The following is a 56,577-nucleotide window of genomic DNA, read 5'->3' on the forward strand; positions in this document are numbered from 1 at the left end:
TGCCGACCGCGCTGCTGATCGCGCGCGATGAATACCCCGATCTGCAGCCGTCCACCTACGATGCGCTGATCCAGAGCCATGTCGACCACCTCCGTTCGGAAGTGGACAGCATCGAGAACAGCCCCTTGAAGATGGCGGCGATCAACCGCCACCTGTTCGACGAGCTGGGCTACAGCGGCGACCACGACGAGTACTACGACCCACGCAACAGCTACCTCAACCAGGTGTTTGAGCGCCGCCTGGGCAACCCGATCTCGCTGGCGCTGGTGCAGATGGAAGTCGCGCGCCGGCTGGGCATTCCGCTCGATGGCGTGTCCTTCCCCGGCCACTTCCTGGTGCGCCTGCCGGTGGACGACGGCGTGCTGGTGATGGACCCGTTCAATGGCGGCCGCCCGCTGGACGTGGACGAACTGCGCGAGCGGGCCAAGTCACATCTTGGCGGGCAGATGCCCGACGATCAGGTGCTGGCACAGATCCTCGACCCGGCGCCGGCACGCGCGATCCTGATGCGCATGCTGCGCAACCTGCATGGTGTCTACGCCGAAGCCGGCGAATGGGACCGCGCCGCGCGCAGTGCCGACCGCCTGCTGAAACTGGCCCCGGAGCAGGACGATGCGCTGCGCGACCGCGGCCTGGCCTACCTGCAGCTGGAGTATCTGGCCGGTGCCCGCCATGACCTGGGGCAGTACCTGAAGCGCAATCCCGAGGCCAGCGATGCGCAGTGGCTGCGCGAGAAGCTGATCGACCTGGGCGGGCCGGTGCCGCGGCTGCATTGATTCTTTCAGGTGTGCGGACCAACGGTCCGCACCCACCCCAGCGGTCCACACCCACCGGATGGGCCGGGTGGCCCTCCAGTCAGTCGACCTCGACCATCTCGAAATCGGCCTTGGTCACCCCGCAGTCCGGGCAGGTCCAGGTCTCGGGAATGTCCTCCCAGCGCGTCCCCGGCGCGATGCCCTCCTCCGGCAAGCCTTCCGCTTCGCTGTAAAGGAAGCCGCAGACCACGCACATCCAGGTGCGCAAGGTGGTGGGGGTGGCATCGCTCATCGGATAATCAGGGCTGGATTCACGGGCCGCCATTGTCCCATCGCGGTCCACTCACCGGTAGCCATCGATGACTTCTGCTTCCCCGGCGCCCCGCGGCGTCTACCTGATCACCCCGGACGAGCCCGATACCGCGCGCCTGCTGGCCCGTACCGCGCCGCTGCTGGCCGCCGGCGCCACCTGGCTGCAGTACCGCAACAAGACCGCCAGCGACGCGCTGCGGCGCGAGCAGGCCACCGCCCTGCAGGCACTGTGCGCAGAACACGGCGTGCCGCTGATCGTCAACGACGACCCGGCACTGGCCAAGGCCGTGGGCGCGGCCGGCGTGCATCTGGGCGGCACCGACGGGGACATCCCCAGCGCGCGCGCCCTGCTCGGTGCCGAGGCCATCATCGGCGCCTCCTGCTACGACCAGCTGGCCAATGCCGAGAAGGCCGTGGCGGCCGGCGCCAGCTATGTGGCCTTCGGCGCGTTCTTCCCGACCACCACCAAGATCACCAGCAGCCGCGCCCATACCGACCTGCTGCGGCAAAGCGCCGCACTGGGCGTGCCGCGGGTGGCGATCGGCGGCCTGACGCCGGACAATGTCGGTCCCATCATCGATGCCGGCGCCGATCTGGTCGCCGTGGTCAGCAGCGTGTTCGCCGCCGAAGACCCGGTCGCAACCCAGCGCGCCTACCTCGCCCAGTTCGCGTAATGCCCAGGAAATCCGCATGAACCACGACCAGTCCCACGCCCTGTTCTCCCGCGCCCAGCAGCTGCTGCCGGGCGGCGTCAATTCGCCGGTGCGCGCGTTCAAGTCGGTTGGCGGCGAGCCGTTCTTCGTCGAGCGCGCCGACGGCGCCTACCTGTACGACGTCGACGGTAACCGCTACATCGACTATGTCGGTTCCTGGGGCCCGATGATCGTCGGCCACAACCACACGGCCGTGCGCCAGGCGGTGAAGAAGGCGATCGACAATGGCCTGTCGTTCGGCGCGCCGTGCGCGGCCGAGGTCACCATGGCCGAGACCATCACCCGCCTGGTGCCGTCGTGCGAGATGGTGCGCATGGTCAACTCCGGTACCGAAGCCACGCTGTCGGCGATCCGCCTGGCGCGTGGCGCCACCGGCCGCAACCGCATCGTGAAGTTCGAAGGCTGCTACCACGGCCACGGCGACTCGTTCCTGGTCAAGGCCGGCAGCGGCATGCTGACCCTGGGCGTGCCAACCTCGCCGGGCGTGCCGGCCGGCCTGAGCGAACTGACCCTGACCCTGCCCTACAACGACTTCGAAGCGGCTACCGCTCTGTTCGAGCAGCAGGGTGACGACATCGCCGGCCTGATCATCGAACCGGTGGTCGGCAACGCCAACTGCATTCCGCCACGCGAAGGCTACCTGCAGCACCTGCGCGAACTGTGCACGAAGCATGGCGCGCTGCTGATCTTCGACGAAGTGATGACCGGTTTCCGCGTCGCCCTCGGCGGTGCGCAGGCGCACTACGGCATCACCCCGGACCTGACCACCTTCGGCAAGATCATCGGCGGTGGCATGCCGGTGGGTGCCTACGGCGGTCGCCGCGAGCTGATGCAGCAGATCGCCCCGGCCGGCCCGATCTACCAGGCCGGTACGCTGAGCGGCAATCCGGTGGCGATGGCCGCTGGCCTGGCGATGCTGGAGCTGATCCAGCAGCCGGGCTTCCACGCTGACCTCGCCGAGCGCACCGCGCGCCTGTGTGCCGGCCTGGAAGCGGCCGCCGCCGAAGCCGGCGTAGCGGTGACCACCACCTGCGTGGGTGCGATGTTCGGGCTGTTCTTCACCAGCGAGAAGGTGGAGACCTATGCGCAGGCCACCGCCTGTGACATCCCGGCGTTCAACCGCTTCTTCCACGCGATGCTGGACCAGGGCGTGTTCCTGGCGCCGTCAGCGTACGAGGCCGGCTTCCTGTCCAGCGCGCACGACGACGCCGTGATCGAGGCCACCCTCGCCGCTGCACGCGTGGCGTTCAAGGCCGCCAAGGGCTGAGGCCTGCTCATGGTGGGTGCCAACCTTGGTTGGCACTGCCTTGCACCGTATCCACGCATGGCGTGGATCTACTGGTAGAGCCACGCCATGCGTGGCTGCTCAACCGAAGACGAACTTGCCCTTCATCATCGCGAAGTGGCCGGGGAACGAGCAGAAGAAGGTGTAGTCGCCGCCCTTCTGCAGGCCCTGGGTAGAGAAGCGCACGCGCGTGGTCTCGCCGCCGCCGATCACCTTGGTGTGCGCCAGCACGCGCTTGTCGGCCTTCGGCAGGTAGCTGTCGGCCAGGGTCATGCGCATGCCCGCCATCGCCACCGGCTGGTAATCGGCGGTACGGGTCAGCACCCAGTTGTGGCCCATCGCGGTGGTGGCCAGCTTGCCGGTGTGGCGCAGGGTCAGGTCCACAGCGGTGCAATCGGCGGCGACCTTGATCTCGCGGCTGCTGAAGCTCATCTGGTCGGTGCTGTCGATGCTCACCGCACACACCCGCGCCATCGCCGACGGCGCCAGCATCAGCGCACCCAGTCCCACTGCCACCATCCAAGCTTTCATCGCTGCATCTCCTGCGGATTCAAGCGCCATTCTATGCAGCCCCCTGTGGCCGCGTCTGCGACCGTCTGTCGCATGGCTGCTCCAGGGTTTCCCGAGAGTTCACTGCAATGGCATGCTCGGCCGATGCGGATCGATCTGTTGCTGCTGGATGTGGATGGCGTGCTGGTGCAGTACCAGCGCGCGCAGCGCGTGCTGCACCTGGCGCAGGCGCTGGCGGTTCCTGCTGCGGCGGTGCAGGCGGCGCTGTATGACAGCGGACTGGAAGCGGCGCATGACAATGGCACGCTGGATGGCCCGGCCTATCTGGCGCGATTAGGGGAGCTTCTGGGCACGACTGTCGATGTGGCTGCATGGACCGCGGCGCGACGGGCCGCCAGCCATCCGCAGACTGCCGTGTTGCAGCGACTGCAGGCCCTGCAGCTGCCACTGGCAGTGCTGACCAACAACGGCGCACTGATGCAGCAGGCCTTGCCCACCCTGCTGCCGGAACTCTTCCCGGCCCTGCGGGAGCGCGTGTTCTGCAGCGCGGATTTCGGCCTGCGCAAACCCGCACCGGAAGTCTTCCTGCGCACGCTGGAAGCGCTGGGCGTGGCGCCTGCGCGAACGTTGTTCGTCGATGACCTGTTTGCCAATGTGCGCGGCGCACGCGCCGCCGGCCTGCACGCGGAAACCGTGCGCGATGGCCGGGGATTGGGCAAGGTGTTGAAACGTTACTCGGTGAGCTGATCGGGGTCAGAGCCCTCTCCGCAGGAGAGGGATCCGACCCCAGCACCATGGCTTCAGCGCGCCGCGATGAACGCAGCAATCGCTGCGCGCAGGCGCTTCAGGCCTTCGGCCACTTCTTCGTCGGTGATGTTCAGCGACGGCACGAAGCGCAGCACATCCGGGCCGGCCTGCAGGGTCAGCAGACCCTGCTCGGCGGCGTGGTCGAGGATCGCACCGGCCTGACCGGCGAAGTCCTTGCTCAGCACCGCGCCCAGCATCAGGCCACGGCCACGCACGTCGCTGAACACACCGAACTCGTCATTGATGCGGGCGAAGCCATCGCGCAGCGCCTTCGACTGGCGGCTGACGTTGGCGGCGATCTCCGCCGAGGCCAGCTTGCGCAGTGCCACGCGGGCCACCGCAGCCGCCAGCGGGTTGCCACCGAAGGTGGTGCCGTGCGCACCGAACTGCATGGTTTCGGCCACCTTCGGGCCAGCCAGCATCGCGCCGATCGGGAAGCCGCCACCGAGCGCCTTGGCCAGGGTCACCATGTCCGGCACCACGTCGTCCTGCCAGTGCGCGAACAGCGTGCCGGTGCGGCCCATGCCGGCCTGGATCTCGTCCAGCACCAGCAGCGCGTTGTGCTGGTCGCACAGTTCGCGCACGCGCTTGAGGAAGCCGGACTTGGCCGGCATCACACCGCCCTCGCCCTGGATCGGCTCCAGCATCACCGCGGCCACATCGCCGGCGGCCATCGCGGTTTCCAGCTGCACTTCGTCGTTGAAATCGATGTAGCGGAAGCCACCCGGCAGCGGCTCGTAGCCTTCCTGGTACTTCGGCTGGGCGGTAGCGGTCACCGCGCCCATGGTGCGACCGTGGAAGCTGCCACGGAAGGTGATGATCACCCGCTTGTCGGCCGGGCGGCCCTGGCTGGAGGCCCACTTGCGGACCATCTTGATCGCCACTTCATTGGCTTCGGCGCCGGAATTGCACAGGAACACGCGCTCGGCGAAGCGGCTGGCCTTCACCAGTTCCTCGGCCAGGTGCAGCGGCGGCGCGCTGTAGAACACGTTGCTGGTGTGCCACAGCTTGCCGGCCTGCTCGACCAGCGCGGCCACCAGGTCTGGATCGTTGTGGCCCAGGCCACACACGGCGATGCCGGCGGCCAGGTCGATGAACTCACGGCCCTGGCTGTCCCACACGCGGGCGCCCTGGCCTCGTTCCAGTACCACCTGGCGGGGCTTGTAGACCGGCAGGTAATAGTGCGAAAGGGAGATCAGCGGATCGGTAGCGGCGGTCATGGCAGTCGGCAGGGTTCAGGAATCCCCATTCTCGCGCCGGAACCCCTGCGGCACAATGCGCCCATGCGACCGTTTTCCGCCCCCCAGCTGAACCCCGCCACCGAGACCGGCTGGCGCCGTCGGTGGTTCGACATCATCTACCGCCATGACACCCGGCCTTCGCGCAATTTCGACCTGATCCTGGTGGTGGCGATCGTCGCCAGCATCCTGGTGGTGATGATCGACAGCGTGCAGCACCTGCATGCCGAATGGTCCACCGGACTGTACATCCTGGAATGGGGCTTCACGATCATCTTCACCGCCGAGTACCTGCTGCGGCTGGCGGTGGTCAAGCGCCCGCTGCGGTATGCGGTGAGCATCTGGGGCATCATCGACCTGCTGTCGATCCTGCCCGCCTACCTGTCGATGTTCATCCCCGGCGCGCAGAGCCTGCTGGTGGTGCGCGCGCTGCGCATCCTGCGCGTGTTCCGCATCCTCAAGCTGACCCGCTACATCGAGGAAAGCGGCGTGTTGATGACGTCGCTGTGGCGCAGCCGGCGCAAGGTGCTGGTGTTCCTGTTCACGGTGATCACCATCACCATCATCGCCGGTGCGCTGATGTACGTGATCGAGGGCCCCGAACACGGCTTCACCAATATCCCGGCCAGCATGTACTGGGCGGTGGTGACCATGGCCACGGTCGGCTTCGGCGACATCGTGCCGCAGACCGTGCTCGGCCGCTTCGTCACCTCGGTGCTGATCCTGATCGGCTACAGCATCATCGCCGTGCCCACCGGCATCTACACCGCCGAACTGGCCAGCACCATGCGTGAAGCCGAGCAGGCCGCACGCCGCGATGCGCGTGGCTGCCCGGACTGTGGGCTGGAAGGCCATGAACCGGATGCACTGCACTGCCGCAAGTGCGGCGGCAAGCTGCCGGATGCGTTCAACCATTGAGGCTCATGCCGGCCAGCGGCCGGCACTCCCCCTCGGCGGTTACGCATGGATGCGTGTGCCGTTGCTCACCGCATGCGGTTGCTGGTGGTCACCAGATCGTTGTACGCGGCGAGGATCGTTGACTGCGCCCCTTCCGGGTCGGTAGTGAGCCAACTGCCCGACGCCTTCCGCTCTGCCGCCAGCGCGTCGGCAGTGATCGGCTTGTGCTGCTCCAGGCGCTCGACGCCGCGTCCCGCGGTACGCACCAGCTTGTCTGCCGAACGCTGCACATGGCCCCACATCGGGTCGCCCTTGCCGACACCGCCGTTCTGGATTTCCGTCACCAGTGCCTGATAGTCAGCCAGCTGCACGCGCAGCGCCGCAACGTCCGGTGCGTCGCTCTGGAACGCCATCGCCAGCTGCTTGCCGTCACCGACAAGGCGCAGGTGGTAATACGCCAGCGAGCGGCCTTCGCTCTCCTCGATCTGCTTCAGCTGCGCGGCACGGCGATCGTTCTCGTTCTTTTCCAGCGCCACATCCATCGCTTCGCTGGCCTTGAAGAAATCAGCATAGGCCTGCATCAGCGGGGCATGCTGGCTGCGCATCCCGTCACCGCCATCACGACGATAGTCCTCGCGGGTGAAGTAGCCATCGGCGCGCTCGACCAGGGTATTCAATGCCTGGAAGGCCTGCTGATAGTCACGCGCGGGGCCATCCATCGGCAGTGCCGGGGTCTTCGCCAGCGCGTCGGTCAGTGGCTGGCCGCAGTACTCGACGCGATGCGACAGCACCTTTCCAGGCGAACGCGGCTGCTCTTCCTTGCCGGTCGGGCCGGCTTCGGGGTCCTTCATCCAGCCGGTGTAGGCCTGGAAGCCCTCGTGGATGGGCTGTTCAACGCCGTTGTAGCACTCGATGTAGGCGTTCACCTTCTCCAGGCCGGGGTCGGCCACCGACAGCCCTGCCGGTTTGTTGCAGCCGCTCAGGCCAGCCACAGCGCCGACCAGCAGCAGCGGCGCGATACGCAGATAGGACGTCGTCATGGTCTCTCGCATGGGTGCTGGCGCGCCGGTCACTGGCGGTTGCTCTGGAAAACGAGCGTGTTGTATTCCTGCATCAGCTTGCTGGCCGAACCGCGCGGCGCCATCGAGGGCGAATCAAGCATGCGTCGTTCGAAATCGGTGTAAGGCTTTTTCTCGCTGACGCGCTGCAGCCGCTCCTTGCCTTCGCGCCGGAAATTCTCGGCCCCACGTTCGAAGCCTTCCCAGTCCGACTTGCCCGGCTCCTGGTCGGCAACCTTGGCGTGCGCTTCATCGGAAATGCGGTTGAAGGCATCCAAGCGTTCGCGGGCCTTGGCCTGATCGAAATCGTCCTCGCTCATCAGATCCATGATGGCCTTGGCTTCCAGCATCATCGCCAGACGGTAGTACTCACGCGTGCGCCCCTCGGCCTGTTCCAGCGCCTTGAGCTGCTCACGCTGGGCAGCGTCGTTCTGGCGCTCCAGCTCGGCATTGAACGTTTCGCTGGCAGCCACGAAATCCTTGAAGGCGGCCATCAAGGGCGCGTGCAGCTGCTTGCCCTTGGCAAACTGGTCGTCCTCGTAGTCCTGGCGATCGTAGTAGTCGTGCGCGTCCTTGCTGACCGGCACCAGCGCCTTCAGCGCCTGCTGGTAGTGGCCTGCAGCAGCATCGAGTTCGGCCAGCGCCGGCTTGGCAGCAATCGCCCCGGTCACCGGAGCGTCGCACTGCTTCATGTCGTAGTCGCTGATCTCGAACGGGCCGTACACGTGCGTCTCGCGCCCGGTCGGGCCAGCGTCGACATCCTTGATCCAGCGCGTGTAGGACTGGATGCTGCCGTGGGTTTTCGAATCCAGCGCGTTGAAGCAGCCGATGTAGGCGTTGAGCTTGGCGGTCAACTGCTGCTGTGTGTCGGACAGGGCCGCGCTGGCGTCCGGCGTGCCGGAGGCAGCGGCACCGCCCGCAGCTGCGGGGGCCTTGCCTCCGCAGGCGGTCAGGATCAACGACAGCGAAGCGGCCAGCGCCGCGACGGAAAGAGTGCGTGACATGTGCTCACATCCTTGTTGAAAACGATTACAGTCGCGCATTCTAGCGCAGCAGGCCGAGGGTCGGAGCCCTCGGCCTCTTCCGGCGACGCGCGGTCAATCCAGGAACAGATCCGGCAACAACGGACGCGACGGATCCACCGCGTAGCCCGAAAGATCGGTGATACCGGCCTGCGCCAGCACTTCATCGTCGATCAGGAACTGGCCGTGGAAGCCTGCCGCTTCGCGCACCAGCACCGCATGCGCGGCATCGGCCATGATCTGCGGCGTGCGGCAGCCGGCCGCATCCACGCCCGGAATCATGTTGATCGCATCGGTGGCGATGACCGTGCGCGGCCACAGCGCATTCACCGCTACGCCCTGCGGACCAAATTCCGCGGCCAGGCCCAGGGTGACGAAGCTCATGCCCATCTTCGCCAGCGTGTAGCCGGTGTGCGGTGCCCACCACTTCGGCTCCAGGCTCGGCGGCGGCGCCAGAGTCAGGATATGCGGGTTCGGCGCCTGCAGCAGGTACGGCAGGCAGGCCTGCGCGCACAGGAAGCTGCCGCGCGAATTGACCTGCTGCATCAGGTCGAAACGCTTCATCGGCGTATCCAGCGTGCCGCGCAACCAGATCGCGCTGGCGTTGTTGATCAGGATGTCGATGCCACCGAAGGTATCGACCGTGGCCGCCACCGCCGCCTGCACCTGCTCTTCCTCGCGGATGTCGCACTTCAGGGCCAGGCCCTGGCCACCGGCTGCCGTTACCGCTTCGGCCGCGGTGTGAATGGTGCCCGGCAGCTTCGGGTTCGGCACCGACGACTTGGCCGCGATGGCCACGTTGGCCCCGTCGCGCGCAGCGCGCAGTGCGATGGCCAGGCCGATGCCACGCGAGGCACCGGTGATGAAAAGCGTTTTGCCCTGCAGACTGCCCACGTTCCACACTCCAGCGTATGCAATGAGCCGCCAGTATGCCGCGCCGACGCGGAGTTCACCCGCCCTTGACGATACTCGGGCCTCCAGACAACGCACGAGGTCCACGCCATGCGCCGTTCCCGCCTGTTGCTGCCTGCCCTGGGGCTTGTCCTGCTGACCGCCTGTCAGGGCCGTTCGCCGGAACCCGGAAAGGAGCCGCCCGCCGGTGACGCGCCCAGTGCGGAGAAGGCCGCCGCCGACGGCAAGATGCGCTGGAGCGAGGCGGTGGTCTGGGATGGCGACCTCAACGCCTGCCGCCAGGGCGAGAATGCGGCCACCCGGGATTGCCTTCGCGACGCGATGCGCGCCGGTGGCGCCAGCGCCGATGCCATCACCGCCGCCGAGCAGTTGTCCACCGGCGGCGAGCTGGCCTATGTGACCGCATGGCACGAGAACGAAGGACTGGGCATTGCCACGGTCGAGTATCCGTTCCGCGCCAACACCAATGAGGGCACCCGCTTGGTCGATACCAGCGGCAAGCGCATCGATGTGGATGCCGTGCAGTTGGACGACACCCTGCGTGCCGACCCCACTGTGCAGGAGCTGCTGAAGGCCAACCCGCAAGCCACGCCGTTCGCACCGGCGCAGTCGGCCGGCGCCTCGCCGTTGGAGAACGGCGGCATCCGCCTGCTGTACCGCACACCGCTGCGCGACTGCCACGCCTGCCCGGATGTGGGGCAGTTGCAGATTGCCTACGACTTCGACGCCAAGCGTAACTTCATCGGCCAGCAGGTGGTGCCCGCGACGCCGTAAGGCCACCGACTCTCACTTCGTAGAGTCGAGCGTGCTCGACTGCTTCTGGCATTTCAGTCGAGCAAGCTCGGCTCTACGACGGCCACGGCGCATCCACGCATGGCGTGGATCTACCGGTACAACCGCACCTGCTTCTCCATCAGATGCGGCACTATCAACCGATGCACCGGGGCAACCGGCAGCATGTACGCACGCCCGAACGCGTTGTGCGTATGCACCACCGTCGCCACTTCCAGCACGTCGCCCTGCCACTGCAGCGCCAGCTGCACACGCAGGTGGCGGTCGTCGTCTTCCAGCACGATGGCATCGTCGTCCAGCGACTGCAGGGTGAAGATGCCCAGCCGCTGGCCGGGCTGAGGATCTTCGACAACCTGCACCGCACGCAACGAGCCCAGATGCTTCATGCCGAGCAGGCGCATGCCGTGGTTGCGCAGCGCCATCAGCCCATCGAACCAGCCGGGAATGGTCGCCGCCATATCGCGATAGGCCTGCAAGGCCGAGCGCCCATCACGACGGGTCGTCGCCTGGCAGGCGTGCACGAAGTCGGCGCCAGCCAGCTGTGGGTGCAGGACGCTGCCCGCACTCGGCGGGCCGCTCACCACCTGCACGCGGCTCACGGCTTCGGCCCCTGCCCTTCGTTGTCTTCCCAATGCAGGATGCGTCGGGTGACGAAGCGGTAGACCGGCTTGCCGGTGGCGAACCACAGCTCGCGCACCCACGAGGTGCGCTTGAGCACGCGCTTCTCCACCGGGGTGAGCGACTCGCGGCAGTACATGCGCTTGTGCTTGAGCAGGTGGCGCAGGTCCTCGCGGGCCAGCAGCCGCATCCAGCGCGAGCGCGGGTTGCCGATCACCGCCAGCTGGAAGTCGATCAGCGCCGGTCGCCCATCTTCGGTGACCAGCCAGTTGGCTTCCTTGGCCAGATCGTTGTGGGCCACGCCGTTCCGATGCAGCTGCTGCAGCAGCCGGCGCGCGGCGCGGAACCAGGCCAGGTCGCCACGCGGTGGGCGCTGGTACATGGCGTCGCCGGCCATGAAGCTGCGGTCCAGGTGATGGCCATTCCAGGCCAGCAGCTGCGGCACATCGGCCATGCCATGGATGTGCTGCAGCGCGCGGGCTTCGCGGCGGGCCAGCCACCACGCAGGCAGCCGCAACCACAGCGGCGTGGCGCCCAGATCACGGCGCACAAAAGGACCATCGGGCCCTTTCACAAGGAGGATCCGGCCGAAGCTGTCGGCCTTCAAGGCATGCGGTGGAGCATCAGGCGTATGCGGCATGGGCCCATTCTAGGCGATGGCACTGGTTGCAAACGGTCACGAAGCGGCTGGGAACCAGTCACCTTCACGCCCCTATAATCGGGCAATGGACTCTTCATGGATCGACGCCACGCTCGCGTGGATTGCCGCTCACCCCGTGTTGGCGGGCGCCGTTATCTTCCTCATCGCCTTCTGCGATGCGGTGATCATTCTTGGCGCCATCGTGCCGGCGCTGCCGTTGCTGTTCGCGGTGGGCGTGTTCATCGGCCTGGGCCAGATCTCCGGGCCATACGCGGTGGCGGCAGCCGCCCTGGGCGCGTTCGCCGGTGACGGCATCAGTTACTGGATCGGCCGCCGCTGGGGCGACCGCCTGCGTGGCGTGTGGCCGTTCAGCCGTTACCCGCAGCTGCTCGACCGCGGCGAGAACCTGTTCCGCCGCAATGCCTTCAAGAGCATCCTGATTGCACGCTATGTGGGCGCGATCCGCCCGTTCGTGCCGGCCATCGCCGGCATGATGAAGATGCCGGCCAGCCGCTACGTTCAGGCCAGTGGCATCGCCAGCATCTCCTGGGCCGTACTGTTCCTGGCCCCGGGCTGGATTCTCGGTGAGGCGTATGACGCGGTGGCCGCTGTGGCCGGGCGACTGGTGGTGGTGGTCGGCCTGCTGGCGGTGATCCTTGGCCTGGTCTGGGCCATCGTGCTGTACGGCTACCGCTGGTCGGCCGCGCGCATGGACAACTGGCTGGCACGCCTGCTGGACTGGTCCAACCGCCACCCGACGCTGGGCCGCTATACCGTCGGTGTGCTGGACCCGAAACGGCGCGAGTCGGTGCCGCTGGCGATGCTGGCGTTGATGCTGCTGGTGCTGGGCTGGGGCTGGTTCGCGCTGCTGACCGTGGTGGTCGCACACGGCGAGCCGCTGGCCATCGACCTGCTGGTGCACCAGGCCATGCTGGCGCTGCGCAATCCGCTGGCCGATTACCCGATGGCCGCGCTGGCATCACTGGGCGCCTGGCAGGTACTGCTGCCGGCCACCGCGGCGGCGATGGGCTACCTGATCTGGCGCCGGCGCTGGATGGCGGCCGCACACTGGCTGGCCGCGCTTGCCTTCGGCCTGGCACTGACCATGCTGCTCGGTGCCACCGTGGATGTGGTGCGCCCGGTCGACGCCAGCAGCGGCTTCGGTTTCCCCTCGGTGTCGGTGACCATGGCCACCATCACCTTCGGCTTCTTCGCGGTGCTGATTGCCCGCGAGATGCCCGGCCGCACCCGCGTCTGGCCCTATCTGGTGTCGGGCATCGTGGTCAGCCTGATCGGTTTCTCGCGCCTGTACCTGGGCGCGCATTGGCTGAGCGATGTGATCGGCGGCATGCTGTTCGGCACGTTCTGGCTGCTGGTGCTGGGCATCGCCTACCGCCGCCGCTTCAACCGCTCGTTCTGGGTGAAGCCGGTGGCCTGGCTGTTCTACGGCGTCTTCGCCGTGGCGGCCATGTGCTATGCGCCACGGAACATCCCGGTGAAGCTGGAACGCTTCGAACCGACCCTGCCGGCCCCGCAGGCGATGGACATGCAGGCCTGGTGGCAGCACGACTGGGTGACGCTGCCGGCGCGCCGCAACGAGTTCGACGACGACCAGCGCTGGCCGCTGGACGTGCAGGTGGCGGGACCGCTGGCGCCGCTGCAGGCGCAGCTGGAAGCGCGCGGCTGGAAGCGGCAGGAACAGGCCGGCTGGCAGCAGGCGCTGCTGATGCTGGACAAGAACACCGGCGCCGACGAACTGCCGGTGCTGCCGGCCACGCTGGAAACGCGCGTGGAGGCGCTGCTGATGGTGCGCCAGGGTGCGAAGCCGGATGAGCGCCATGTGCTGCGCCTGTGGCCGGCACCGGCACAGCTGCAGCCGGGCAACACGCCGCTGTGGCTGGGCAGTGCACAGACCCTGCGTTACGAGCGCCACTTCGAATGGATCGGCATGTGGCACCCGCTGCGTGGTGTCGACCCAGCGTTGAACGCGGTGAAGGACGCCGTGCAGGACCTGCCGCAACGCGAGGACGTGCACAGCGAAACCGGGCTGCCGGTGCTGCGGTTGAAGACCACCACGCCCTGAGGAGGCCGCCGGGCATGACCCGGCGCTGCCGGAACACGGACAGGTAGCGCCGAACCATGCCCGGCGGAGTAGATCCACGCCATGCATGGATGGCATTCCCCGCATGCCCCAGCGTGTGCACCAAGGTGCACACCCACCCGAGGCAGGCTTCTACGGCATCCAGCCCAGCAACTGCTGCAGTCGCTGGTGCGGGTCATCCATCTGCAGCAGCTGCAGGCGCTGCTGCTCGCTCAGCGGCAACAGCTCGGCCAGCCGCCAGCCGACCCAACTGGCCTGGTCCAGCAGCGCCGGGTTGGCCGGCGCATAGGCCTCGCCGGCCTGTTCGATGATGTGTCCCAGCACCGTGGCCAGCAGCGCATGCTGCGGCCGTAGCTCATCGTCCGGGTCTTCATCGCACCAGCGCACGTCGGCCACCACCAGGCCGTTGTCGCGTACGCGGGTGCGCTCGACATGAAAGCGGCGGGTGCCGCGCAGGCGCAGCTGCAGCACGCCGTCGGCGCCGACATCGAAGTCTTCGATGCGTACCTGCACGCCATACGCCGCCGGTGTCGCCGGGGCTCCCACTTCCTGGCCGTCGAGGATCAGGCAGACACCAAAGCCCTCACCACTGCGGCCGCTGTCGCGGACCAGATCCAGGTAGCGGCGCTCGAACACGCGCAGGCCCACCGCCGCACCTGGCACCAGCGTGGTGTGCAGCGGAAACAGCGGCAGCGAACCGTCGACGCTCATCGGGCCTGCAGCGCGGCAAGGAAGCGGCGCGGTGCGCCATCGAAGCCGCCGTTGGACATGAACACCACATGGTCGCCATGGCGCGCGCTGGCCTGCAATTGCGCCAGCAGCGCGTCGGTATCGGGCACCGCGTGCGCTTCACCGCGCACTGCGGCGATCACCGAAGCGGCATCCCAGGCCAGTTCCGGGCGATGCAGGAACACCACTTCATCGGCCAGCGCCAGCGAGGGTGCCAGCGCCTGCGCGTGGGCGCCCAGCCGCATCGAATTGCTACGCGGCTCCATCGCGACCACGATGCGCGCATCGCCCACCTTGGCGCGCAGCCCTTCCAGCGTGGTGGCGATCGCAGTCGGGTGATGGGCGAAATCGTCGTAAATGGTGATGCCGTCATGGCGGCCGATCACTTCCATGCGGCGCTTGACGCTGCGGAAGCGCGCCAGCGCAGGAATCACATCGGCCGGTGCCACGCCCACCGCATGTGCGGCGGCCAGTGCGGCCAGGCCGTTGAGCACGTTGTGGCGGCCCAGCAGCGGCCACTGCACGTCGCCCATTGCCTGCCCGCGGTGATGCACGCGGAAGGCGCTGCCATCGGCGGCCAGCAGCTCGGCATGCCATTCCAGCGACGGATCGAATCCGAAACGCTCGACCGGGGTCCAGCAGCCCATCGCCAGCACTTCGGCCAGATGCTGATCCTCACCGTTGACGATCAGCCGGCCACGCGCCGGCACCGTACGCACCAGATGGTGGAACTGGCGCTGGATCGCGGCTACGTCCGGGAAGATGTCGGCGTGGTCGTATTCAAGGTTGTTGAGGATGGCCACCAGCGGCCGGTAGTGCACGAACTTGCTGCGCTTGTCGAAGAACGCGGTGTCGTACTCGTCGGCCTCGACCACGAACTCGCGGCCCTGGCCCAGGCGGGCGGAGACGCCGAAATCCTCGGCGACGCCGCCGATCAGGAAACCGGGCGAACGGCCGGCGCTTTCCAGCAGCCAGGTGAGGATGGTGGTGGTGGTGGTCTTGCCGTGGGTGCCGGCCACGGCCAGCGTGTCGCGGCCCGGCAGCACCTGTTCGGACAGCCACTGGGCACCGGAAATGTAGCGCTGGCCGGCGTCGAGCACGGCCTCAACGGCGGCATTGCCGCGCGAGAGTGCGTTGCCGATCACCACCTCGTCGGTGCCGGCTGGCACGCTGTCGGCGCGGTAGCCCTGGTCCAGGGTGATACCCAGCTGCTCGAGCTGGGTCGACATCGGCGGGTAGATGGCCTGGTCGCTGCCGCTGACCGTATGGCCCAGTTCCCGCGCCAGGGCGGCCACGCCGCCCATGAAGGTGCCGGCGATTGCAAGGATATGTACGCTGCTCATGACCGAGGATTGTGACCGATGACGGCTGTATAGGGCCAATGTCCGATCCGGGGTAAGACAAGTCCTACACAGGATGTGAGAAAACTCCAATCATCTGTCAGGGAAATCCCGATAGCGATGTTCTGTGAACCCGGACACAATTCGAACTGCCAGCCGCAGTACCCGAACCGGTCCTACTCCCCAAGAGGCCATCCCCAAGGGAGCTCATGCTGCGGGGCCCTGAGCAAGCCCTCTGCTGGCGCCTATCAAACGACACAGGCCTGGTCCTCGCGGACCAGGCCTGTGTTTTTTGCGCCCTAAGGGCCGGCAGTACACCGGCCCTCCAGGATCAACCCTTGATCGCCGCCAGGATGCGGGCTTCGATCTCGTCCAGCTCGCCGACGCCATCGACGCGGGCCAGGGTGCCACGGCCGGCGTAGAAGTCCACCACCGGGGCGGTCTGGTCGTTGTAGACCTGCAGGCGCTGGCGCACCGCTTCCGGCGTGTCATCGGCGCGGCCCTGCTCCTTGGCACGACCGGCGATGCGATCGACCAGCAGCTCGGTGGCCACGTCCAGCTGCACCACGGCATCCAGCGGCTGGCCGATCTTGGCCAGAAGGCCGTCCATCGCATTGGCCTGGGCCACATTGCGCGGGTAGCCATCAAGGATGAAGCCCTTGGCGACATCGGCCTGGGTCAAGCGCGACTCCAGCATGCCCAGCAGGATGTCGTCCGACACCAGGTTGCCGGCATCCATCACCGTCTTGGCCTGCTTGCCCAGCTCCGTGCCCGCGGCGATTTCCGCGCGCAGCATGTCACCGGTCGAAATGTGGGCGATCCCCAGCTTTTCCTTCAGGCGCGTCGCCTGTGTCCCCTTGCCCGAACCGGGCGGTCCCAACAGAACCAATCGCATTGACCTGACTCCAACGTGTTGAAAACAAAGAAGGTTCGCGCCCCGGACGGACCGGTATCGCTGCACCGCAATAGCGCCACTTTACCGCATCCGGGTAATGTCCCTGCAATGTCCCCTCCCCCGAGCAGGTAGAAACATGCGCAACGGTACTCTTCTCTACGCCCAGTCCGGCGGTGTCACCGCGGTCATCAATGCCACGGCCGCAGCGGTGATCGAGCAGGCGCGAGCCAAGGGCATCAAGGTCCTGGCCGCCCGCAACGGCATCCTCGGCGCCCTGCGCGAGGAGCTGATCGACACCAGCAAGGAGAGTGCCGCCGCGATCCGCGCCCTGGCCCATACCCCCGGCGGCGCCTTCGGCTCGTGCCGGGTCAAGCTGAAATCGCTGGACGCCGACCGCGCCCGCTACGACCGCCTGCTGGAAGTGCTGCGCGCACACGACGTGCGCTGGTTCCTCTACAACGGCGGCAACGACTCGGCCGACACCGCGCTGAAGGTCTCGCAGCTGGCCAAGGCCTCCGGCTACGACCTGACCTGCATCGGCGTACCCAAGACCATCGACAACGACCTGGCAGTGACCGACACCTGCCCCGGCTTCGGCTCGGCGGCCAAGTACACCGCGGTCTCGGTGCGCGAAGCGGCGCTGGACGTGGCGGCGATGGCCGAGACTTCCACCCGCGTCTTCATCTACGAGGCCATGGGCCGCCACGCCGGCTGGCTGGCTGCGGCCGCCGGCCTTGCCGGCAACGGCGATGACGAAGCACCGCACATCATCCTGCTGCCCGAACGCGCCTATGACGAGGCGGCGTTCCTGGCCAAGGTGAAGGCCGTGGTCGACCGCGTCGGCTACTGCGTGGTGGTGGCGTCGGAAGGCATCGCCACCGCCGATGGCCGCTTCGTCGCCGATGCCGGTGGCGGCAAGGACTCGTTCGGGCACTCGCAGCTGGGCGGCGTAGCCGCGCACCTGGCCGGCCGGGTCAAGGACCAGCTGGGCCTGAAGGTCCATTGGGCGCTGCCCGACTACCTGCAGCGCTCGGCTCGTCACCTGGCCAGCAAGACCGACTGGGAGCAGGCGCAGGCAGTCGGCAAGGCCGCCGTGCAGCTGGCGCTGAAGGGCCAGAATGGCGTGATGCCGGTGATCGTGCGCAGCAGCGACGCGCCCTACCGCTGGAAGATCGAAGCAGCACCGCTGTCGAAAATCGCCAACCATGAAAAGAAGATGCCCGCCGGCTTCATCCGCCGCGATGGCTTCGGCATCACCGCCAAGGCGCGGGCCTACCTGTCGCCCCTGATCAAGGGCGAAGCCCCGCTGCCGTATGGCACCGATGGCCTGCCGAAGTACGTCACCCTGAAGAACGTGGCGGTGAAGCAGAAGCTGCCGGCCTTCGAGGGCTGAGCCAAAAAAGGGGACGGAGGGGATTAAGTCGTATACGCCCCTCTGTGCTGAGCCCTGTGCGGAGCGCAGGGCACATTGCGGCGGCCGCCGAAGCGCCCCACAATCGGGCTCCGGCCCGGGGCAAAGGGGCCGCCGCAAGCCAGATTCGACGCTGCCCGGCCTTCAAGGCCCGGGCCTGTGCTGCCATTTCACAAGGACTGTAACCATGAAGCACCCGATCCTGATCGCCGCGCTGCTGTGCGGTGCTGCCGCGCCGGCCTTCGCTGCGACCTGCGAAAGCAACTTCCAGAAGAAGGGCAATCCCTTCGTCGGCACGACCTTCACTTCATCGGTCACCCATCCGGACCTGACCGTGGCCAGTGCCATCGGCCAGATGCGGGTGATCGCCAAGAACGCCAACATGGACGTCCTCAGCGAGGACGTGGAAGGCGGCTCGATGCTGATCGAAGAACCGGAATCCATGGCCCACAAGCCGATTCCGATGATCATCAGCGCCACCTCCGAAGGCGGCCAGGGCACCGTCGGCATGGTGGTGAAGGTCAACAAGGGCGCCATTGCGTCGGCCGATGGCGTGCGCGAAGAAATGTGCAAGCTGCTCAACCAGGTCAAGCCGGGCAAGGCTGGCGAACAGGCGGCCAAGGCCACTCCGCAGGCGTCGGTGGTAACGATTGCCGCCGACCGCTTCGGCTTCCAGCTGCGCAACCAGAACAAGGACAACCCGGCCGCGATCGAGCCGCGCTACAAGGGCAAGACCTACGCCATCACCGGTCGCATCACCTCCGTGCTGCGCAGTGGCGGCACCTACAACACCAGCTTCGACCTGCCCAGCGATGGCAGCATCGACTTTGAGCGCGTGGCCATTTCCTGCTCGTTCGCAGCCAACCAGGCCGCGTATGCGCTGGCCCTGCGCCCGCGCGAGAAGGTGACGCTGACCGGCGTGGTCGACAGCTACGACCAGATTGGTCGGGTGTTGTGGCTGAAGGACTGCCGCGGCAACTGATCGCCGCCAGCATGGGAAAGGCCCGGGTGCGCAGGCGCCCGGGCCTTTTCATTTCCACAGCGGTTCACGCCTGGCGCACGTGCATCGCAGGATGATGGACGCCCCGCCTGGGAATCATCATGGCACTGCGTGTTGTTCGACTGGGTACACCGCGCCACCCCGGCGAAGGGCTGCGCATCGGTACCGTGCGGCGCCCGCCACGCGGCGTGCCGCGCAGTGAGTTCGCCCGGCAGGACTGGTACGACGTCTGGTTCCCGACCCTGTCACCGAGCGCGGAACTGGTGAAGCGGGCGCATGAGGCGAAGACGGCCGCCGACTGGAATGCGTTCTTCCGCCACTACAAGGCCGAGATGAAGGCGCCAGATGCGGCCCACGCGCTGGACCTGCTGGCCGCGATGTCACAGCACAGCGACATCAGCGTGGGGTGCTACTGCGAGGAGGAAGCGCATTGCCACCGCAGGGCATTGCGCGAGCTGCTGGTGGCGCGCGGAGCGACGTTGGCCGGAGAATGATGGCGCGCCGCAGTAGATCCACGCCATGCGTGGATGCGGCATCGGTGCCGACCAACGGTCGGCACCCACCTGTATCAATTGCAGGCCTTGCCTTCCATCTGCAGCTGCGCGGCGAACATCGTCACCTGCGGAATCTGGCCGGCCGCCGCCTGCTTCTTCGCCTCTTCCAGATAGATGCGCGACTGGCCCTGCCCATCCAGCTCGACCTTGTTGCTCGACGGCAGGCGCCACACCCGCACCACCGCCTGCTGCGCCGGGCACGCGGCGTTGGGCACACGGATCACATCATTGAGCTTCCAGCCCTTGTCGGCACTTGGCTGCGCCTTGGCGTAGTCGACGAAGCGCGCGCGCGGCTGGCACTGCTCGCTGGTCCGCACCGGTGCGAAGCGATACGGCTCGGCCGCCTGACCGGTGAAAGCACCTTCCAGGCGCGCGCAGGCCTCGGGGATCTGGCGCAGGGTGTGCACCGCGCCCACTGCCTGGGGGGCGCCCACGGCGCGCTGCAGCTCCGGGATTTCCGCGGCGAATGCCGGCACGGCCGGGACCAGGGCGGCAAGCATCAACAGGGACAGGCGCATGGGGGATTTCCTACGGGACTGTGCGCAGGCTTGCAGAGGCTGGCTTAACGGGGTGCAAAGGCCTGCGGCTCTCGAATCATGCCCTTGGACTGGCGGCATGCGCCGCGGCACGCAGGAGCCAGTCGAGCATTGGCTCGACTCTACAGTGCGCCGAACGCATACTGCGGGTACCAGGGAATGCTGAACACCGCCATACGTCGGACGACCGCCAAGGTCGGTACGGGTTGGTTCCAGGCTGCAGCCCGTCGTCCCCCTCGTGGTGCCGTTCATCGCCACTGGATGCCTACATCCATTCTGCGGAGGGGTCTAATGCTGGAACGTCACGGGCTGTCACTGGCGCTGGGCTGCGCCATTCTCGCGATCCTGTTCGGAATCGTCTCGGCGCGCTGGATCCTGCGCCAACCCACCGGCAATGAGCGCATGATCGCGATCGCCACTGCGATCCAGGAAGGTGCGCGTGCCTATCTCAACCGCCAGTACCTGACCATCGGCGTGGCCGGTGTGGTGCTGTTCGTGCTGGTCGGCATCTTCCTCAGCTGGTACACCGCGATTGGTTTCGCGGTCGGCGCGGTGCTGTCCGGCGCGGCTGGCTACATCGGCATGAACGTGTCGGTACGCGCCAACGTGCGCACTGCCGAAGCTGCACGCCACGGCATCAGCGCCGCAATGGACGTCGCCTTCCGCGGCGGCGCCATCACCGGCATGCTGGTGGTCGGCCTGGGCCTGCTGGGCGTGGCCGGCTACTACGCACTGCTGCTGCGGATGGGCCTGCCGATGGAACAGGCGCTGCACGCGCTGGTCGGCCTGGCCTTCGGCTCCTCGCTGATCTCGATCTTCGCGCGGTTGGGCGGCGGCATCTTCACCAAGGGTGCCGACGTCGGCGCCGATCTGGTCGGCAAGGTCGAAGCCGGCATTCCCGAGGACGACCCGCGCAACCCGGCGGTGATCGCCGACAACGTCGGTGACAACGTCGGCGACTGTGCCGGCATGGCCGCCGACCTGTTCGAAACCTATGCGGTCACCGTCATCGCCACCATGCTGCTGGGCAGCCTGATGCTGGCCGAGGCAGGTGCCAACGCCGTGCTGTATCCGCTGGTGCTGGGCGGCGTGTCGATCATCGCCTCGATCATCGGTGCGCTGTTCGTCAAGGTGAAGCCAGGCGGCTCGATCATGGGCGCGCTGTACAAGGGCGTGATCGTCTCCGGCGTGCTGGCCGCCATCGCCTTCTACCCGATCACCACCGGGTTGATGTCCGACAACGTGCACGGGCCGATGGCGCTGTATGGCTGCGCGTTGATCGGCCTGGTCCTGACCGGGCTGATCGTGTGGATCACCGAGTACTACACCGGCACCCAGTACAAGCCGGTGCAGCACGTGGCACAGGCGTCGACCACCGGCCACGGCACCAACATCATCGCCGGCCTCGGCATCTCGATGAAGTCCACCGCACTGCCGGTGGTGGCGGTGTGTGCGGCGATCTGGGGTGCGTTCGCGCTGGGCGGCCTGTACGGCATCGCCATCGCCGCCACCGCGATGCTGTCGATGGCCGGCATGATCGTCGCCCTCGATGCCTACGGACCGATCACCGACAACGCCGGTGGCATCGCCGAAATGGCCGAGCTGCCCTCGGAAATCCGCGACATCACCGATCCGCTGGATGCGGTGGGCAACACCACCAAGGCGGTGACCAAGGGCTACGCGATCGGATCGGCGGCGCTGGCCGCACTCGTGCTGTTCGCCGACTACACCCACAACCTGCAGGCGGCCAATCCCGGCCAGGAGTTCCGCTTCGACCTCAGCGACCACACGGTGATCATCGGGCTGCTGATCGGCGGCCTGATCCCCTACCTGTTCGGTGCGATGGCGATGGAAGCGGTCGGCCGTGCGGCGGGTGCAGTGGTGGAAGAGGTGCGGCGCCAGTTCCGCGAGATCCCCGGCATCATGCAGGGCACCGGCAAGCCGCAGTACGACAAGGCGGTGGACATGCTGACCCGCTCGGCGATCCGCGAAATGATCGTGCCGTCGCTGCTGCCGGTCGCCGTGCCGGTGGTGGTCGGTCTGCTGCTGGGGCCACGCGCGCTCGGCGGCCTGTTGATCGGCACCATCGTGACCGGCCTGTTCGTGGCCATTTCGATGACCACCGGCGGCGGCGCCTGGGACAACGCCAAGAAGTACATCGAGGACGGCCACTTCGGCGGCAAGGGCAGCGAGGCGCACAAGGCCGCGGTGACCGGCGATACCGTCGGTGACCCGTACAAGGACACCGCCGGCCCGGCGATCAATCCGCTGATCAAGATCATCAACATCGTGGCGCTGCTGCTGGTGCCGCTGTTGTAGATCCACGCCATGCGTGGATGACGGGCCCCACGGCCCGGTCACCGCCCACGCAGGAAGAACGACACCGGCACCATCACTTCCACCGGGTCGCCGGCCACTTCGGCCGGCGGCGCCGGGACCGGGCTGGCCCGCTGCACGGTGTCCAGCGTCTCCTGGTCGAGCAGCGCGAAGCCGCTGCTGCGGCCCAGATTCAACCCTGAGACCGCGCCGTCGCGGGCCACGGCAAAGCGCACGTAGACCACGCCCTGCTGGCGCAGCCGCTCGGCCTGGCGCGGATAGCGGCGGTGCTTCTGCAGATGCCCGAGCAGGCGTCCTTCCCAGGTCGCCTCGGCACGACTGCGCTCACCCGCCGTGGTCTGCGGCGCGGTATAGCGCGCGGCCGCATCGGCCGCCACCTGCGGCGGTGCGCTGGTCTGCGCGACGTTGGCGTCAGCGGTATCCGGCGAGGGCGTCGGCTCCGGCGTACGCGGCGGTGGCAGCTCGCCCTGCGGCTGCACTGGCGCCTTCGGTTGCTCGCGCAGGGCCGGCTTCGGCGCCTGCCGCTGCTGTTGCTGCTGCAGTGGACCGGTGGCGACCTCGCGCGGCGGCACCGGCGGTGCCTGCGCCATCGGTGCCAGTTCCAGCATCAGCGCGGCGGGCGGCGCCGTCGCAGCCAGCACCGGTGCGCGCGTCGCCCACCAGCAAGCCGCGCCGATCAGCAGCGCGTGCACCAGCAGCACGATCGCCAGGCTGGTCGCCCAGCGCCGCAGTCCACTCATCGCGCACCCTGCTCCAGGCCGACCAGCGCCACCTTCAGGTAGCCCGCCGCACGCAACGCATCCAACGTGGCCATCAGTTCGCCGTAGGGCACACGGGTGTCGGCGCGCAGGAAGATGCGCTGCGCGGTGTCGCCGTGGGTGGCCGCCAGCAATGCAGCGGCCAGGCCGTCGCACGCCACGGCCTGTTCGCCAACGCGCAGCGACAGATCGGCCTGCACGGTCACATACACCGGCGCCTGTTCCGGCGGCGTGGCACTGGCGCTGCTGGCCGGCAGCTGCACCGGCACTGATACGGTAGCCAGCGGAGCGGCCACCATGAAGATGATCAGCAGCACCAGCATCACATCGATGAAGGGCGTAACGTTGATCTCGTGCGCTTCTTCGGGGGCATCATCGCGGTCGGACGCGGTCCTGATCGCCATCGTCGTACCTCAGTGCACCGCGCGCAGCGGCGTCGCTACGGTGCGCGGAGCAGCACGATCAAGATCGCGCGAGACCAGCTGCTGCACAGCCGCCGACAGATCGCCGAGCAGGCCCCGCAGGCCGGCCAGCACGCGGCTGAAATGGTTGTAGACCAGTACCGCGGGAATCGCCGCGACCAGGCCGAGTGCGGTCGCCAGCAGGGCCTCGGCGATGCCGGGCGCAACCACCGCCAGGTTGGTGGTGTTGCTGTGGGCGATACCGATGAAACTGTTCATGATGCCCCAGACCGTGCCGAACAGGCCGACGAAGGGCGCCACCGCGCCGATGCTGGCGAGCACACCGATGCCGCGCCGCTGCACGCGCGCGGTCTCCAGCTCGACGCGGTCCAGGCGCGATGCAATGCGTTCCTTGATGCCGTCGCGACTATCCAGATCCTGCGACAGGCGCAGTTCGGTGCGGGCGGCGTCCAGCATCGCCCGTGCGATGCCCTGCTGCACACTGGCATCGGCGCTCTCGCCGGGCAGGCTTGGCACCTGCAGCAACAGCGCGCGCGCCGCGCGCAGCTGCCGTGCCTGGCGGGCCAGCTCCCAGCCCTTGGCCAGCAGCACGGTCCAGGTGGCCAGCGACGCCAGTGCCAGCGCGATCATCACGGCTTTCACCACCACGTCGGCGGCCAGGTACATGCCCCACGGGGTCAATGCGGGGGCGGCCACGGGGGCCAGGTCAGCAGGCAGCATCGTCTCGGTTTCCATCAGCATCAGGGGTCGCTGCGCGACGACGGGCCGCGCGCGGATCATTGGCGTCGTCCACTTCCACGACCGGATTGGGCTCCAGCCGGGGTGCCGGTCGGCTCAGCACGTAGCCGGCGCTGACCGCGAAGAACAGGCCCACGCCCAACAACAGGCGCCAGGACGGGTGCGCGCCCCAGCAGAACAGGGCAAAGCCCAGCGCCATGCCGGCACTGGCAAACGCCTTGCCCTTGCGCGACACCGCGCCCTGCTCACGCCACAACCGCAGCGACGGGCCGTAGCGCGGATGCGCCAGCAGGCGCTGCTCGAACTTCGGCGAGCTGCGCGCGAAGCAGCCCACGGCCAGGATCAGGAAGATGGTGGTCGGCATCACCGGCAGCAACGCGCCGATCACACCCAGGCCGACCATCAGCCAGCCCAGCGCGAACCAGAGCCAGCGCATCAGCGCTGCACCTGTGGGCGCGCGCCGTGCATCAGGCGAATTCCACTTCGACGTGGCCGTGCACGCTGCGGAACGCGGCGTCGGCCGCATCAATCACCTGCTGCTCCTGCTCGGTACTCAGCGGTACCGCGTCCAGCGCAGCGGTGAACTCACGCCAGTGGCGCGCCGCGCCATCCGGATGCGCGGCCAGGTGGCGGGCGCCGAAATCACGGTCCAGGCCGAGCTTGGCAGCCATCTTGTACAGAATGGTGCCGCCCAGGTTGGAGCCTTCAGCCACGTACAGCCAACCCAATGCAGCCGGCAGTGTCAGGTCCGAGGGCAGCGCGTCGATGTCCGCACCTGGCAGGGTCTGCTCCAGGTCCTGCAGGTCGCGTGCGACCTGTGTAAGGCGCCGGCGCTCACCGAGATCGGGCAGCAGTGCGTCCAGCGCAGGGTTGGCATACAGCGCATCGATGCTGCGGTGGAAGCGATACTGCACGCGCAGGAAGCGAGCGAAGTTGCTGCGGTCGGCGAAAATGTCGCCGGCCATGATGCGCTTGTCCAGGGCACCGTGGCTGTCGCGGGTGGCGGCCTTGAGCCGCAGGCTGCGGCTGTCTTCAGGAGCGATGTGTGCGTTCATGGGGGAATGCCAGGAGGGTCGTCCTGCTGTAGACGTTCGCCGCGGGGCTTTCCCCAAGCCCGTGTGCACCGATAATGGGCCATCCCCTTTTTCCCCCCGGAACCGACGATGATCACCACCGAACCGCGCATGACCAATCTGTTCCTGCAGCTGGGCCTGGATGCCAGCGCCGAGAGCATCGCCCGCTTCATCCGCGAGCACCAGCTGGCCACCGATGTCGAAGTGGTCGAGGCACCCTACTGGAACGATGCCCAGCGCCAGTTCCTGTCCGAATCGCTGCAGGCCGATGCAGCATGGAGCACCGTGGTGGACGAGCTGAACGAGTCGCTGCACGAAGATGCGGTGAAGGCTTCGACCGGGCTGTAAGCGGGCTACGCACGCTCGCTGGGGTCAGAGCCCTTTCCGCAGGAAAGGGATCCGACCCCACCGCTCATCCGCGACCGATCAGTACTTCCAGGTCAACGCCAGGCGCGCGGTGCGGCCCGGGGCCGGCATCACGCCCAGGGCCAGCGGGTCCAGGTAATAGCGGTCGGTCAGGTTGTCCACGCCGGCTTCCACCGACAGCTGGTCGTTGAAACTCCAGCTGGCGAACAGATCCACCAGGGTGTTCGGCCGGTACAGCTGCTGGATCGCCGACAGGCCCACGTTCCAGTCCTTGTCCAGCTTGCTGATCGGGCCGGCGTTGTGGACCACGCGGGTACCGAAGGTCAGGCGCTCGTCGAACAGGCGCGAGCCCAGGGTCAGGTTGACCATGTAACGCGGCGGATTCTGGGTATTGGTGTACGAGCCCTCGAAGCCGCCATCCACGCAGTCGGGCGTGTTGGCCAGCTCGCCGTTCCTGCGCTGTGCCCCATAGGCGCGGCGCTCGGCGGCGATGTCCGGCGCGCAGGTCTTGGCCTTGAAGTAATAGTGCGCGGACAGATCGGCAAATACCTTGCCGCTGTCATAGCTGGACTGGAACTCCATGCCCGAGACCTTGAACTGGTCGACGTTGCGGATCAGGCCCGCCGACAGCGTGCGGTAGTCACGGGTGATCAGGTCGTCGATGCGGGTATCGAAGTACGCCAGCTTCAGCGCCAGGCGGTCGCCGGCGGTGAACAGGTCATAGCGGATGGTGCTGGCACCGATTTCCCAGCTGCGCGCGCGCTCCGGCTTCAACTCGCCCACCGGCTTGGCGGCGGTGAACAGGCCCAGCGTGGTCTCGAACAGGCTCGGCAGCTTGGTGCCTTCGGCGTACTTCACGTAGACCATGGTGTCTTCGCTGAAGCGGTAGGCCACGCTGGCGGTCGGCGAGAACGCGGTGTCACGACGGCGGATCGGCTGCGACCAGGTCCAGCTGATCGGCACTTCCAGGTCCTGCGCCTTGCCGGCGTCGTAGAAGTTCCAGCCACCGATGTCGCCCACCGTGCCCTTCTTGTACGGTGAGGCCAGCAGCGATTCCTGGGTGAAGTTGCCGTTGGCATCCGGATACCAGTTCAGCAGCGCGATGCGCTTGGCCCGCCACGACGGCAGCGCCGGGTTGCCATTGAGCAGTTCGGTGTAGCGGTACTGGCCCTGCACTTCATAGGCATCGGGCGTGGCCAGGCGGTTGCGGTCATGCACATCCACGCGGTTCCAGCGGCCGCCGGCCAGCAGTTCCCAATGCTCATCGGGCTGCCACTTCAGCGAGGCCACGGCACTGTATTCCTTGCGCTCGGCGTTGCGCAGGAAGCGGTTGTTGATCAGGTCATCGTGCATGACCGGCCCCGAGCTGCCCGGTGCGATGTCCTCATCGCTGTAGGACAGGCCGTAGTCGAGGGTGAACGCGCCAGCACGTGTGTCGAACTTCGAGGTGTTGCTGGCATCCAGTCCGAAGCGCTTCTGTCGCAGCGGGTTGCGGTAGGCATCCTTGTAGCCGGGGTCGCCACTGAAGCTGGGCGCGTCGTACCACTCGGTGCGGCGATCGAAGTACCAGGGGGTGATACCGGTCAGGCTGTTGTACATCACGCTGTCGGTGTCGGTGTACGCGGCGTTGACGCGCAGGTCGATCAGCTCGCTGTCCGGATTGAAGCGATAGCGCAGGGTGTAGCTGTCCATGTCGACGTGGCCCGGATCCCATTGCGGAATGCGGTCACGATCCACACGGATGATCTGCGACGCCATGATCTCGCCGGCAGTGCCTTCGTAGCGGCGATAGCCCGCTTCCAGTGTCTGCACATCGTCGATGCGCCAGGTGCCCTTGAGCAGCGCCGACTTCGAGCGCGCCGAGGTATTGAATACCTCGGTACGCGGCGGGTTCAGCGGTGCCAGCGTGCGCCGGGTCTGCGGGAAGTCGTCGTAACCGTGCTTGCCGGAAAAGTAGTTGCCGTTGTCACGGTAGGCATAGGCGGCGACCAGATCGAAGCGGTCCCAGTGACCTGCCGCAGCCACGTTGAAGAACTGGCTGCCGGTTGCGCTGCGGTCGGAACGCGGCGCGGCGCTGTAGGACGGCAGGTTGTTGGCGCTGGCGTTGGCCAGGCCGCCACGCATGCGCACGCCGAAGTCGCGCCCTTCGCGCAGCACGTCGCCGATCTTCAGCGTCTCCATCTCGACCACGCCGCCGATGCCACCGGAGGCGTTGGCCTGCAGGCTCGGGCCCTTGGTGATGGTCAGGCTGGAGATCAGGTCCGGGTCGAGGTAGGTACGCTGCGATTGACCGGCGTAGCCGCGATAGGTATCCATGCTGGACTGGCCACCGTCGATGATCACCGGCACGCGGCCCTGGCCCTGGATGCCGCGGATGTTGACGTCGAAACCATTGCCGACGCGTGGGTCACCGGCAGTGACGCCGGCCACGCCCTTGACGATGTCGCCGTTGGACGTACCGCGGAAACGCTCCAGGTGCGTGCGGTTGAGCGTGGTGGTGGAACCGACGCTGCGATAGCTGTCGAGCAGGCGCGCCTCGTCGCTGGTCGCGCCACTGTCGACGCGGTCGCCGGCCACGCTCAGCGTGTCGGTGACGATCACTCCGCTGTCGGCCTGCGCCGGCGTCGCCGCTTCCAGCGTGACTGCATCTGCGCTGACCCGGCGCACCGCCAGGCCACTGCCCTGCAGCAGCTGCTGCAGCGCCTCGTTGGCCGGCAGGCTGCCATTGACCGCACGCGAACTCACCCCGTGGGCCAGGGTGGCCGGATACACGACCTGCACGCCGGACTGGCGCATGTAGCTGCGCAGCGCGTCGTCCAGGGGCTGCGCCGGAATGTCGAAGCGCTGTACGGCGGCGTGATCGCCACGGGCGTTCTGTGCCAGCACGGATGGCGTGGCACTGGCCAGGCCGGCAGCCAGCAATGCAATGCACAGGCGGGACGGGCGCAGCGCGCGGCCCGGGCGGTGGGAGTCGAACATGGGGGAACCTGTCAGGTAATCGGTGCCGCAGGCGCGGCGTCATCCGCAACACAGGCGGACACGGCGACGTACGTGGCGGCGGCGGGTACGTTCGCGGGGTAAGACGGTTGGGCGCGCGGCGACCCCAAGAGCGATTTGCGGTCGCGGAGGGGGGCCGGCCATTGGTCGACTGGTTGCAGCGTGGGTGCCGACCGTTGGTCGGCTGGTTGCAGCGGTGGGTGCCGACCGTTGGTCGGCACAGGGACGGTCATCCACGCATGGCGTGGATCTACTGCACGATGGCGACGCCGAAGGGAAGACGCGTAACCCGAAGACCTGCTGTTGCCGCCAGTGCATCCAGCGCCTGTTCCGGGCGGTCGATGCGCAACGCCGCGCTCACCGCCGGCAAGCGCGAGAGGTCACCGCGCACGAAGGTCGGCCCCTCGCGATAGCGCCCGACCCACTGCACCGCGTCGGCCACGCGGGCCTGTTCCAGCAGCAGTTCGCCCTGGCGCCACGCGCCCACACTGTCGGCCGCCACATCCTGCAGACGCTTCACGCCGCTGCGCTCGCCATAGACGGCACGCTGGCCCACCTGCAGGTAGGTCCAGCCACCGTCGGCCGGGCTGGCCACACGCACCCTGCCCTGCCCGACCTGGGTTTCCACCCGGTCATCGCCACGCGCGACGGTGAACGCGGTGGAGATGTCCTCGACCACGCCATTGCCGGCACGCACGCTGAAACGTCGCTGCGCATCCGGGCTGACCTCGAACCAGGCGCGCCCGCGCAGCAGCTCGACCTCGCGGGCATTCGCGTCGAAGCGCACGGCAATCGCGCTGTCGGCGTCCAGCACCGCATGGCTGCCATCGGGCAGCGTTACGTTCTGCACGACGTGCGTGCTGCGATGGTCGGCCTGCAGCCGCAACCAGGCCTCCGGCCATGCCACCAGCATCGCCAGCACAGCTGCAGCAGCCATTGCCCAGCGCATTCGATGCGGGCGGCGGCGTTCGGTGGGCCGGGCCTGCGGGCGTGGCCCGACACTGCGCCACAGCGTGCGCTCGTGCTCGAAGGCCCGGCGGTGCCCCGGCTCTGCCAGCCAGCGCTCGAACTCGTGCATGCGCCCCTCGCCGATGTCACCCGAGGCCAGCCACGCAATCCAGCCCCGGGCCTGTTCGGCCAGGGCATCGTCATTGGCGGCGGGCAGCGTGTTCGGCGGGCTCATCGGCTGGCGGACAGGCGCATTCAAGCGCGGGCGGGGGAACTAGACCGCATCTGCGGTCCAGTGATCAAGACGTTTCAGCGAGGGCCAGCCCCAAGCCGGGGCGATCATCGGCCGCTGCGAGCCCAGGCCAGGCGTTGCAGCGCCGTGCGCACATGGTTCTCGACGGTGGTCACCGACACCCCGAGGCGGCGGGCGATCTCGGCCTGTGTCAGCCCCTGCAGGCGGTTGAGCCGGAAGATGGTGCGGGTCGGCTCCGGCAGGTGTCCGGCCGCATCCAGCACACGCTGCAGCTCGTCCTGTGCCATGGCCTGTTCCTCGGTCGAGATGACCTCGTCCGGCCCCCACAGGTAGTGGTCGGCCAGGAGGCGGTTGCGCCGGGTCGATTCGCGGCCGTGGTCGGTGGCCAGGTTGGCGGCCAGCCGGTACAGATAGGCCCGCGGATTGTCGATGGCCTGGCTGTCATCGACGCCACGCGCCTTGAACCACACCGCCTGGATCACGTCCTCTGCGCCGTTGTCGCCCCCCAGGATGCGCTGCACCCGGCGCAGCAGCGCAGGCCGCTCGCGGATCAGCAGTTCGGTGAGGGAGGCGGCATTGGAGGACATGCGCGGAACCGGGACGACAGACGGAAGGCGCCGCGCATGCTACTCCGTTAATGAGAATCAGTCACGTTCGCATCAATGGATGCACCCGGTCAGTCCGTCGTAGACGCTCAGGGAGGTACCCGGAAGCGGGTCATGCAGTGGATTGCGGGCGGCGAGCGCCGCATGGAAGGCCTCCACCGGGGTTCCCGCCGCCAGCGGCAGGCGGCACAACCAGGTCGGCTGCCGTGCCCTGATCGCGCCATCGTTGCGGGAGACCTCCAGGTCACTGGCGGCAAATGCCCACAGGCACTCGTGGACGGTGCCACGCACCGCATCCACCGAGCAGCGCAGGCGCAGGGCGTGGATATCGCTGTACTCGCCTTCGCAGAAGGTATCGCCGCAGATCGCGTCGAACCCGTACTGCAGACGCCCCTCCAGGGCAAAGAAGCGGTCCCAGTTGGCTTCCTGCCGCGGGTAGTCGATCAGGTCGACGTAAGGGGAGGCCTGGGCCAACGGCGCAACCAGCAGCATGCAGAACAGGCCGAACGGCAGGGCAGACACTTTCATGAGCGGACTCCTTGGGAAGGTCGGTCCAGCCTGCGCCCCCGCACCGGCCGGCCCCATCAGCCAACCCCGGCCTGCCGCGTGGGTCCCTGCCCCACGCAGCCGTCAGCCCCTCCCTCTGCACAGCGCCCGGCAAAGGCATAAAATGGGGGGCTATCCGTCTATATCCCCCACCTGGAGCACACCATGGGTCTGGAACTCGTCTCGCCCGGCAAGAACCCGCCGGAAGAAATCAACGTCATCATCGAGATCCCGAAGGACTCGGAGCCGGTGAAGTACGAAGTGGACAAGGAAACCGGCGCGATCTTCGTCGACCGCATCCTGTCCACCCCGATGCGCTACCCCTGCAACTACGGCTATGTGCCGAGCACCCTGTGCGGCGACGGCGATCCGGCCGACGTGCTGGTGGTGCTGCCGCTGCCGCTGGTGCCGGGCTCGGTGGTGCGCTGCCGTCCGGTCGGCGTGCTGAAGATGAGCGATGAGGCGGGCAGCGACGAGAAGATCCTGGCCGTGCCGGTGTCGAAGATCTTCAGCGGCTATGCCCACGTCGAAGACATCGCCCAGGTGTCCAGCCACTGGCTGGAGCGCATCGGCCACTTCTTCGAGCACTACAAGGACCTGGAAAAGGGCAAGTGGGTCAAGCTCGACGGTTGGGGCGGCGCCGCCGAGGCCAAGCAGATCCTGATCGAGGCGCACCAGCGCCATCTCGACAGCAAGGCCTGAGCCTGAACCGGATCGCTCCGGCGGCACCCCGCCGGAGCGATGCGGGTCACGTTTCATGACGACGGCACATCACTCTTGTCGCCGTATTAGGTAAATTGCGTCACTTCACACGTCGTCGACATCCATCGTCGAGACAGCCAGGGGAATGTGTCGTGCGTATTCTGCTTGTTGGGGATGCAGCCAGCCTGCCGGCTGAGCTGACCGAATTCATTGCCGATCTTGGGGAAGACTGGCAGCCGCTGACCGCCACCGATGGCCAGACCGCGATGACTGCGGTGGCCACGCAGGGCGTGGACGCGGTGATCGTCTGCCCGCAGCTGCCGGATCTCAATGCCACCACGCTGCTCGGCCAGATCCGGACCTTGCGCCCGGAAACCATCCGCATTGCGCTGGTGGACGCCCAGCACGGCAACCGACCGCCGCCGGCACGCCTGATCGGCGTGGCCCACCGCTTCCTGCCGCTGCCATTGGCGCCGGAAGTGCTGCTGGAAGCGCTGACCAGCCTGGAAGAGCTGCGCGAAGTACTGGACAGCCCGCGCCTGCGCGATGCCATCGGCCGTATCGAGAAGCTGCCCTCGCCGCCGCACCTGTACCTGAGCCTGACCCAGGCACTGGAACATGACGACGACGCCGACAGCGCCGACGTTGCCAAGCTGGTGGCCGCTGATCCGGCGATCGCGGCCAAGGTGCTGCAGTTGTCGAACTCGGCGTTCTTCAGCCAGGGCCGCACCATCGCCGACCTGCGCACCGCCGTGACCCGCCTCGGCCTGTCGACGCTGCGCGATCTGGTACTTGCCAGCGAGGTGTTCTCGGCACCGACGCTGTCCACGGCCGAGCGCAATTCACTACAGCAGCGCGCCCTGCTTGCCTCGCGCCTGGCGGCACGCCTGCTGCCCGAATCCAGTGCCGAACTGGGCGCGACCGCTGCCCTGCTGGCCGACATCGGCCTGCTGCTGCCCGGCGTGCGCAACGAGCGCAGCGAGCCGTCGCTGGCCGGTGACACCCGCCCCGGCCATGCCGAGGCCGGGGCCTACCTGCTGGGCCTGTGGGGCCTGCCGATGCCGATCATCGAAGCGGTTGCCTTCCACCTGCAGCCGCAGCGTGCCAATACGCGCAGCTTCTGGGTGACCGGCGCGGTGCACGTGGCACTGGCACTGGTCAATGGCGATCCGGTGGACGAGGACTACCTGCAACGCGCGGGTGTACTCAACAGGCTGCCGCAGTGGCGCGAGCATGCCAACAGCCTGATGGGGCTGGTGCCGAGCGACGGCTGAGGCATAGCGGCAGGAGCGACTGCCGTGCCCCCACAGCAGGCTCATGCTTAGCGGCTATATTTGCGGCAGCGCATTCGGACTTTCGCGAAACTGCAGCGAAGGGCGCGCAGTCGGGTCCGTGTTCGATACAGTTTCGGGAACGCCGAAAGCCCACGAACGCAGCCCGCCATGACTACCACCGATTACAGCGACGACACCCCACTCCAATCTGCCGTCGCAAGCTACCAACCGGACCGCCAGCTGATCACCTTCTCGGAAAGGATGATGGTCGCCCCCAAGACGGTCACCGATGCAGCTCCGGGCGGCTTCCAAGATCCCCGTAGCATTGCGTACTTCTTCCACGAATGGATGCATTACCTGCACAACGTTTCCACGATCCATGGCGTCAGCGCATTCCTGGGCCTTGCCGAACTATGGAGCGCGTTTCGCTACACCACCGACACCAGCGGCATCGGCCAAGGTCGGATTGATGGTGCGACCCTGGAACAGTTACGGACGGAAGAGCTGCTTACCCACCGAAGGAGCCTGCGGCGCCGCACCCAAGCCCGTCTTCCGGAGGGAACCCGGCCTGACCAGGTTGATATCCTGGCGCTGACGGACGCCACACCCGATGGTCAGCCCAATAATGACCATCTCACACTTCACGCGCAGTATTCCAATGCGGCAGGGGACACGGCCAGAGCGGACATCACATTCGGGCCAGGCGAGATCCTCGAGTCGGTTGCATATCTGCTTGAGAAGCGATTCCTTTGGAAAATGGCAGCGCAGGAACCGGAACCGGCCGCCGTCCTTCCCTATCACGCGCTGTCCTTGCTGGCGCAGAAGATCGCCCCGGGCCTCAACGAAGAGCAGATGCTGCTGTGCGGGCTCGCAAGCCTGCAATCCACCTCGCCTGTCGACGCGCTGCTCTCCCATCTTCGCGGCAGCACGACCGCTTCGTCGGAGCAGCTCAAGCACTGGCGCACGCATCTTGGCGCCCAGGTCAGCCAGCATCTGCGGTGCAACGAACCGGTCAGCCGCGCATGGCTGGATCGCCTCCAGGCGATGTTCCCCGTGCCCCAAAACCTCGGTCTTGCGGCTCAGGAGACGATCGCTTTCATGCGTAGCAACCTGCAGGCGCGCCTGGCGGATCCCTTCTTTGAACTTGGCATCATTGATGTACTGTGCGCGCCTGATGCGCTCCCGTTCGGTGAGCGGATGAATGCACTGATGACCAAGCATGGCATCTGCTCTCTCATGCAGGAGCATCCCGGGACCATCTTCCAGATCGGACGGGACACTCTGCACGACTTTGCCGTGGCCGGAAGAAATGAGGAGTTGAACGAAGGACGACGGATCCTGCAGGCATCGTTCGAATTCATGCTGAGGCATCTCTCCCAAGGGGGAGCGTTCGTGGCAACTGCGGACACCCCCCCATGCCGATGCCCCTTCTTCACCTCATGCGTGGATCCGGCACGTGCGCAGCACGAAGAGCGCTGCAACACCACGCCGTGGCAGATCGTCGATCAGCAGGACGCTAGCTGCTTTTATGCCCTAGGTATCGTCAACCTGCGCTCGGATCCACCGCCCCAAACGGCTACCAGCTTGGTCGCATAAGAAAAAGGGCGGACCTTGCGGCCCGCCCTCCTCTTTCTGCTGTCACGCTTCGATGGATCAGAAGCGCTGGGTGTACTTCATGTAGTAGAAGCGACCGATGTCGAAGCCACCGTAGTACGAGAAGCTCGAGTTCGGCTGGCTGTACATGACTGGGCCCTCGTGGTTGAACACGTTGTTGGCACCTGCCGAGATGGTGGCATTCCAGGGAGTGTTGTAACGCACCTGCAGGTCGTGGAAGGTGTTCGAACCGGTGTTGCGGACCGGAATGGCCAGGGTGTAGGCCGAGGAGAAGTCCGGGTTGTTGCACTCGGCGCCACCGGTGCGGTCGTAGGAACACTCTTCCTTCAGGCCGGAGTAGTAGCGCATGCCCCAGTTGACACCGAAGTTGCCCAGGCTCCAATCGATGTTCAGGTTCGAACGCACGCGGAAGTTGCCACCCCAGTCGCCAGTGCCCCAGCCGGTGTGCTGCTCGACGGCAGTCTGCTCTTCGTTGTCGCGCTTGTACTCCAGGTAATCGACGTAGGTGGTCTTCCAGTCGATGACGATGTTGCCGAAGGAGAACTCCGGCAGGCGGTACTTGATGCCCAGATCGTAACCAGCGGTTTCCTGGTAACCACCGTTGATCAGCGTACGGGTGACGTCGGTCACCTGGGAGCCGTTCTCCGGATCGCGGGTGACACGATCACACGCGTTGGCGTTGCCCAGAATGTAGCACTGGTTGAGGATCGAGGTAACCGATTCGGCCGCGATCACGTTGTCGATGCGGATCTTCCACCAGTCCAGGCTGATGTCCAGGCCCTGTACGAAGTTCGGGCTGTACACCAGGCCGACGGTCCAGGTCTTGGAGGTTTCCGGCAGCAGTTCGGCATTGGAGCCGGACAGGTAGGCGTAGTTGGACTGAGACCCCGGGCCAGTGGCATCGATGCCGCCGGATGCTTCCTGGCGGAAGTTGGCCGGGACGGCACCGGCGCAGCGCGCGGCAACCTGCGGGTTACGTACCGCCGCACCGAACAGGGTGTCACACGGATCGGTGTACTTGTCGAAGGTCTGCGAGGTGCCGCCGTACAGGTCAGCCACCGTCGGCGCACGGAAGCCCGTGGCGTAGGTACCGCGCACCAGCAGGTCATCGATCGGCTTCCACTTCAGGCCGAACTTGCTGTTGAAGGTGTTGCCGAAGGTGTTGTAATCCGAGTAACGGCCGGCCATGTCGACCGACAGTTCCTTGGCGAACGGCAGGTCGGCCAGGATCGGTACGTTCAGCTCGAGGAAGAACTCGTTGAGCTTGTAGCCACCGGCGGTGGACGCACCGGCCAGGTCGGTGCTCAGGCCCGACTGCAGCAGCGCATCCGGGTTGTATTCGGCCTGCTCTTCGCGGTGCTCGTAGCCTGCTGCAAACGACAGGTCACCGGCCGGCAGGGTGAACAGCGCGCCGGACAGGTTGGCGCTGTAGACCTTGGAGGTGGTCAGCGACGTGTCGTGGGTCGGCAGGAAGAGATACTTCTGCAGATCCGGGTTGGACAGCGAGCCAGTGCCGTCGATGCCATAACCAAGCAGCGGGTTCCACGGGGTGCAACCGGCGATGACCGCACCCGGGGCACCACAGTAAGCAACGCCGTTCTCGACGAACGACGGGCCGACGGCATTCTTCACGTTCGGGATGAACAGGTTGCCGGTGCCGGTCTTGGTGCCCTTGTTACGGTTGTAGACGTAACCGACATCCCAGTCGAAGTACTTATCGCCGAACTCGAACGAGCCTTCCAGGCCGGCCGAGAAGCGGAAGGTATTCAGCTCGGACTTGGTCTGGCGCGGCATTTCCCAGGTGCGACGCATGAAGTCGACATCCTGGTCCAGCGGGTTGAACGCACTGTCCTTGGACAGCTTGGTGCCATACGCGCTGGAGCGGTACGGGTAACCGGCGATCTGCTGCAGCGCCTCGCGTTCTGTATACAGAACGTTGGCGGTACCGCGGATGTTGTCGGTGAAATCGTACTGGCCGTTGGCGAACACAGAGCGACGCTTGATCCCGGTCGACAGATACATCTGCTGCGTCGGGTTGGACAGGTCGGCGTTGGTCAGCTCATGGTAGTTGGCAAAATCGGTCGGATCGGCGCCAGGGTTCACGACGTAGTTCTTGCCGCCGTTGACCAGTACGCCCTTCTCGGTGATCGCCGACCAGCCGTTGGCGTCATCTTCGGTCGGGAACGGATGACGTGGGCCGTTGGCATAGGCGCTGAAGCGGCGGTCCTTGGCCAGCACCGGCTTCTCGTCGCTGTACTCGGCACCCAAGGTCAACGAGCCACGGTCGTTGGTCATGCCGTAGACGAAGTTGTAGGTTTCCTTGTCGCCGTCGCCCTGGCCGTACTGGCCGCGGTAGACGCTCGCTTCCAGGCCATCGAAGTTCTTGCGGGTGATGATGTTGACCACGCCGGCAATGGCATCGGAGCCGTAGATCGCCGATGCGCCGTCGGTCAGCACTTCCACGCGCTCGACGATCGAGGTCGGGATCGAGGCCAGATCGGTGTAGCCGCCGGAGCTGACGCCCATGCGCTTGCCGTCCAGCAGTACCAGGGTGCGCTGCGGGCCGAGGTTGCGCAGGTCAACATACTGGCCGCCGACTTCTTCGCCCGAGCTCAAGGCATCGGCGCGGCTGATCGCCGGCGAACCGGTTGCCGACAGGTTCTGCACGATGTCGGCAACGCTGGTGAAGCCCTGCTTTTCAATGTCTGCGCGCTGCAGCGCGATCACCGGCTGCGCGGTTTCCATGCTCGCCTGGCGGATGCGCGAGCCGGTAACCGAAATGCGGTCCAGGTCGGTCGTGCCGCCGGCAGCTGCGTCCTGCGCCGAAGCGAAGGACGGTGCCAAGGCAAGCGCAATGCCGGCCGGCAGCAAGCCGAACCGCACTGCAGGAATACGAACGTTCATCTATCTCTCCAAGGTACGTGTTAGTAGCGTGTTAAAACACCCCAGCACGTTACGATTGCGTTGCAGCGCTGTATTTGCGCGAACCAACCGGAGACTTTGCAGATTGTGGCGGCAGCAAGCCGCCGTTCTCCCTGAAGCGCGATGCGGACTGGCCGTAGCGGGCGCGGAACGCACGCGCGAAGCTGCAGCAGTTGTCGAAGCCACTGGCCGCGGCGACCTCGCCGACCATCATGTCGGTGTCACGCAGCAGGTCGGCAGCGCGCTCAAGGCGCAGGCGCGCCGAAAGCGACTGCGGGCTTTCCTCGTACAGGCTCTGGAAGGTCTTGGAGAGATACCAGCTGGAGAAGTTGGTCAGCTCGGCCAGTTCACCGATGCGCACCACGCGGTGGCTGTTGCCTTCCAGGTACAGGCGGGCGCGCTGCATGCGGCCGAACACCTGGCGTTTGCGGCTGCGCGAGCGCCCCGGGCAACGCTGAACGTTGTCGGCCAGCCCACGCTGCAGGCCCGCCAGGTGCAGCAGCAGCGGGCGCAGTGCCTGTGCCGGCTGGCCACTGGCCAGCGCATCGCGCCACAGGCGCAGCGCAACGCGGGCATCGCCACGGTTCATGCGGCCACGCCCGGCATACAGACCGCAGTCGGCCATCTCGGCCAGCACGCGCAGCGCTTCGACCGTCAGGTTCAGGCCAACGCACAGGCCGTTGCGACCAGCCTGCACCAGCGGCCGCGACTCCTTCTCGAAGGCGATCCACTCGCCCTGGCGCAAGCGGAAGCGTCCTTCCTTGGCTTCCACCCAGGAGCTGCCGCGCACCTGCATCCACACAGTGAAGCTGCTGCCTGCGGTCTGCAGGCTGCCGAGCCGGGCCACGCCCAGGCAGGTCGGCGCGGCATCGTCGAGCGACCGGTCCAGAGAGACGGTTTGGCCGCGATCGGCCAGCGAGAGTTGACGCATGGGGGCACCACGGATTTGCCTAGTACAGGCCTCCGTTTTGCCAAATCAGGCGGCACCACGTCAGGAAAGTCAGACGAGATCGCCACGAATTCGCGGCGAGGTCGCCACGAAGAAATTACGAAGGCCCATTTCCGTTGAACAACAACAACTTGGAGAACGCCGGAAGCAGCGTCGGCGAGCGCTCGGGCAAACGCATCACGCCGATGTCGGCACCGTCGCTGACCGCCATTGCCACGAACAGGGTGTGCCCATCGGCGCCGGCACTCAGCCCGTTGCCGGCACTGAGGCGTTCCGCATCCAAGCAGCGTTCCGGTTCCTCGCGCCCGGCCTGGATCAGCACCAGTGTCGTGCCACAACGGGTGGACGTACCGAGGTAGCCGATCGCGCTGTTACCGGCCACGGTCCAGGCCCGGTACCGCCACCGGCTGGGCTGGTCATCGCTGATCTGCTGCACGCTGCCCGGCGCCAGCGCAGCATCCACCGACCACAGGCCTCCTGCCGCCAGGCGGGTGAACAGCACGCGTCCGCTGCTGCGATCGAACCGAGCCTGCGAAACACCGTCGATGCTGGCCAGGCGGCGCCAGGGCTGCACGCTTCGATCAAACAGGCTCAATCGGGTCTGTTGCTGGTCATCGCGTTCGACCACCAGCAACTGGTCCGGGTTTGCCCCGTACAGTGCCTGCAGCGGCTGCTCCGACGGTACCGGCAATGGTTGGACGCGCTCGTCACGTGGGGCGATCTCGTAGACCACCGTGCGTCCGTGCTCGTCGCGCCCCACCACCAGCAACCGCCGGCTGTCGGCCGACCAGTCCGGTGCCTGGCGTGCCTCGGGTCGCAATCCTTCGATAGGCCGCAGCGAATCGGGGCGCTCCATGTCCGCCCACCACAGCGCGAAGCTGCCTGAACGATCGGACGTGAATACCAGTTGGCGTCCATCCGGCGCCGCCATCGGCTGCCCATCCCGGCCACTGGACGCAAACAGGCGCTGGGGCGCCGAGCCGCCTTCCATCGGCACCTTGAAGATGCCGAACTGCGCACGCCGGTGGACGAAGGCCAGCATGCCCGCGCGGCGCGCAGTGGCCGGCCACTGTGCGTCGTCGAGCCCGGCATCGCGCAGCGTGCGGCTCTCGACGTCCAGGTAGTACAGGCGCACTTCACTGTCGACACGGCGCCCAAACACGATCGTCCGGCCATCACGCAACCAGGCCCAGCCACGCAGTTCAGCGGCCTCGTTGGTCAGCTGCTCGGGCGTGCCACCCGCGGCCGGCATGCGCCACAGGTCGCCCAGCTGCGGATTGCGCACGAACACCAGCCACTTGCCATCAGGCGAGTAACGCGGCGCATAGTCGAAGTCATCCTCGGCGACGCCGTAGTCCAGCGCCTCCCATTGGCCACTGGCCAGATCAAGCTTGCGGATGCCGCGATGGGCATAGCGCCCCACCATGCTGCCGAACACCAGGCCACGGCCGTCCGGCGTCCAGTCGAAACTGAGCAGCTCGGTGCCATCGCACCGCGTGGCCTGGCGCAGGGCACCGCCGGTCGCGCTGGCAATCAGCACCTGGCAGCCGCCGTTGTTGCTGAACCGCGCGAAGGCGATCTCGCGTCCATCCGGCGACCAGCTCGGGAAGCGGTCAACCGAGCCGGCCGGCGGAGCCAGCAGCTGCCGCGCTGGCGCGTTGCCGGAGGTCTGTACCTTGATCGCCCCACCACCCTGCCCGTCTTCGTTGGCGCCCTCATAGGCCACCAGCGAACCATCGGGTGAAAGCGTGGGATAGGTTTCAAAGCCGCTGGTCGCGGTGATCAACCGATAGGGACGCTGCGGGCTGCCGATCACGCGCGTGCCATTCTCCACGGCCGCGTCCACCGCTGAACTGCTGGCCGGTGCCCGCCGCAGCAGCAACGCGGTCAGCACCACCACCGTGGCCAGCATCAGCACGCCCAACACCAGCAGCACGCGCCGACGGACGTGGCGCCAACGGCGACGCGACGCCTGCACGTGTACCGGCACCACCTCGGCGATGGCCATCGCCGGTTGCATGTCCACGATTTCGTCATCGGCTCCCGCGGACGGCGCCGGCTCGACATCGTCCAGTACCTGCACCGGCACCAGCAGGCGATAGCCGGTCTTGGCGATGGTCTCGATATAGGCCTGGCCGTTGTCGTCGTCGTTGCTGAACGCCTTGCGCAGCTGGGTGACGGCCTGGGTCAGCACGTCATTGGTCGGCAGCGTGTCCGGCCAGACTTCCGCGAACAGTTCATCGCGGGTGACAACGCGCCCTGGATGGCGCAGCAGTACACGCAGCACGCCCAGCGCCTTCGGCGTCAGCCGACGCGGGCGACGCGCACCGACGACCTCGACTTCTCGCGAGGACAGAGTGACAGTGCACTCTCCTATCCGGATCCGATCGAATCCGGGGGGCTGGTTTTCACTGCTGTTCATTTTCCGCTACACAGTAGAGACAGGTCCGGGGCAGCGTTTGCCTTCGATACCCTCCCGTCCTGGGAACAGCAAAAAGCCAGACTCCGCACAAAGCATCGGCGCATACCGCAAAAACAATGAAGCGGGCGAATACTAGCCTATGCGGGTTACCTCGCCTATCGCGTGGTCGACATCCAGGCTCTCTCTCGCCGACGCATTCACATAATTTGCTGCACCATTCGCGCCCTGCGGGGCGCGAAATTTTTATCTGGCGTTCATTTTCACATGCGCCGCAGCATGGTCAATCCGACCAGTCGCGAAACCACCAAAGCCACGTACATCACGCCTGAAAACTGCTCCAGCATGACCAAGGCGCGCGCTTGTGGATGCAGCGGCACAACGTCGCTCAAGCCAACACCCGAGAGCAAACTGAAGCTCAGATAAAGCAGCTCCATCCAGGTGCGCTGCGCACCACCACCGGTGCCCTGGAAACTGCCCGGATACCATTGCTGGCACACGGCGAAAGCAAACGCAAAGGCCCAGGCCAGCAACGTGAATGTCGCACCTGCCGCGAACAGTTCATCGCGGGTGACTTTGTGGTCCTGGAGCATGTAGGCGATGAGCGCACCGGCCGTATAGAAGTACAGCAGGCTTTCCAGCAGCTGCGCGGTGGTCAGCAGCGCACTGCGATCCAGCAGTGCACCGGCCAGCGAGAACACCACCGAAGGAATGGCCAGCAGCAGCGCCAGCCAGGTGCCCAGCGGGCTGCGCTGGACCACCCACAGCGCCAGGCCGAGTACCGCCATGCCGAACATGCCCAGCGCCGCTCGGCCACCGGCGGTGTCATCAAGTGCGGGATACAGCAGCACCGCGATCAACTGTGCACCCAGCAGCCAGGCCGAAGGATGACGGCGGGCAATGGCCAGCCAGCGGGTAGTGATGGCAACGGGCATGGCGTCCTTTCCCCAGGGTGATGGGCGGAGGATAGCCGGGAGCGGCGTGATGAGCGGTAGTGCCGGCCGCTGGCCGGCACTCTCCCCGGTCCCGCGCACGACGGAATGCCGGCCAGCGGCCGGCACTACCCGTTATGCATCACCCCTGGTGATAGACCTCGGCACCGGCCGCGCGGAACTCTTCCGACTTCTCCTTCATGCCGGCCTCGGCGTAGTCGCGCACGTCCTGGGTGATCTTCATCGAACAGAAGTGCGGGCCGCACATCGAGCAGAAGTGTGCCAGCTTGTGCGCATCCTTCGGCAGCGTCTCGTCATGGAATTCCTTGGCCTTCTCCGGATCCAGGCCGAGGTGGAACTGGTCTTCCCAGCGGAACTCGAAGCGCGCCTTGCTCAGCGCGTTGTCACGCACCTGCGCGCCCGGATGGCCCTTGGCCAGGTCGGCTGCATGCGCGGCGATGCGATAGGCCATGATGCCGTCGCGCACGTCCTGGCGGTTGGGCAGGCCGAGGTGCTCCTTCGGCGTCACGTAGCAGAGCATGGCCGTACCGAACCAGCCGATCATTGCCGCGCCGATCGCACTGGTGATGTGGTCGTAGCCGGGTGCGATATCGGTCGTCAGCGGCCCCAGCGTGTAGAACGGCGCTTCGCCACACTCACGCAGCTGCTTGTCCATGTTCTCCTTGATCAGCTGCATCGGCACATGGCCGGGGCCTTCGATCATGGTCTGCACATCGTGCTTCCAGGCGATCTTCGTCAGTTCGCCCAGCGTCTCCAGCTCACCGAACTGCGCAGCATCGTTGGCATCGGCGATGCAGCCCGGGCGCAGGCCGTCACCCAGCGAGAAGGTCACGTCGTAGGCCTTCATGATCTCGCAGATGTCTTCGAAATGCGTGTAGAGGAAATTCTCCTTGTGGTGCGCCAGGCACCACTTGGCCATGATCGAGCCACCACGGCTGACGATGCCGGTAACACGCTTGGCAGTGAGCGGCACATAGCGCAGCAGCACCCCGGCGTGGATGGTGAAGTAGTCCACGCCCTGCTCGGCCTGCTCGATCAGCGTGTCGCGGAAGATCTCCCAGGTGAGCGCCTCGGCACGGCCGTCGACCTTTTCCAGCGCCTGGTAGATCGGCACGGTACCGATCGCCACCGGCGAGTTGCGGATGATCCACTCGCGGGTTTCGTGGATGTGCTTGCCGGTGGACAGGTCCATCACCGTGTCACCGCCCCAGCGGATCGCCCACACCAGCTTCTCCACTTCCTCGGCAATGCCCGAGGAAACGGCGCTGTTGCCGATGTTGGCGTTGATCTTGGTCAGGAAATTGCGGCCGATGATCATCGGCTCGCTTTCCGGGTGGTTGATGTTGTTGGGCAGCACCGCGCGGCCGCGTGCGATCTCATCGCGCACGAACTCCGGGGTGATGATCTTCTGGATCGAGGCACCAAACGCTTCGCCCGGGTGCTGCTGCAGCAGGCCAGCATCGCGGATCGCGTCCAGCCGCTGGTTTTCGCGGATGGCGACGAACTCCATCTCCGGCGTGATGATGCCACGGCGCGCGTAATGCATCTGGGTGACGTTGGCACCTGCACGCGCACGGCGTGGCAGGCTGCGCGCGGGGAAGCGCACCGCATCGAGCTTCGGGTCATGCTCGCGATCACGGCCGAACGAAGAACTCAGTCCTTCGAGCTGCTCGGTATCACCGCGCTCTTCCACCCAGCCGCGACGCAGTTCCGGCAAACCGGCGGACAGATCGATGCGCACCTCCGGGTCGGTGTACGGGCCCGACGTGTCGTAAACGGTCACCGGCGCATTCTCCTCACCACCGAACAAGGTTGGCGTGCGGGTCAGCGCGATCTCGCGCATCGGCACCTGCAGATCCGGGCGTGAACCGGGCACGTGGATCTTGCGCGAGCCGGGAATGGGCCGGGTCACGGATTCGGAGAGTTGCTGGGCCTGTTGCTGCAGGGCGGAGAGCTGTGCGTTCATCGGGCATCGTCCAGGAAGGTCAGGGACGAAGCGGCGGCGCACTGCTGCCGCGCCCGGACGGTCCTTGGGCGGAGTCCGGGCATGGCTGCACTGCAAAGCTTCCCTACGCCGGTATGAGCCGGATCAGGTTCCAAGGGACTGTCTCAACCGTGGCCACATGGCCGCGGTACCCCCGCTTCTTGGTGTGCATTAGAGCATAGAACGCACTGGAGCTCCCGGCTGTTCCAGCCACGCACGGCGTGGATCCACTGTTTCTGTATTAACAGAACCGTGACATCGCATTCAGTAACGTGCACGCGCATCGTGCCGCTGCGGCCGATGTTTTCCTCGCCGCCTTCGCGGCCCCTGCCCGGTCTGTGCTGCATGTCGCCGGCCCCTCGCAGCAAGCTCTGCTCGCTCCCCTCAATCCCTTGATCGGAGAAGCCCCTTCATGGTGTTTCGCGTTTCCATCGCACTGGTTCTGCTGCTGGTGCTGCTCGCCGGTGTTGCACCTGGCCCCTTCAATACCGTGGTGCAGAGTATCCTCGGCGAACTCATCCGCGGCATCGGCTGGCTGTACCTGCTGGTCGTGTTCCTGGCGCTCGTGTTCCTGATGTATCTGGCCTTTGGCCGCTTCGGCAACCTGCGCATCGGTGGCGAAGACGCCGAACCGGAGTTCTCGCGGGCCAGCTGGATGTCGATGCTGTTCGCCGCCGGCATGGGTATCGGCCTGGTGTTCTGGGGCGCTGCCGAGCCCATTTCGCACTTCAGCAAGCCGCCGGAAGGGCTGGCACCTGAAAGCATGGACGCTGCGCGTGCTGCCATGCGCTACGTGTTCTTCCATTGGGGCCTGCACCCCTGGGCCATCTATGCACTGATCGGCCTGGCAATGGCCTGGTTCCAGTTCAACCGCAACGGCCGTGGCCTGGTCAGCGACATGCTGCAGCCGATCATCGGCCGCCACCATCGTGGCTGGATCGGGCGCGTGGTCAATATTGCCGCAGTCGTTGCGACGGCAATCGGTGTTGCCACCACGCTGGGCTTCGGCACCATCCAGATTGCCGCTGGCATGGAGCGCGTGTTCGGCCTGCACGCAGGCCCTCCGCTGCAGCTGGTGATCATTGCGGTGGCGTTCGTGCTGTACATGGCCTCCACGCTCAGCGGCGTCGACCGTGGCGTCAAATGGCTGTCCAATTTCAATCTGGCGTTGGCCGCCGTGCTGTTGCTGCTGGTCCTCGTGCTCGGCCCGACCGGTGCGATCTTCAACACGTTCACCACCACGCTGGGCTCCTATCTCAACCAGCTGGTGACGATGAGCCTGCGCATGTCGCCGTTCTCGTCCAGCACCTGGGTGGCCGACTGGACGATCTTCTACTGGGCCTGGTGGATCTCCTGGGCACCGTTCGTGGGTTCGTTCATCGCGCGCATCTCGCGTGGTCGCAGCGTGCGCGAGTTCGTGATCGGCGTGGTGTTGGCGCCGACGCTGCTGGGCTTCTTCTGGTTCTCGGTATTCGGCGGCACCGCGATCTGGATGCAGATCTTCGGTCAGGCCGACCTGCTGCAGGCGCTGGGCAATGGCTATGAGACGGTGCTGTTCACCATGTTCGACAGCATGCCGCTACCGTTGCTGCTGTCGTGCATCGCGCTGGTGCTGCTGATGATCTTCTTCGTGACCTCGGCCGACTCGGCGGTGCTGGTGCTGGCCAGCATGTCCACCGATGAAGCGGGCGACCCGCCACCCAAGCGCAAGCTGGCCTGGGGCGTGGGCGTGGCGCTGATTGCCGGTGCACTGCTGCTGGCCGGCGGCCTGGATGCGCTGCAGGGCATGATCACGATTGCGGCGTTGCCGTTCGCGCTGCTGATGGTGCTGGTGATGGTGTCGCTGTATCGGGTACTGGACCAGGAGTACACGCGCGAGCGGCGGCAGGCGCAGCGCCAGCGGCACATGATCGATGCCTGGATCGCACGCGAGATGGCCGCGCAGGAGGAGACCCAGGCGGAGGCCGCACGCGCGCACGATCAGGATTGAGGGTTGTTTTGCAGCCTGCGGCTGCACTGCTTTTTTTAAGCAACGGCAAGTGCAACTTCAAAAGCCAAAGCGGCTCTGGGTTACTGCTGGCTGGGCGAGGCGGTGTGGGTGGGCAGGACACGCCGTAAACCCATCCCTGGGGGCTCGATGGCGCCATCCATGGCGCCAACGGTCCTGCCAGCCCACACCGCCCCACCCCCGACAGTTTCCGTGTGACGGTGGGTTTTCCACGCTATGCGTGGATGAGGTGTATCGGAAAACAAGAAGGGGTCGGATCCGTTTTCCTGCGGAAAACGGATCCGACCCCAACCATCAGCACGCGGCTGTTGCTGTTGCTGTTGCTGTTGCTTTTGATCTTCTTTTTTCTTCCTGCGGTGGCGGCCGCAGAAAACTGTCAGAGGCCGGGTGGGTGGGTTGGCTGGGGGCGTGAGCCGCATGGGCCCGAGGCATGCCTCGGGCGGGTTGGGCAGGACGCCCAACCCCGGTCTTGCCGTGTGCGCAGGACAGCGCACACGAGCAAGCGGCGACCGAGCCTACAAGGACGTACTTGCGGCGTCCCCCGAACAGCCTACCCACCCGGCCCAACAAGCTATTCCGCTTCTGAACCCACCGCAGAGGGGGCTCAGCCCGGTGGCCGGGAAACCTCAATACCCCGCCGCCTGCCCGTCCTTGCGGCTCTCCGAAGCACCGTAGTAAACCCCGGTCTCGGGATCGCGCATGATCGCCTGGTACCCGCCATACGGACCGTCGGCGAACACGATGCGATGCCCCTTGCGCATCAGCGCACGCACTGTTTCATACGGAAAGCCGGTTTCCAGATTCACTTCGCCGCCGTCGGTCATCGCCGTGGCCTGCCCGGTCGGTTCGGTCGAGCCTTCGTGCTGGATGCGCGGTGCATCACCGGCTTCCTGCAGGTTCATGCCGAAGTCCACCAGGTTCATCACGATCTGTGCGTGGCCCTGCGGCTGCATCGCGCCGCCCATCACGCCGAAGCTGGCATACGGCTTGCCGCCCTTGGTGATGAACGCCGGGATGATGGTCTGGAACGGGCGCTTGCCCGGTGCGTAGCCGTTGGGATGGTTCTTCTGCAGCACGAACATCTCGCCACGGTCCTGCAGGATGAAGCCCAGCCCCGGCGGCGCCATGCCGCTGCCCATGCCGCGGTAGTTGGACTGGATCAGCGACACCATCATGCCGTCGGCGTCGGCCACGGTCATGTAGATCGTGTCGCCCTCCTCCAGCTGCTTCGGCGTGCCCGGCTGCACTTCCTTCAACGCCTTGTCCATCGAGATCAGCGCGCGGCGCTGCGCGGCGTACTCCTTGGAGATCAGCTTCTGCACCGGCGCCGGTTGGAACGCCATGTCGGCATAGAAGCGCGCACGGTCGGCGAAGGCCAGCTTCTTCGCTTCAACGAACAGGTGCACGTGTTCCGGTGATCCGAACGGGATCTTCGAGAAGTCGTAGCCTTCCAGCACGTTGAGGATCTGCAGCGCGGCGATGCCCTGGCTGTTCGGCGGCAGTTCCCACACGTCGTAGCCACGGTAGTTGCTGCTGACCGGTTCGACCCACTCACCGTGGTGGTCGGCCATGTCCTGGTAGCTCAGGTAGCCACCATTGGCCTTGAAGTAGTCGCCGATGGTGCGGGCGATGTCTCCCTTGTAGAAGGCGTCGCGCCCGCCGTCGGCGATCTTCTGCAGCGTGCTGGCCAGGTTCGGGTTCTTCCACATCTCGCCCTTGCGCGGGGCGTGGCCGTTGATCGTGAACTGCTCCTTGAAGCCCGGGTACTGCGACAGCTTGGGCACCGAGCGGTCCCAGTAATAGGCGATCACTTCGGCCACCGGGTGGCCCTCGCGGGCGTAGCGGATGGCCGGCGCCAGGTTGTCGGCCATCGGCTTGCGGCCGAAGCGGTCGTGCAGTGCGAACCAGCCGTCGACCGCGCCAGGCACGGAGACCGGCAGCGGGCCGGTGGCCGGGATGTCCTTCAGGCCACGGCGCTGGAACTCGGCCAGGGTGAGCGACTTCGGCGAACGGCCCGAGCCGTTGTAGCCGTAGAGCTTCTGCGTCTTCGGATCCCAGACGATGGCGAACAGGTCGCCGCCGATGCCGTTGCCGGTCGGCTCCATCAGTCCGAGCGCGGCATTGGCGGCAATCGCCGCATCCACCGCCGAGCCACCGCCCTTCATCACGTCCAGCGCGATCTGGGTGGCCAGTGGCTGCGAGGTGGCGGCCATCGCATGCGGGGCGATCACCTCCGAACGGGTGGCGAAGGTGTGCCCGGTAATGCGGTCGGCGGCAAGGGACAACGCGGGCACGGCAGCCAGTACGGCGGCGGCGATCAGGGAATGGGCAAGGCGTCGGGACACGGTCGGGTTCCGATGGAAGAGTGGTTCCCCGATCTTCGCCGCTGCGGCCTTCACGCGGTATCGGGCAGAGGTCATGGACGTTGATCCTTGGGGGGCGGGCCAAGGTCCGCACCCACCAAGGCGAATATCCGCCGGATTCCGCGCAAAAACTGCCCTGAAAGGAGTGAATTCGGGTTCACCGAAACACTTTCAGCGGCAACCATCCTTGTGCCGCAAGCGATTGCGCTGGATGCACCGGAAACCGATAGAAAATCCGCCGTGAGGGTTGACAGCGCTGAAATGGCTGTGTTTCTCTCGATCACATGTTGCATCACAACACGCCACCGCGAACCTACATCGAAGCCGCCGACACCGGCGCCGCCTCGCTGCGTTCGATTCTTGTGCTCGTACTTATTACCCAACCAACAGGTGCGGGACGAGCCAGCGTGTAAGCAACAAACACACCGGAACTCTTCAAAAACCCGCACCCGCCCCGGTGCGGGTTTTTTCATTTCAGAACCTGGTTTCAGACGCAACCACCATGACCAACGCTCATCGCACAACCTGGACCTGCACCACCACGCCTCGTGGTGGCTGTGCCTGTGCGATGCGCGGCGCCTCCTCCATCGCTTTCCCCTGACCGGCCGGCACGTCACCTCGACGACCGGCCGTTCTTTTTTCTTCCCACCGCAAGGAACCTCCCCCATGAGCACCAACGACCTGCCCCAGACCAAGATCGCCGTCATCGGCTACGGCAGCCAGGGCCGCGCCCACGCACTGAACCTGCGCGAATCCGGCTTCGACGTGGTGGTAGGCCTGCGTCCGGGCGGCCCGACCGAAGCCAAGGCGCAGGCCGATGGCTTCACCGTGATCGCGCCCGCCGAGGCGGTGAAGGACGCCGACCTGGTCGCCGTGCTGACCCCGGACATGGTGCAGAAGAAGCTCTACAACGACGTGCTGGCGCCGAACATGAAACAGGGTGCATGCCTGCTGTTCGCGCATGGTCTGAACGTGCATTACGGCATGATCGAGCCGCGTGCCGACCTGGACGTGGTGCTGGTCGCGCCGAAGGGCCCCGGCGCGCTGGTGCGCCGTGAGTACGAGATCGGCCGTGGCGTGCCGTGCATATGGGCGGTCTACCAGGACATCAGCGGCAAGGCCGCGCAGCACGCGCAGGCCTATGCGGCCGGCCTCGGCGGCGCCCGCGCCAACCTGATCCAGACCACGTTCAAGGAAGAGACCGAAACCGATCTGTTCGGTGAGCAGGCGGTGCTGTGCGGCGGTGCCTCGGCGCTGGTGCAGGCCGGTTTCGAGACCCTGGTCGAAGCAGGCTACCAGCCGGAGATCGCCTACTACGAAGTACTGCACGAGCTGAAGCTGATCGTCGACCTGTTCTATGAAGGCGGCATCTCGCGCATGTTGGAGTTCATCTCCGAGACCGCGCAGTACGGCGACTACGTCAGCGGCCCGCGCGTGATCGATGCCGGCACCAAGGCACGCATGAAGGAGGTCCTGAAGGACATCCAGGACGGCACCTTCACCAAGAACTGGGTGGCCGAGTACGAAGCGGGCCTGCCGAACTACAACAGGTTCAAGCAGGCCGACCTGGAGCACCCGATCGAAAAGGTGGGCAAGGAACTGCGCGCCAAGATGGTCTGGTTGCAAGGACAGGCCGCGTAACCACGCGGCCTCCCCCACCCGCTTTGCAAGGTTCCCCCATGAACTCTTCGACACATCGCAGCGCGCCGCCCAACGGCGCGCGCTGGCTGACCCAGGCGCTGGAGGCCGAAGGCGTCCGCACGCTGTTCGGCTATCCCGGTGGCACCATCATGCCGTTCTACGACGCGCTGGTGGATTCGTCGCTGAAGCACATCCTGGTACGCCATGAGCAGGGCGCGGCGCTGGCCGCCAACGGCTTCGCCCGTGCCAGCAACCAGGTCGGCGTCTGCGTGGCCACCTCCGGCCCGGGCGCCTCGAACCTGGTCACCGGCATTGCCGATGCGATGCTGGATTCAGTACCGATGGTCTGCATCACCGGCCAGGTCGGCACGCCGCTGCTGGGCACCGACGCCTTCCAGGAACTGGATGTGTTCGGCCTGACGATGCCGATCGTCAAGCACAGCTGGCTGGTGCGCAGCGTCGATGACCTGCCGCGCGTGGTGGCCGATGCGTTCCGCATCGCCCGCGAGGGCCGTCCCGGCCCGGTGCTGATCGACCTGCCCAAGGATGTGCAACTGGCCGATGCCAGCCATCTGCCGGCCCATGTGCCCAGCAGCGTCGAACCGCCGCCGGCGGCGGCCGAGGCCGCGATTGCCGAAGCCATCGCCGCGCTGGCGGCGGCCGAGAAGCCGGTGGTCTACGCCGGCGGGGGCATCGCGCTGGGCGATGCCGTGCAGGATCTGCGCGACTTCGTCGAGGCCAGCGCCATCCCCACCGTGATGACCCTGCGCGGCCTGGGTGCACTGCCGGCCAGTCATCCGCAGTCGCTGGGCATGCTGGGCATGCACGGCACCCGCGCGGCCAACATGGCGGTGCAGGAAAGCGACCTGCTGCTGGTGCTGGGTGCGCGTTTCGATGACCGCGCCACCGGCAAGCTGGCCGAGTTCGCGCCATTCGCCCGCGTCGTCCACATCGATGCGGACGCCTACGAGATCTCCAAGCTGCGCAGTGCTGATGTCGCCGTGCCTGGCAATGTCGGTCACGCCATCCGCGCCCTGCGTGCGGCCTTCCCCTCCCCCAAGGCCCACCAGGATGCATGGCGCAAGCGTTGCGCGCAGCACCGCGACCGCTTCGCTGCCCGCTACGACGCCCCGGGCCAGCACATCTACGCCCCGGCGCTGCTGAAGCGCCTGAGCGAGCTGGCCCCGGCCGATGCGGTGATCGCCTGCGATGTCGGCCAGCACCAGATGTGGGTGGCGCAGCACTGCCGCTTCAACCACCCACGCAATCATCTGACCAGTGGCGCGCTGGGCACCATGGGCTTCGGCCTGCCTGCGGCGATGGGTGCGCAGTTCGCCTGCCCCGATCGCACCGTGGTGCTGGTGTCCGGCGATGGCAGCTTCATGATGAACGTGCAGGAGCTGGCCACCATCGCCCGCTGCCGCCTGCCGGTGAAGATCGTGCTGCTGGACAACAGTTCGCTGGGCATGGTGCGGCAATGGCAGGAGCTGTTCTTCGCCGAGCGTTACAGCGAGATCGACCTGTCCGACAACCCGGACTTCGTGGCACTGGCGCAGGTGTTCGGCATCGCCGCCACCCGCATCGACAACCGCGACGACGTGGAAGGCGGCCTGGCCGCGCTGCTGGCCGAACCGGGCCCGGCGCTGCTGCACGTGGCCATCGATGCACGCGCCAACGTGTGGCCGCTGGTGCCACCGAACACCGCCAACAGCACGATGCTGGAAAGCAACCCCGCCCACGCCCGCCAGGAGACCCCCAATGCAATACCGGCTTGACCTGGTGCTGCACCCGGCCGAAGGCGCGCTGCTGCGCGTGATCGGCATGGCCGAACGCCGTGGCTTCGCGCCGCGTGCGATCAGCGGCGCGCCGGTGGCCGCCGACGATGGCCGCTGGCACCTGCAGCTGGTGGTGGATGGCCAGCGCCCGGCGGAAACGCTGTGCCGGCAGATCGAGAAGATCTACGACTGCGTGTCCGTGCAGGTCACCGCCGTGGAAGGAGCATCCGTATGAACACCCGTACCGTAGTGACCACGGTGCCGGTACGGAGGCGTCTTCTTCGCCGCCCGTGCCCGCATGCGGCGGTCACCTGCCCCCCGCTGGTGGCCCATGCCGGCCGCTGACACCAGCCAGGAAAGCGATGTCGGCGACGTAAGCGTCGCCGACGTTCTGGCAGCGCAGGCCCGCCTGCGCCGCTTCCTGCCGCCCACCCCACTGCACCATGCCGAACGCTTCGGTACCTGGCTGAAGCTGGAGAACCTGCAGCGCACCGGTTCCTACAAGGTACGCGGCGCATTAAATGCGCTGCTGGCCGGTCGCGAGCGCGGTGACACCCGGCCAGTGATCTGCGCCTCGGCCGGCAACCATGCCCAGGGCGTGGCGTGGGCGGCCTATCGCCTGGATGTGCCGGCCATCACCGTGATGCCGCACGGCGCACCGGCCACCAAGATCGCCGGTGTTGCCCACTGGGGCGCCACCGTGCGCCAGCATGGCAACAGTTACGACGAGGCCTACGCCTTCGCGGTCGAACTGGCACAGCGCCATGGCTACCGCTTCCTGTCCGCGTTCGACGATGCCGATGTGATTGCCGGCCAGGGCACGGTCGGCATCGAGCTGGCCGCGCACGCGCCGGACGTGGTGATCGTGCCGATCGGCGGCGGTGGCCTGGCCTCCGGCGTTGCACTGGCACTGAAATCACAGGGCGTGCGTGTGGTCGGCGCGCAGGTGGAAGGTGTCGATTCGATGGCACGTGCGATCCGCGGTGACGTGCGCGAGATCGCTCCCGTCGCCTCGCTGGCCGACGGTGTGCGGGTGAAGATTCCCGGCTTCCTGACCCGCCGCCTGTGCACCTCGCTGCTGGACGACGTGGTGATCGTGCGCGAGGCCGAACTGCGCGAGACCCTGGTGCGGCTGGCACTGGAAGAACACATCATCGCCGAGGGCGCCGGTGCGCTGGCGCTGGCCGCCGGCCGCCGCGTTGCCGGCCGCCGCAAGTGCGCGGTGGTGTCCGGCGGGAACATCGATGCCGGTGTCCTGGCCGGCCTGCTCACCGACATCCGTCCGCGCCCGCCACGCAAACCGCGGCGACGGCGCAGCGAAACACCGCGCTCGCCCGGCAAGGCCAGCGCTCCCGCATCCCCCACGTCTTCCCCTTCCCCCCTGCAAGCCGTCGCACCCGCTGTCGAGGAGATTTCCCTGTGACCACCATCGAACGAATTACCACCCCGCGCATCCGCATCTTCGACACCACCCTGCGTGACGGCGAGCAGTCCCCCGGCTGCAGCATGAGCCCGCCGCAGAAGCTGGTGATGGCGCGTGCGCTGGACGAACTGGGCGTGGACATCATCGAGACCGGCTTCCCGGCCAGCTCGCAGTCCGACCGCGAAGCAATGGCGCTGATCGGCCGCGAACTGCGCCGTCCGAGCCTGAGCCTGGCGGTGCTGTCGCGCTGCCTGCAGGCGGACATCGAAACCTCGGCACGTGCTCTGGAAGCGGCGGCCAACCCGCGCCTGCACGTGTTCCTGTCGACCAGCCCGCTGCACCGCGAGCACAAGCTGCGGATGACCCGCGAGCAGGTGCTGGAGTCGGTACGCAAGCATGTATCGCTGGCACGCTCGTACATCGACGATGTCGAGTTCTCGGCCGAGGATGCAACCCGCACCGAACTGGACTACCTGATCGAAGTCGCGCGCGTGGCCATTGCCGCCGGTGCCACCACCATCAACCTGCCCGACACCGTCGGCTTCACCACGCCGGAAGAAATCCGCGCGATGTTCCAGCAGGTCATCGCCGGCGTCGCCGATGTACCGAACGCGGCCAACGTGATCTTCAGCGCGCACTGCCACAATGATCTGGGCCTGGCCGTGGCCAACTCGCTGGCCGCCATCGAAGGTGGTGCACGCCAGGTCGAGTGCACCGTCAACGGCATCGGCGAGCGCGCCGGCAACTGCTCGCTGGAAGAAATCGCGATGGTGCTGAAAGTACGCCAGGCCTTCTACGAGCAGGACAGTTCGATCAACACCCCGCGCATCGTCGGCACCTCGCAGCTGCTGCAGCGCCTGGTCGGCATGCCGGTACAGCGCAACAAGGCCATCGTCGGCGCCAACGCGTTCGCCCATGAATCGGGCATCCACCAGCACGGCATGCTGCGCCACCGCGGGACCTACGAAATCATGCGTCCGGAGGACGTGGGCTGGGAGGACTCGCAGATGGTGCTGGGCCGCCACAGTGGCCGCGCCGCCGTCGAGGCACGCCTGCGTGCGTTGGGTTTCTGGCTGGACGAAGACGAACTGAAGCTGGTGTTCGAGCAGTTCAAGGGCCTGTGCGAACAGCAGCGCGTGGTCACCGATGCCGACCTGCAGACACTGATGCAGGGCGGTTCCAATGCACAGGGCTATCGCCTGGCCTCGATGACCATCAGCGATGTCGGCAGCCGCGCCAACGCACTGGTCGAACTGTCCGATCCGGATGGCAACCGCGTGGCCGAGACCGCACAGGGCGACGGCCCGGTCGATGCGCTGTTCGGCGCGTTGTCGGCCGCCACCGGCGTACAGCTGATGCTGGACAGCTATCACGTGCACAGCGTCGGCATCGGCGCCGATGCGCGCGGTGAAGCCAACCTGAGCGTGCGCCACGAGGGCGTGGAGTACGACGGCACCGGCACCAGCAAGGACATCATCGAGGCCTCCGCGCTGGCCTGGCTGGATGTGGCCAACCGCCTGCTGCGCCAGCGCCAGGCCGCCGCCCACAGCAGCACCGACGTTCCCACCCCCGCCACCGCCTGAGGACCCCGCCATGAGCGCCTTCGACACCCCCACCCCGACCAGCGCCGCTGGCCAGCAGTGGAACGCCCAGGACTATGCGATCGACGCCGGCTTCGTGCCCCTGCTCGGCGGCGCGGTATCGCGCCTGCTCGACCCGCGCGCCGGTGAACGCATCCTCGACCTGGGCTGTGGCGATGGCGTACTCAGCACCGAACTGGCCCTGAGCGGTGCGCGCATCCACGGCGTGGATGCTTCGCCGGAGCTGGTGATCGCCGCGCGCGCGCGCGGTGTCGACGCCCAGCTGATGGATGGCCACGCATTGTCGTTCGACAGCGAGTTCGATGCGGTGTTCAGCAATGCGGCACTGCATTGGATGACGACTCCGGACCGCGTGCTGGAAGGCGTGCGCCGCGCCCTGCGCCCTGGCGGCCGCTTTGTCGCCGAGTTCGGTGGCCACGGCAACGTGGCCACGATCATCGCGGCCGTGCAGGCCGCACGCGTGGCTCACGGCCACGGCGCCAGCGCTTTCCAGTGGTACTTCCCGACGGCCGATGCCTACGCCGACCGCCTGCGCCAGCATGGCTTCCAGGTTCAACTGATCGAGTGCACGCCGCGCCCCACCGCACTGCCGACCGGTGTGGCCGGCTGGCTGCGGGTATTCGCCGCACCGCTGCTGGACGACCTGCCGGCCGAGGCACGCGCCACCGTGCGCGAGGCGGCCACCGCGTTGCTCGCCGAGCTGCCGCGCAATGCCGCCAGCCAGCCATTGGCCGACTACGTGCGGCTGCGCGTGCTCGCCCGCCGTCGCTGACTTGACCGTTCCGCTTTCTTTACTGATGTTCGCTATTTCGTACTTCTGCCAGGCATACGCATGACTTCCGCACCCCGCACCCTGTACGACAAACTGTGGGACGCCCACGTGGTGGTTCCCGAATCTGAAAGCGCGCCCGCCGTGCTGTACATCGACCTGCACCTGATCCACGAGGTGACCTCGCCGCAGGCGTTCACCGAGCTGCGTTCGCGCGGCCTGGCGCCGCGCCGCCCGGATCGCACCAAGGCGACGATGGACCACTCCACGCCGACCCTGCCGGCCGCCGCCGATGGCACGCTGCCCTACGCCAGCGCCGCCTCCGAAGCGCAGGTCGCCACGCTGGCGCGCAACTGCGCCGAGCACGGTATCGAACTGTTCGATATGGCCTCGGACAATCGCGGCATCGTCCACGTGATCGCGCCGGAACAGGGTTTCACCCAGCCGGGCATGACCATCGTCTGCGGCGACAGCCACACCTCCACCCACGGAGCCTTCGGTTCGCTGGCGTTCGGCATCGGCACCAGCGAAGTCGGCCATGTGCTGGCCACGCAGTGCCTGCTGCAGCGCAAGGCGAAGACCCTGGCCATCACCGTCGATGGCCCGCTGGCGCCCGGCGTCGGCGCCAAGGACGTGGTCCTGCACATCATCGGCGTGATCGGCGTCAATGGCGGCACCGGCCACGTGATCGAGTTCCGCGGCAGCACCATCGAAGCGATGGACATGGAACAGCGCATGACCCTGTGCAACATGTCGATCGAGGCCGGTGCACGCGCCGGCATGGTCGCCCCCGACCAGGTCACCTTCGACTTCGTGGCCAACACTCCGCGCGGCCCCAAGGGCGCCGACTTCGACGCCGCCGTTGCCCGCTGGCAGCAGCTGCGCAGCGATGAGGGCGCGCGCTTCGACAGCGAAGTGCATATCGACGCCGCCGATATCCGCCCGACCCTGACCTGGGGCACCCATCCGGGCACCGCGATCGCAGTGGATGCGCCGATTCCGGCGGCCAACG

At 66.7% G+C, this 56,577-nt stretch carries 50 protein-coding genes and 1 riboswitch (2 of these 51 running past the window's edge); of the genes, 23 read left to right on the forward strand and 27 right to left on the reverse strand.

The window, feature by feature from the left end; all coding sequences use genetic code 11:
* Nucleotides 1-776: the 3' portion of a SirB1 family protein gene (locus tag AC13GF_RS13155; RefSeq protein WP_483004890.1), read on the forward strand. 70 nt of this gene lie to the left of the window's left edge; only the last 776 of its 846 coding nucleotides appear in the window; its start codon lies beyond the left edge, outside the window; the stop codon is at nt 774-776.
* Between the two features lie 79 nt (nt 777-855).
* On the opposite strand, the gene AC13GF_RS13160 is transcribed toward AC13GF_RS13155, so the two are convergent.
* Nucleotides 856-1,080 carry a rubredoxin gene (locus tag AC13GF_RS13160; protein WP_014038358.1) on the reverse strand — a complete coding sequence of 75 codons (225 nt, stop codon included), beginning with the start codon at nt 1,078-1,080 and terminating at the stop codon, nt 856-858.
* A 34-nt stretch (nt 1,081-1,114) separates the two neighbouring features.
* On the opposite strand from AC13GF_RS13160, the gene thiE reads away from it, so the two are divergent.
* Nucleotides 1,115-1,741 carry a thiamine phosphate synthase gene (thiE, locus tag AC13GF_RS13165; RefSeq protein ID WP_483004891.1) on the forward strand — a complete coding sequence of 209 codons (627 nt, stop codon included), beginning with the start codon at nt 1,115-1,117 and terminating at the stop codon, nt 1,739-1,741.
* A 16-nt stretch (nt 1,742-1,757) separates the two neighbouring features.
* Nucleotides 1,758-3,047, forward strand: a complete 1,290-nt coding sequence (gene hemL, locus AC13GF_RS13170) for a glutamate-1-semialdehyde 2,1-aminomutase (RefSeq protein ID WP_337302158.1) — start codon at nt 1,758-1,760, stop codon at nt 3,045-3,047.
* A 99-nt stretch (nt 3,048-3,146) separates the two neighbouring features.
* Here the strand turns inward: hemL and azu are convergent, their stop codons facing one another.
* Nucleotides 3,147-3,596 (reverse strand): azurin, encoded by a 450-nt coding sequence (azu, locus tag AC13GF_RS13175; RefSeq protein ID WP_126929200.1) that lies wholly within the window; start codon nt 3,594-3,596, stop codon nt 3,147-3,149.
* Between the two features lie 123 nt (nt 3,597-3,719).
* Here azu and AC13GF_RS13180 point away from each other — a divergent pair, with 123 nt between their 5' ends.
* Entirely contained in the window at nt 3,720-4,322 is a 603-nt protein-coding gene (locus AC13GF_RS13180; protein WP_483004892.1) for an HAD-IA family hydrolase, read from the forward strand.
* Nucleotides 4,323-4,375: 53 nt separating this feature from the next.
* On the opposite strand, the gene AC13GF_RS13185 is transcribed toward AC13GF_RS13180, so the two are convergent.
* A complete protein-coding gene (locus tag AC13GF_RS13185) occupies nt 4,376-5,602 on the reverse strand; it encodes an acetylornithine transaminase (protein ID WP_006467246.1) in 1,227 nt (408 codons plus the stop codon).
* A gap of 63 nt (nt 5,603-5,665) precedes the next feature.
* Between AC13GF_RS13185 and AC13GF_RS13190 the strand changes: the two genes are divergently transcribed.
* A complete protein-coding gene (locus tag AC13GF_RS13190) occupies nt 5,666-6,538 on the forward strand; it encodes an ion transporter (RefSeq protein ID WP_054172451.1) in 873 nt (290 codons plus the stop codon).
* 65 nt (nt 6,539-6,603) lie between these two features.
* Here the strand turns inward: AC13GF_RS13190 and AC13GF_RS13195 are convergent, their stop codons facing one another.
* From AC13GF_RS13195 to AC13GF_RS13205, 3 genes are all read right to left on the reverse strand, one after another.
* Complete coding sequence (locus AC13GF_RS13195; RefSeq protein WP_483004893.1) at nt 6,604-7,569, reverse strand: YiiG family protein; 966 nt, start codon at nt 7,567-7,569, stop codon at nt 6,604-6,606.
* Nucleotides 7,570-7,586: 17 nt separating this feature from the next.
* Entirely contained in the window at nt 7,587-8,579 is a 993-nt protein-coding gene (locus tag AC13GF_RS13200; protein ID WP_483004894.1) for a YiiG family protein, read from the reverse strand.
* Between the two features lie 93 nt (nt 8,580-8,672).
* Entirely contained in the window at nt 8,673-9,491 is an 819-nt protein-coding gene (locus AC13GF_RS13205) for an SDR family oxidoreductase (protein ID WP_071228178.1), read from the reverse strand.
* A gap of 108 nt (nt 9,492-9,599) precedes the next feature.
* Between AC13GF_RS13205 and AC13GF_RS13210 the strand changes: the two genes are divergently transcribed.
* On the forward strand, nt 9,600-10,283 hold the full coding sequence (locus AC13GF_RS13210; RefSeq protein WP_483004895.1) for a hypothetical protein: 684 nt from the start codon (nt 9,600-9,602) through the stop codon (nt 10,281-10,283).
* Nucleotides 10,284-10,393: 110 nt separating this feature from the next.
* On the opposite strand, the gene AC13GF_RS13215 is transcribed toward AC13GF_RS13210, so the two are convergent.
* Nucleotides 10,394-10,900 carry a DUF2867 domain-containing protein gene (locus tag AC13GF_RS13215; RefSeq protein ID WP_483004896.1) on the reverse strand — a complete coding sequence of 169 codons (507 nt, stop codon included), beginning with the start codon at nt 10,898-10,900 and terminating at the stop codon, nt 10,394-10,396.
* Complete coding sequence (locus tag AC13GF_RS13220) at nt 10,897-11,559, reverse strand: serine/threonine-protein kinase (RefSeq protein ID WP_483004897.1); 663 nt, start codon at nt 11,557-11,559, stop codon at nt 10,897-10,899. The genes AC13GF_RS13215 and AC13GF_RS13220 overlap by 4 nt, the downstream gene beginning before the upstream one ends.
* 85 nt (nt 11,560-11,644) lie before the next feature.
* Between AC13GF_RS13220 and AC13GF_RS13225 the strand changes: the two genes are divergently transcribed.
* Nucleotides 11,645-13,642: a bifunctional DedA family/phosphatase PAP2 family protein gene (locus AC13GF_RS13225; RefSeq protein ID WP_483004898.1), complete on the forward strand. Its 1,998-nt coding sequence runs from the start codon at nt 11,645-11,647 to the stop codon at nt 13,640-13,642.
* Between the two features lie 150 nt (nt 13,643-13,792).
* Here AC13GF_RS13225 and AC13GF_RS13230 read toward each other — a convergent pair whose 3' ends face one another.
* The 3 genes from AC13GF_RS13230 to AC13GF_RS13240 form a co-directional block, all read right to left on the reverse strand.
* A complete protein-coding gene (locus AC13GF_RS13230; RefSeq protein ID WP_010484006.1) occupies nt 13,793-14,371 on the reverse strand; it encodes an LON peptidase substrate-binding domain-containing protein in 579 nt (192 codons plus the stop codon).
* Nucleotides 14,368-15,732 (reverse strand): UDP-N-acetylmuramate:L-alanyl-gamma-D-glutamyl-meso-diaminopimelate ligase, encoded by a 1,365-nt coding sequence (gene mpl, locus AC13GF_RS13235; protein WP_483004899.1) that lies wholly within the window; start codon nt 15,730-15,732, stop codon nt 14,368-14,370. The genes AC13GF_RS13230 and mpl overlap by 4 nt, the downstream gene beginning before the upstream one ends.
* 328 nt (nt 15,733-16,060) lie before the next feature.
* Complete coding sequence (locus tag AC13GF_RS13240; protein ID WP_010484004.1) at nt 16,061-16,624, reverse strand: adenylate kinase; 564 nt, start codon at nt 16,622-16,624, stop codon at nt 16,061-16,063.
* A 136-nt stretch (nt 16,625-16,760) separates the two neighbouring features.
* Between AC13GF_RS13240 and AC13GF_RS13245 the strand changes: the two genes are divergently transcribed.
* From AC13GF_RS13245 to AC13GF_RS13255, 3 genes are all read left to right on the forward strand, one after another.
* Nucleotides 16,761-18,017 carry a 6-phosphofructokinase gene (locus AC13GF_RS13245; protein WP_197645309.1) on the forward strand — a complete coding sequence of 419 codons (1,257 nt, stop codon included), beginning with the start codon at nt 16,761-16,763 and terminating at the stop codon, nt 18,015-18,017.
* A 205-nt stretch (nt 18,018-18,222) separates the two neighbouring features.
* Complete coding sequence (locus AC13GF_RS13250) at nt 18,223-19,017, forward strand: hypothetical protein (protein WP_483004900.1); 795 nt, start codon at nt 18,223-18,225, stop codon at nt 19,015-19,017.
* A gap of 119 nt (nt 19,018-19,136) precedes the next feature.
* Nucleotides 19,137-19,529 (forward strand): DUF488 domain-containing protein, encoded by a 393-nt coding sequence (locus AC13GF_RS13255; protein ID WP_483004901.1) that lies wholly within the window; start codon nt 19,137-19,139, stop codon nt 19,527-19,529.
* Nucleotides 19,530-19,603: 74 nt separating this feature from the next.
* Here AC13GF_RS13255 and AC13GF_RS13260 read toward each other — a convergent pair whose 3' ends face one another.
* The gene (locus AC13GF_RS13260) at nt 19,604-20,107 is read right to left on the reverse strand and encodes a hypothetical protein (RefSeq protein ID WP_483004902.1); all 504 of its coding nucleotides are present in this window, start codon (nt 20,105-20,107) and stop codon (nt 19,604-19,606) included.
* 309 nt (nt 20,108-20,416) lie between these two features.
* Here AC13GF_RS13260 and AC13GF_RS13265 point away from each other — a divergent pair, with 309 nt between their 5' ends.
* Nucleotides 20,417-22,444: a sodium-translocating pyrophosphatase gene (locus AC13GF_RS13265; RefSeq protein WP_126929184.1), complete on the forward strand. Its 2,028-nt coding sequence runs from the start codon at nt 20,417-20,419 to the stop codon at nt 22,442-22,444.
* Between the two features lie 38 nt (nt 22,445-22,482).
* Here the strand turns inward: AC13GF_RS13265 and AC13GF_RS13270 are convergent, their stop codons facing one another.
* From AC13GF_RS13270 to AC13GF_RS13290, 5 genes are read right to left on the reverse strand one after another with little or no spacing between them, the layout of a single operon-like run.
* The gene (locus AC13GF_RS13270) at nt 22,483-23,202 is read right to left on the reverse strand and encodes an energy transducer TonB (protein WP_483004903.1); all 720 of its coding nucleotides are present in this window, start codon (nt 23,200-23,202) and stop codon (nt 22,483-22,485) included.
* Nucleotides 23,199-23,624 (reverse strand): TonB system transport protein ExbD, encoded by a 426-nt coding sequence (exbD, locus tag AC13GF_RS13275; RefSeq protein ID WP_483004904.1) that lies wholly within the window; start codon nt 23,622-23,624, stop codon nt 23,199-23,201. Before exbD ends, AC13GF_RS13270 begins: the two co-directional genes overlap by 4 nt.
* Nucleotides 23,625-23,633: 9 nt before the next feature.
* Complete coding sequence (exbB, locus tag AC13GF_RS13280; protein ID WP_483004905.1) at nt 23,634-24,362, reverse strand: tonB-system energizer ExbB; 729 nt, start codon at nt 24,360-24,362, stop codon at nt 23,634-23,636.
* Nucleotides 24,349-24,816, reverse strand: a complete 468-nt coding sequence (locus AC13GF_RS13285) for a YbaN family protein (RefSeq protein WP_483004906.1) — start codon at nt 24,814-24,816, stop codon at nt 24,349-24,351. The genes exbB and AC13GF_RS13285 overlap by 14 nt, the downstream gene beginning before the upstream one ends.
* A gap of 31 nt (nt 24,817-24,847) precedes the next feature.
* Nucleotides 24,848-25,435 carry a biliverdin-producing heme oxygenase gene (locus AC13GF_RS13290; RefSeq protein WP_483004907.1) on the reverse strand — a complete coding sequence of 196 codons (588 nt, stop codon included), beginning with the start codon at nt 25,433-25,435 and terminating at the stop codon, nt 24,848-24,850.
* 108 nt (nt 25,436-25,543) lie between these two features.
* Here AC13GF_RS13290 and AC13GF_RS13295 point away from each other — a divergent pair, with 108 nt between their 5' ends.
* A complete protein-coding gene (locus tag AC13GF_RS13295) occupies nt 25,544-25,801 on the forward strand; it encodes a DUF2789 domain-containing protein (RefSeq protein WP_483004908.1) in 258 nt (85 codons plus the stop codon).
* A 78-nt stretch (nt 25,802-25,879) separates the two neighbouring features.
* Here the strand turns inward: AC13GF_RS13295 and AC13GF_RS13300 are convergent, their stop codons facing one another.
* The 4 genes from AC13GF_RS13300 to AC13GF_RS13315 form a co-directional block, all read right to left on the reverse strand.
* Nucleotides 25,880-28,798: a TonB-dependent receptor gene (locus AC13GF_RS13300; RefSeq protein WP_483004909.1), complete on the reverse strand. Its 2,919-nt coding sequence runs from the start codon at nt 28,796-28,798 to the stop codon at nt 25,880-25,882.
* Nucleotides 28,799-29,066: 268 nt separating this feature from the next.
* Nucleotides 29,067-29,999: a FecR family protein gene (locus AC13GF_RS13305; RefSeq protein ID WP_483004910.1), complete on the reverse strand. Its 933-nt coding sequence runs from the start codon at nt 29,997-29,999 to the stop codon at nt 29,067-29,069.
* Nucleotides 30,000-30,103: 104 nt separating this feature from the next.
* Nucleotides 30,104-30,604 (reverse strand): RNA polymerase sigma factor, encoded by a 501-nt coding sequence (locus AC13GF_RS13310; RefSeq protein ID WP_014038389.1) that lies wholly within the window; start codon nt 30,602-30,604, stop codon nt 30,104-30,106.
* Nucleotides 30,605-30,676: 72 nt separating this feature from the next.
* Complete coding sequence (locus AC13GF_RS13315) at nt 30,677-31,150, reverse strand: hypothetical protein (protein ID WP_483004911.1); 474 nt, start codon at nt 31,148-31,150, stop codon at nt 30,677-30,679.
* A 183-nt stretch (nt 31,151-31,333) separates the two neighbouring features.
* On the opposite strand from AC13GF_RS13315, the gene ppa reads away from it, so the two are divergent.
* From ppa to AC13GF_RS13330, 3 genes are all read left to right on the forward strand, one after another.
* A complete protein-coding gene (gene ppa / locus AC13GF_RS13320; protein WP_005410935.1) occupies nt 31,334-31,870 on the forward strand; it encodes an inorganic diphosphatase in 537 nt (178 codons plus the stop codon).
* A 152-nt stretch (nt 31,871-32,022) separates the two neighbouring features.
* Nucleotides 32,023-33,144, forward strand: coding sequence for an HDOD domain-containing protein (locus tag AC13GF_RS13325; protein WP_483004912.1), 1,122 nt, complete (start codon nt 32,023-32,025; stop codon nt 33,142-33,144).
* A gap of 168 nt (nt 33,145-33,312) precedes the next feature.
* Nucleotides 33,313-34,740 carry a hypothetical protein gene (locus AC13GF_RS13330; protein ID WP_483004913.1) on the forward strand — a complete coding sequence of 476 codons (1,428 nt, stop codon included), beginning with the start codon at nt 33,313-33,315 and terminating at the stop codon, nt 34,738-34,740.
* 57 nt (nt 34,741-34,797) lie between these two features.
* On the opposite strand, the gene AC13GF_RS13335 is transcribed toward AC13GF_RS13330, so the two are convergent.
* From AC13GF_RS13335 to thiC, 5 genes are all read right to left on the reverse strand, one after another.
* Nucleotides 34,798-37,662 carry a TonB-dependent receptor domain-containing protein gene (locus AC13GF_RS13335; RefSeq protein ID WP_483004914.1) on the reverse strand — a complete coding sequence of 955 codons (2,865 nt, stop codon included), beginning with the start codon at nt 37,660-37,662 and terminating at the stop codon, nt 34,798-34,800.
* A 49-nt stretch (nt 37,663-37,711) separates the two neighbouring features.
* Nucleotides 37,712-38,611 carry a helix-turn-helix transcriptional regulator gene (locus tag AC13GF_RS13340; protein ID WP_032128400.1) on the reverse strand — a complete coding sequence of 300 codons (900 nt, stop codon included), beginning with the start codon at nt 38,609-38,611 and terminating at the stop codon, nt 37,712-37,714.
* A gap of 115 nt (nt 38,612-38,726) precedes the next feature.
* Entirely contained in the window at nt 38,727-41,051 is a 2,325-nt protein-coding gene (locus AC13GF_RS13345; RefSeq protein ID WP_483004915.1) for a winged helix-turn-helix domain-containing protein, read from the reverse strand.
* Between the two features lie 260 nt (nt 41,052-41,311).
* Nucleotides 41,312-41,983, reverse strand: coding sequence for an ion channel (locus tag AC13GF_RS13350; protein WP_032128402.1), 672 nt, complete (start codon nt 41,981-41,983; stop codon nt 41,312-41,314).
* Between the two features lie 139 nt (nt 41,984-42,122).
* On the reverse strand, nt 42,123-43,967 hold the full coding sequence (gene thiC, locus AC13GF_RS13355; RefSeq protein WP_483004916.1) for a phosphomethylpyrimidine synthase ThiC: 1,845 nt from the start codon (nt 43,965-43,967) through the stop codon (nt 42,123-42,125).
* A gap of 82 nt (nt 43,968-44,049) precedes the next feature.
* A riboswitch (TPP riboswitch) is annotated at nt 44,050-44,151 on the reverse strand.
* A gap of 246 nt (nt 44,152-44,397) precedes the next feature.
* On the opposite strand from thiC, the gene AC13GF_RS13360 reads away from it, so the two are divergent.
* On the forward strand, nt 44,398-45,975 hold the full coding sequence (locus AC13GF_RS13360) for a BCCT family transporter (protein WP_126929168.1): 1,578 nt from the start codon (nt 44,398-44,400) through the stop codon (nt 45,973-45,975).
* 644 nt (nt 45,976-46,619) lie between these two features.
* On the opposite strand, the gene ggt is transcribed toward AC13GF_RS13360, so the two are convergent.
* On the reverse strand, nt 46,620-48,413 hold the full coding sequence (gene ggt / locus AC13GF_RS13365; RefSeq protein WP_483004917.1) for a gamma-glutamyltransferase: 1,794 nt from the start codon (nt 48,411-48,413) through the stop codon (nt 46,620-46,622).
* Between the two features lie 609 nt (nt 48,414-49,022).
* On the opposite strand from ggt, the gene ilvC reads away from it, so the two are divergent.
* The 7 genes from ilvC to leuC form a co-directional block, all read left to right on the forward strand.
* Nucleotides 49,023-49,997, forward strand: a complete 975-nt coding sequence (gene ilvC / locus AC13GF_RS13370; RefSeq protein ID WP_483004918.1) for a ketol-acid reductoisomerase — start codon at nt 49,023-49,025, stop codon at nt 49,995-49,997.
* 38 nt (nt 49,998-50,035) lie between these two features.
* Complete coding sequence (gene ilvG / locus AC13GF_RS13375; RefSeq protein WP_483004919.1) at nt 50,036-51,772, forward strand: acetolactate synthase 2 catalytic subunit; 1,737 nt, start codon at nt 50,036-50,038, stop codon at nt 51,770-51,772.
* A complete protein-coding gene (locus AC13GF_RS13380) occupies nt 51,756-52,007 on the forward strand; it encodes an ACT domain-containing protein (RefSeq protein ID WP_014038403.1) in 252 nt (83 codons plus the stop codon). Before ilvG ends, AC13GF_RS13380 begins: the two co-directional genes overlap by 17 nt.
* A gap of 96 nt (nt 52,008-52,103) precedes the next feature.
* Nucleotides 52,104-53,195, forward strand: coding sequence for a threonine dehydratase (locus tag AC13GF_RS13385; protein ID WP_483004920.1), 1,092 nt, complete (start codon nt 52,104-52,106; stop codon nt 53,193-53,195).
* Nucleotides 53,192-54,778, forward strand: a complete 1,587-nt coding sequence (locus AC13GF_RS13390; protein ID WP_076739198.1) for a 2-isopropylmalate synthase — start codon at nt 53,192-53,194, stop codon at nt 54,776-54,778. The genes AC13GF_RS13385 and AC13GF_RS13390 overlap by 4 nt, the downstream gene beginning before the upstream one ends.
* A gap of 10 nt (nt 54,779-54,788) precedes the next feature.
* Nucleotides 54,789-55,568, forward strand: coding sequence for a class I SAM-dependent methyltransferase (locus AC13GF_RS13395; RefSeq protein WP_483004921.1), 780 nt, complete (start codon nt 54,789-54,791; stop codon nt 55,566-55,568).
* A gap of 60 nt (nt 55,569-55,628) precedes the next feature.
* Nucleotides 55,629-56,577, forward strand: partial view of a 3-isopropylmalate dehydratase large subunit gene (gene leuC, locus AC13GF_RS13400; protein ID WP_483004922.1) — the 5' portion only. 470 nt of this gene lie beyond the right edge of the window; 949 of the gene's 1,419 nt are visible here — the first part of the coding sequence; the start codon lies at nt 55,629-55,631; the stop codon falls past the right edge of the window.

It is taken from the genome of Stenotrophomonas sp. 22LJNL06-5-1 (assembly GCF_056861455.1).

Coding starts and splice junctions, on each gene's coding strand:
- AC13GF_RS13160 (WP_014038358.1), bottom strand. CDS start 1,080: ATGGCGGCCCGTGAATCCAGCCCTGATTATCCGATGAGCGATGCCACC.
- thiE (WP_483004891.1), top strand. CDS start 1,115: ATGACTTCTGCTTCCCCGGCGCCCCGCGGCGTCTACCTGATCACCCCG.
- hemL (WP_337302158.1), top strand. CDS start 1,758: ATGAACCACGACCAGTCCCACGCCCTGTTCTCCCGCGCCCAGCAGCTG.
- azu (WP_126929200.1), bottom strand. CDS start 3,596: ATGAAAGCTTGGATGGTGGCAGTGGGACTGGGTGCGCTGATGCTGGCG.
- AC13GF_RS13180 (WP_483004892.1), top strand. CDS start 3,720: ATGCGGATCGATCTGTTGCTGCTGGATGTGGATGGCGTGCTGGTGCAG.
- AC13GF_RS13185 (WP_006467246.1), bottom strand. CDS start 5,602: ATGACCGCCGCTACCGATCCGCTGATCTCCCTTTCGCACTATTACCTG.
- AC13GF_RS13190 (WP_054172451.1), top strand. CDS start 5,666: ATGCGACCGTTTTCCGCCCCCCAGCTGAACCCCGCCACCGAGACCGGC.
- AC13GF_RS13195 (WP_483004893.1), bottom strand. CDS start 7,569: ATGCGAGAGACCATGACGACGTCCTATCTGCGTATCGCGCCGCTGCTG.
- AC13GF_RS13200 (WP_483004894.1), bottom strand. CDS start 8,579: ATGTCACGCACTCTTTCCGTCGCGGCGCTGGCCGCTTCGCTGTCGTTG.
- AC13GF_RS13210 (WP_483004895.1), top strand. CDS start 9,600: ATGCGCCGTTCCCGCCTGTTGCTGCCTGCCCTGGGGCTTGTCCTGCTG.
- AC13GF_RS13220 (WP_483004897.1), bottom strand. CDS start 11,559: ATGCCGCATACGCCTGATGCTCCACCGCATGCCTTGAAGGCCGACAGC.
- AC13GF_RS13225 (WP_483004898.1), top strand. CDS start 11,645: ATGGACTCTTCATGGATCGACGCCACGCTCGCGTGGATTGCCGCTCAC.
- AC13GF_RS13230 (WP_010484006.1), bottom strand. CDS start 14,371: ATGAGCGTCGACGGTTCGCTGCCGCTGTTTCCGCTGCACACCACGCTG.
- mpl (WP_483004899.1), bottom strand. CDS start 15,732: ATGAGCAGCGTACATATCCTTGCAATCGCCGGCACCTTCATGGGCGGC.
- AC13GF_RS13240 (WP_010484004.1), bottom strand. CDS start 16,624: ATGCGATTGGTTCTGTTGGGACCGCCCGGTTCGGGCAAGGGGACACAG.
- AC13GF_RS13245 (WP_197645309.1), top strand. CDS start 16,761: ATGCGCAACGGTACTCTTCTCTACGCCCAGTCCGGCGGTGTCACCGCG.
- AC13GF_RS13250 (WP_483004900.1), top strand. CDS start 18,223: ATGAAGCACCCGATCCTGATCGCCGCGCTGCTGTGCGGTGCTGCCGCG.
- AC13GF_RS13255 (WP_483004901.1), top strand. CDS start 19,137: ATGGCACTGCGTGTTGTTCGACTGGGTACACCGCGCCACCCCGGCGAA.
- AC13GF_RS13260 (WP_483004902.1), bottom strand. CDS start 20,107: ATGCGCCTGTCCCTGTTGATGCTTGCCGCCCTGGTCCCGGCCGTGCCG.
- AC13GF_RS13265 (WP_126929184.1), top strand. CDS start 20,417: ATGCTGGAACGTCACGGGCTGTCACTGGCGCTGGGCTGCGCCATTCTC.
- AC13GF_RS13270 (WP_483004903.1), bottom strand. CDS start 23,202: ATGAGTGGACTGCGGCGCTGGGCGACCAGCCTGGCGATCGTGCTGCTG.
- exbD (WP_483004904.1), bottom strand. CDS start 23,624: ATGGCGATCAGGACCGCGTCCGACCGCGATGATGCCCCCGAAGAAGCG.
- exbB (WP_483004905.1), bottom strand. CDS start 24,362: ATGCTGCCTGCTGACCTGGCCCCCGTGGCCGCCCCCGCATTGACCCCG.
- AC13GF_RS13285 (WP_483004906.1), bottom strand. CDS start 24,816: ATGCGCTGGCTCTGGTTCGCGCTGGGCTGGCTGATGGTCGGCCTGGGT.
- AC13GF_RS13290 (WP_483004907.1), bottom strand. CDS start 25,435: ATGAACGCACACATCGCTCCTGAAGACAGCCGCAGCCTGCGGCTCAAG.
- AC13GF_RS13295 (WP_483004908.1), top strand. CDS start 25,544: ATGATCACCACCGAACCGCGCATGACCAATCTGTTCCTGCAGCTGGGC.
- AC13GF_RS13300 (WP_483004909.1), bottom strand. CDS start 28,798: ATGTTCGACTCCCACCGCCCGGGCCGCGCGCTGCGCCCGTCCCGCCTG.
- AC13GF_RS13305 (WP_483004910.1), bottom strand. CDS start 29,999: ATGAGCCCGCCGAACACGCTGCCCGCCGCCAATGACGATGCCCTGGCC.
- AC13GF_RS13310 (WP_014038389.1), bottom strand. CDS start 30,604: ATGTCCTCCAATGCCGCCTCCCTCACCGAACTGCTGATCCGCGAGCGG.
- AC13GF_RS13315 (WP_483004911.1), bottom strand. CDS start 31,150: ATGAAAGTGTCTGCCCTGCCGTTCGGCCTGTTCTGCATGCTGCTGGTT.
- ppa (WP_005410935.1), top strand. CDS start 31,334: ATGGGTCTGGAACTCGTCTCGCCCGGCAAGAACCCGCCGGAAGAAATC.
- AC13GF_RS13330 (WP_483004913.1), top strand. CDS start 33,313: ATGACTACCACCGATTACAGCGACGACACCCCACTCCAATCTGCCGTC.
- AC13GF_RS13335 (WP_483004914.1), bottom strand. CDS start 37,662: ATGAACGTTCGTATTCCTGCAGTGCGGTTCGGCTTGCTGCCGGCCGGC.
- AC13GF_RS13340 (WP_032128400.1), bottom strand. CDS start 38,611: ATGCGTCAACTCTCGCTGGCCGATCGCGGCCAAACCGTCTCTCTGGAC.
- AC13GF_RS13345 (WP_483004915.1), bottom strand. CDS start 41,051: ATGAACAGCAGTGAAAACCAGCCCCCCGGATTCGATCGGATCCGGATA.
- AC13GF_RS13350 (WP_032128402.1), bottom strand. CDS start 41,983: ATGCCCGTTGCCATCACTACCCGCTGGCTGGCCATTGCCCGCCGTCAT.
- thiC (WP_483004916.1), bottom strand. CDS start 43,967: ATGAACGCACAGCTCTCCGCCCTGCAGCAACAGGCCCAGCAACTCTCC.
- AC13GF_RS13360 (WP_126929168.1), top strand. CDS start 44,398: ATGGTGTTTCGCGTTTCCATCGCACTGGTTCTGCTGCTGGTGCTGCTC.
- ggt (WP_483004917.1), bottom strand. CDS start 48,413: ATGACCTCTGCCCGATACCGCGTGAAGGCCGCAGCGGCGAAGATCGGG.
- ilvC (WP_483004918.1), top strand. CDS start 49,023: ATGAGCACCAACGACCTGCCCCAGACCAAGATCGCCGTCATCGGCTAC.
- ilvG (WP_483004919.1), top strand. CDS start 50,036: ATGAACTCTTCGACACATCGCAGCGCGCCGCCCAACGGCGCGCGCTGG.
- AC13GF_RS13380 (WP_014038403.1), top strand. CDS start 51,756: ATGCAATACCGGCTTGACCTGGTGCTGCACCCGGCCGAAGGCGCGCTG.
- AC13GF_RS13385 (WP_483004920.1), top strand. CDS start 52,104: ATGCCGGCCGCTGACACCAGCCAGGAAAGCGATGTCGGCGACGTAAGC.
- AC13GF_RS13395 (WP_483004921.1), top strand. CDS start 54,789: ATGAGCGCCTTCGACACCCCCACCCCGACCAGCGCCGCTGGCCAGCAG.